The sequence below is a fragment of the Cumulibacter manganitolerans genome (genome assembly GCF_009602465.1).
GTDB lineage: Bacteria > Actinomycetota > Actinomycetes > Mycobacteriales > Antricoccaceae > Cumulibacter > Cumulibacter manganitolerans.
Window position 1 is genome coordinate 1 of sequence record NZ_WBKP01000016.1, and the last position, 57,398, is coordinate 57,398.

Genomic DNA, 57,398 nt, shown 5'->3' on the forward strand with positions numbered 1-57,398 from the left:
AACCCTCGTGTGCCCGGCACCGGCGGCGGCCCAGTCCCCCGCCCCGGCCCCCGCGCCTGCGAAGGCGGCTCCGGCGCCCGCGGCGAAGCAGGGCGACGACTCCGCTGCCTACGTGACCCCGCTGGTGCGCAAGCTCGCCGCCGAGAACGGCGTCGACCTCGCGTCGCTGAAGGGCACCGGCGTCGGCGGCCGCATCCGCAAGCAGGACGTGCTGGCTGCTGCCGAGGCGGCGAAGGCGCCGGCCCCCGCGGCGGCGGCTCCCGCCCAGCAGACCGCCGCCGCGCCCGCGGCCGCGGGCAACATCGGCGCCGAGACCTCCAACCTGCGCGGGTCCACCGAGAAGCTCAGCCGGCTGCGCCGCCTGATCGCCAACCGGATGGTGGAGTCCCTGCAGACCGCCGCGCAGCTGACGACGGTGGTCGAGGTCGACGTCACCCGCGTCGCCCAGCTGCGCGATCGGGTGAAGGCCGACTTCCAGGCGCGCGAGGGCGTGAAGCTGAGCTTCCTGCCGTTCTTCGCGCTCGCCGCCGTCGAGGCGCTCAAGGCGCACCCGGTGGTCAACAGCGAGCTCGACATGGAGGCCGGGACGATCACCTATCCGGCCGCCGAGCACCTCGGCATCGCGGTGGACAGCAACCGCGGTCTGGTCGTGCCGGTCATCCACAACGCCAGCGACCTGAACCTGGCGGGCCTGGCGCGCAAGATCGCCGATCTTGCGCAGCGCACCCGCGACGGCCAGATCGGCCCCGACGAGCTCACCGGCGGCACCTTCACGCTGACCAACACCGGCAGCCGCGGCGCGCTGTTCGACACGCCGATCATCAACCAGCCGCAGAGCGCGATCCTGGGCACCGGCGCGGTCGTCAAGCGCCCCGCAGTGATCGACGACCCGAACCTCGGCGAGATCATCGCCGTCCGCTCGTACGTCTACCTGGCGCTGTCCTACGACCACCGCGTCGTGGACGGCGCGGACGCCGCGCGTTTCCTCGCCACCATGAAGGAGCGCCTGGAGGCCGGCCACTTCGAGGCCGACCTCGGCATCTAGTCCGCGGAGCCGGCGCTCGTTCGACAACCACGGTCGCCTCGCGACTCACGGTCGCCCCGCGACCCACGGTCGTCGAGCGAGCGAGGAACGAGCGACGTCGAGACGCCGCAAGCCGACAACCGACCGCACCACGTCTCGACGTCGCCTCCGCTAACGCTCCGGCTCGCTCGACGACCGTAGAAGGCGCCCCTTCATCGCCGAGCCACACCCACGGTCGTCGAGCGAGCGAGGAACGAGCGACGTCGAGACGCCGCAAGCCGACAACCGACCGCACCACGTCTCGACGTCGCCTCCGCTAACGCTCCGGCTCGCTCGACGACCGTAGAAGGCGCCCCTTCATCGCCGAGCCACACCCACGGTCGTCGAGCGAGCGAGGAACGAGCGACGTCGAGACGCCGCAAGCCGACAACCGACCGCACCACGTCTCGACGTCGCCTCCGCTGGCGCTCAGGCTCGGCGCTCGGCGGTGTCGATCAGCCAGGCGCCGTCGACCGCCCGCAGCACCAGGGTCGTGGGCCCGGCCGCACGACCGGCGACCGGGAGATCGGCGCCGGCTGGGCCGCGGATCACGAAGTCGGGTAGCTCGTCGATCACTGTGACGGTGGCCGTCGACGCCGTGACCTGGACGTCGCGTACCTCGAGGACCGTCGGCGCGAATCCGGTGACCACCCGTTTCTGGCCGGCCAGCGCCGCGATGGTCTCCGCGTCGGCGCGCAGCTGCGCGCTTTCGGCGGTGAACACCTGCCGCAGCATGTCGATGTCGTTCTGCGCGAACGCCTCGGCGCGGGTCTCGTAGAGCGCGGGCAGGTAGCTCGTCCACTGCGGCACCGCCGACGATTCGGCCGCCGCTGCGAGCGCTGCCGCCGGCATCAGTGGCCGTGACACGTCCGGTCCTCGAGGCCACAGCGCCACGGCGCCGAGCAGCGCCCCGGCCGCGAGCAGCGCGACGGCCGCGACGGTGGACCGGTCCGACCGCTGCGCCGCCGCGTGCCGCGGCGCGTACGGCGCGCCCCTTCGCATGCGACCTCGAGACCGGGGTGCCCGCGGCGTCGCTCGAAGCGGCGGTCGGCCGATCGGCGCGAGCCTCTCGTCGGCGCCGGAGGTCGTCTTTGCGGACGCGTCGGTAGAGTCGGTCGCGGTGGGCGCGGCGGACGGCGACCCGGTCGGCGCCGCGGCAACAGCCCCCGGGCCGGTGGGCGGCGATGCGGTGGGCGTCTCCGCCGACGCGCCGTCGGGCCCGGTGCCCGGCTGCAGGTCGAGGACGGCGGTGGCGCGCGCGATCAGTGCCGCGAGGCCGGCACGGCCGGCGGCCATCGCCGTCAACGTCTCGGCGAGCCGCGGGTCGACCTCTCCGTCGCCCACGAGCTCGACGGTGGCCACGACGGCGCAGATGTCGCGTCGCGCGCCGGGACGGTCGAGCTCCCCCGCAGCCTCCGCGCTGCCCCGCACCCACGCCGCGCCGTCCTCCGCCAGGTCGACGGTCCACCCGCCCAGGCCGCCGTGCGCGTAGCCGGCGGCGTGCATCGCCTCGATCGCGACGGCGATGTCCCGGGCGAGCCGGACCTGGCGGTCGCCGTCGACCCGGCCGGCCGCGGCGAGCGCCGTGCGGCCCGCCACGACGCGGTCGATGACGACCAGCGCACCGTCGTCTCCGGCGAGCGCCAGGGGCGGTGCGAGCCGCTCGCATGCGGACAGCGCACGCACGACAGCCCTCGCCGCGGACGCTCGCCGCGGCGCCGGATCGACTCGCCGCACCCACACCGCCGAGCCGTCGGAGGTGTCGCGTCCGCTGCGCAGCACCCAGTGCGGGCCGGCCGCGACCGGATCGCCGATCTCGTAGGGGCCGATGACGCTCTTCACGCCTACGACGCTAGCTACCGGAGGCGGCCCGGATCAGTTGTCCACAGGCCGAGCAGCCGGAGCCAGGGGGCGAGGATCAGCCGACGACGAAGTTCACCAGCTTGCCGGGCACCACGATGACCTTGCGCTCGGTCTTGCCGTCGAGCTGCGCGGCGATCTTCTCGCTCGCGCGGGCCGCCGCCTCCATCACGTCGCGACCGGCGTCCGGGGCGATCTGCACGGTGTCGCGGACCTTGCCGTTGACCTGCACCGGGATCTCGATGGTGCTGTCTGCGGCGAGCGACTCGTCGGCGACCGGGTAGGGCTCCCAGACGAGGGTGTGCTCGTGCCCCAGACGCCGCCACAGCTCCTCGCTGATGTGCGGCGCGAGCGGCGCGAGCATCAGGACGAGCGGTTCGACCAGGTCCCGCGGGGCGCCGTTGGGATAGCGAGCGGTGATGTGGTTGTTCAGCTCGGTCAGCTTGGCGATGGCGAGGTTGAACCGCAGCGAGTCCATGCCTTCGCGGGCCCCGATGATCAGCTTGTGCATGATCCGCAGCGACTCCTCGGACGGCGTCTCGGAGGTCACGGTCGTCTCACCGGTGTGCTCGTCGACGACGTTGCGCCACACGCGCTGCAGCAGCCGCTGGCTGCCGACGACGTCCTTGGTCTCCCAGGGACGGGACTGGTCCATCGGGCCGGTGAACATCTCGTACACCCGCAGCGTGTCGGCGCCGAACGCCTCGTACATCTCGTCCGGGCTCACCGAGTTCTTCAGCGACTTGCCCATCTTGCCGGCCTGACGGGTGACCTCGTCGTCGCCGAGGTACCACTTGCCGTCCCGCTCGACGACGTCCGCCGCGGGCACGTACATGCCGCGGGCGTCGGTGTAGGACGCGGCGGTCACCATGCCCTGGTTGAACAGCCGCCGGAAGGGCTCGGCGCTGCTGACGTGGCCGAGGTCGAACAGCACCTTGTGCCAGAAGCGGGAGTACAGCAGGTGCAGGACGGCGTGCTCGACGCCGCCGATGTACAGGTCGACGCCGCCGGTGTCGCCCGCGTCGCGCGGCCCCATCCAGTACTTCTCGTTCTCGGCGCCCACGAACCGCTCATCGTTGTGCGGGTCGAGGTAGCGCAGCTCGTACCAGCAGGAGCCAGCCCACTGCGGCATGGTGTTGAGCTCGCGGCGGTACCGCTTCGGGCCGTCGCCGAGATCCAGCGTGACGTTCGCCCAGTCGGCGTTGCGGCCTAGCGGTGGCTCGGGCTCGCTCATCGCGTCGTTGGGGTCCCCCACCCGCGGCGAGAAGTCGTCGACCTCGGGCAGCTCGACCGGAAGCTGGGACTCCGGCAGGGCGACCGGCAGGCCGGTCTCGTCGTACACGATCGGGAACGGCTCGCCCCAGTAGCGCTGCCGGCTGAACAGCCAGTCGCGCAGCTTGTACGTCGTCGTCGGCTCACCGAGCCCGCGGGTGTGCAGCCAGTCGATCACCGTCTGCTTGGCCTGCGCGACCGGCAGCCCGTTGATGTCCAGGGCGCCGTCCTGGCGTGCCGAGTTGATCGCCGGGCCGTCGCCCACGAACGCCTCTCCGTCGAAGCCCTCGGGCGGCTGCACCGTGCGCACGATCGGCAGCTCGTACTTCACCGCGAAGTCCCAGTCGCGCTGGTCCTGTCCGGGGACGGCCATGATCGCGCCGGTTCCGTAGCCCATCAGCACGTAGTCACCGACGAAGACCGGCAGCTGGGCGCCGGTCACCGGGTTGGTCGCGAACGACCCGGTGAACGCACCGGTCTTCTCCTTCTCGTCGCTCTGCCGGTCGGCGTCGGTCCGGGCGGCGGCGTTCGCCACGTACGCCGACACCGCGGCCTTCGGCGTCTCGGCGCCGCCGGTCCACGCGCACTGCGCCTCCCACGGCCACGCCTCGGCGGTGAGCGCGTCGACGAGCGGGTGCTCCGGCGAGATCACGACGAACGTGGCGCCGAACAGGGTGTCCGGCCGCGTGGTGAAGACCTCCAGGTCGCCCGCGTCCGTGACGAACCGGACCTTCGCGCCCTCGGACCGGCCGATCCAGTTGCGCTGCATCGTCTTGACCTTCTCGGGCCAGTCGAGCCGGTCGAGGTCGGCGAGCAGCCGGTCGGCGTACGTCGTGATCCGCATCATCCACTGCTTGAGCGGACGCTTGAAGACCGGGAAGTTGCCCCGGTCGCTGCGGCCCTCCGGAGTCACCTCCTCGTTGGCCAGCACGGTGCCCAGCCCCGGGCACCAGTTGACCGGCGCCTCGGAGATGTAGGCGAGCCGGTGCTCGTCGATCAGCGCGCGGCGCTCCGTGGGCTCCAGCTCGACCCAGCTGCGGCCCTCCGGCAGCCCGGCCGTGCGGACGCCGGTGTCGTACTCGGCGATCAGCTCGTCGATGGGGCGCGCCTTCTGGGCGTCCTCGTCGTACCAGGAGTTGAAGATCTGCAGGAAGATCCACTGCGTCCACCGGTAGTAGTCGACGTCCGTCGTCGACACCGAGCGCCGCTGGTCGTGTCCGAGACCCAGCCGGCGCAGCTGGCGGCGGTACGTCGCGATGTTCTGCTCGGTGGTGACCCGCGGATGCTGCCCCGTCTCCACGGCGTACTGCTCGGCCGGGAGACCGAACGCGTCGAAGCCCATGGTGTGCAGGACGTTGTGGCCGTTCATGCGCTGGTAGCGCGCGTAGACGTCGGTGCCGATGAAGCCGAGGGGGTGGCCGACGTGCAGGCCGGTCCCCGAGGGGTAGGGGAACATGTCGTTGACGTACAGGTGCGGACGCTCGGCGACGGCCTCGAAGCCGTCCGAGAGGTCCCCGGCCGGGTTGGCCGTGTTGAACGTCCCGTCGGCATCCCACGTGTCCTGCCACTTCAGCTCGATCTGCTCGGCAAGCGCCGCCGTATAGCGGTGCTGCGGGACGTCGCTGTTCTCGCTCACATGTCTTCCTTTTATTCGCTGAGGGCGTGGTTGCCGCGTCGACGGTGGGGCACAAAAAATCCCCGCGCCTCGAGGCACAGGGGTCGGGCCGCGTCGGCAGGCTGGGCCTGGCTATCCGATGCGGCTAGAGAAGGAGTGCGCCACGGACAGCGCGCCGTACAACCACGCCGACCATCATACCGCCCGCCCTGGGAGGAAACCTCGTCTTCACGCCCCTGGGCCGGTGAGTTGCGGTTAGATGGACCCAGGCACCCACCCATTGTCGATTCCGTGGAGGTTTACCCCCATGCTGTTCAGGAAGAGCAGGTCCGAGGTCCTGAAGGAAGACGTCGCCGACGTCATCGAGGACGTCGCGAAGCTTGCCAGAAGCGCTGCGTTGGATGCGAAGAAGACGATCGGTCCGAAGCTCGAGGCGGCCCGCGAGACGCTCGTCGATGCCTTCGAGGCGACCCGCGAGACCGTCGCCGACAAGGCGAAGGACGCCAAGGACTCCCTCGAGGACGCCGCCGGTGACACGCACAAGCGTGCCGACAAGGCCCTGGGGCTGCTGGCCAGCCGCGCCAAGGACGCGAAGGAGACCGTCGCGGACCGGTCCAAGGACGCGCGGGAGGTGCTCGCCGAGCGCTCGAAGGACGCTCGCGAGGTGCTCGCCGAGAAGGCCGCCGACGCGAAGGACGCGCTCGACGACGCCGCCAGCAAGAGCGGCAAGTCCGCCGAGCAGGCGCGCGGACGGGCCATCGAGCGCGGCCACGCGGCGCGCGGCGCGCTCGCCGACCGGGCCGGGAAGGCGCGGGAGGCGCTCGCCCCCACCATCCAGGAGGTGCGCGCCCAGGTGCTCGAGGCGCAGAAGGAGGCGGTCGCGATGAAGAAGTCCTCGCGCAAGGCCTCCAAGCAGGCTCGCGCCCAGGCGCACGAGCAGCTGCTGCTTGCCGCTGCCGCACTCGGCGAGGCGAAGAAGGCCGCGAAGAAGGACGCCAAGGACGTGCGCAAGTCGTCCAAGAAGGCGTCGAAGAAGGCCGAGAGCGCCCTCGCCGACTCGGCGGACGCTCTCAAGGACGCCGGCAAGCCGAAGAAGAAGCGCCGGTGGCCGCTGCTGGCCGTCGTCGCGGGTGCCGCCGCATTCGCCTACAAGAAGTCGCAGGGCGACCAGGGCGTCACCTGGCAGCAGCCGGCTCCGAAGCCGGCACCCAAGCCGGTCCCGGCGGGTGAGCCCGGTCCCGTCGCGACGGGCGGCACCCTGCCGACGACCAGCACCACGGCCCCGTCCGCCGGTGCGCAGCAGACCGGCGCCCCGGTCGACGTGCCGCCGGCGGCTGCGCCGTCCGCGTCCCCCGACGCTCCGAAGCCGACCGACGTCCCGCCGGCCGCTCCGGAATCGGACAAGCCGGCCGTCATCGAGGCGCTCGAGCAGGAGCGCAAGGGACGGCACTCGGCGCCCGACGAGGAGTAGCCCACCGACGGCAGAGCGGGCCCCGGCGACCAGGTCGCCGGGGCCCGCTCTCGTCTATCGCGGCGCACTGCTCGAGCGGTCCGCATCACCCATTAGAATCGAAGGCCTTATGGCGAAGAAGACAGCAGACGCGGCCGCGACCGGCAAGGGCGCCCCTCGGGCGAAGAAGGTCAAGCAGCCCAAGGTCAAGAAGCAGCGGTTCGCACGAACCCGCGAGCTGATGCAGGCGTACACCCTGCTGAAGCCGAACGACCCGCGGCTCGGGCTGTACCTCGCGCTCGCGGCGCTCGCCGGCTTCGTCGTCGGCTTCCTCCTCATGGCGCTGATCGTCGGGTTCACCGCGCTCGGCATCGTGCTCGGCGTCGTCGCCGGCCTGATGGTCGGCCTGCTGCTCGGCATGGTCGTGTTCGGTGTCCGCGCGCGGCGTACCACCTTCGCCCAGGCCGAGGGTCGTCCCGGTGCCGCCGCCTGGGCGATGGAGCAGCTGCGCGGCGACTGGCGGATCACGCAGGCCGTCAGCGCGTCGTCGCAGCAGGACATCGTGCACCGAGTCATCGGGCGTCCGGGCATCGTCCTCGTCGGCGAGGGCAGCCCGCAGCGGGTCGCCGGGCTGCTCGGCCAGGAGAAGAAGCGCATCGCGCGGGTCATCGGCGACACGCCCATCTACACCGTCCTGGTCGGCAATGACGAGGGCCAGGTGCCGCTGAAGAAGCTCAACAGCCATCTGACCAAGCTGCCGCGGAACATCCAGGGCGCGCAGATCCGGGCCATCGAGAAGCGGCTGCTCGCCGTCGCGGCCCCGAAGATGCCGCTGCCGAAGGGCCCGATCCCCGGCGGCCGGAAGATGGCGGTCAGCAACCGGCAGATGCGCCGCCGCGGGATGGGCTGAGCGTCCGCATCGTGACGACTGAGCTCGAGTACCCCGGCGTCACCCTGGGCCTTCCTCGCTCCGGCCTCGGCTCGGTGGCGACCTACGGCTCCCGGTTCCTCGCGCTGGTCATCGACTGCCTGCTCGCCGCCGCCATCACCTGGGCCTTCACCGCGCCCGCGGCGCCGCGTAACTGGTCGTTGATCACGCTGTTCGTGCTGTACACCGGCACCACTGCCTTCATCGGGCGCACGCCGGGCATGATGCTCGCGGGCATCGGCCTGGCCAGCGAGATCGAGGGCCGCCCGCTGGGGCTGTGGAAGGCCGCGCTCCGGACCGTGCTGCTCATGCTGCTGATCCCGGCCGTCGTCGTCGACCAGAACCGCCGTGGCCTGCACGACAAGGCCGCCGGCACGATCGTGGTCAACGCCCGCTAGCAGCGCTGCCCTTCGCCGCCCCGGGTGCCAGACTGTGCGGCATGGATCACCGGATGTTCGTCGCGGTGCGGCCGCCGGAGCACGTCACGCAGGCGCTCGCGGACTTCCTCGAGCCGCGCACCGGGATGCCGTGGATCGATCCGGCACAGTGGCACGTCACCCTGGCCTTCATGCGCTCGGTCCCCGATGCCGACGTCGACGAGCTGGTCGACCGGCTGGGAGCCGCGTCGACGAGGGTGCAGCCCTTCGAGGCGGTCGTCCGGGGCGCCGGTACCTTTCCCGCCCCCGAGCGGGCGTCGGTCCTCTGGCTGAGGGTCCTGCCCGACGAGCCGCTGCGCCGGCTGGCAGCCTCGGCCCGCGCTGCCGCCAACGCCTCGGGAGCCCCGCCGGACGGCAAGGCGTTCGTGCCCCACCTCACGCTCGCCCGCCTGCGCCGTCCGATCGAGGCCACGAAATGGCTCCGCGTGCTGGACACCTTCGGCTCCCCGCCGTGGCGCGTCGAGGAGATCGAGCTGATCGAGTCACACCTGGGCGAGGGTCCCCGACGGCGCCCGCGACATGAAACGGTCGCCGCCGTCCGGCTGGGCTGACACCCGCGCACGCGGCGCCCGGCGGCGTGCGCGCCGTCACAGCCGCAGTGGGGCGTGTAACACCGCTGAAACAACAAGGTCATTATCGAGCAACGCCTCCCGAGTAAGGTCGTTCGCACCGACCCATCACGGAGGATCAATGTTCGAATCCAAGGAAGAGCTGGTCTCGTACATCGAGGCGAACGACGTCAAGTTCATCGACGTCCGCTTCTGCGACCTGCCCGGCATCATGCAGCACTTCACGATCCCGGCCTCGGGCGTGGACGACATGTTCGAGGACGGCCTGGCGTTCGACGGCTCGTCGGTGCGCGGGTTCCAGGAGATCCACGAGTCCGACATGCTGCTGCTGCCCGACCCGAAGACTGCGGTCGTCGATCCGTTCCGCGCTGCGAAGACGGTCATCGTGAACTTCTTCGTGCACGACCCGATCACCCGTGAGCCGTACAGCCGCGACCCGCGCAACATCGCGCGCAAGGCCGAGGAGTACCTCAAGTCGTCGGGCATCGCCGACGAGGCGTTCTTCGGGGCCGAGGCTGAGTTCTACGTGTTCGACTCGATCCGCTTCGGCGACGAGATGAACGCGCAGTACCACCACATCGACTCCTCCTCCGGCTGGTGGAACACCGGCCGTGAGGAGGAAGGCGGCAACAAGGGCTACAAGGTTCGCCCCAAGGGCGGCTACTTCCCGGTGGCGCCGTACGACCAGTACGGCGACCTGCGCGACCAGATGACGCTGAACCTGCAGGACGCCGGCTTCGAGATCGAGCGCGCCCACCACGAGGTCGGCACCGCCGGACAGGCCGAGATCAACTACAAGTTCAACTCGCTGCTGCACGCCGGCGACGACATGATGCTGTTCAAGTACATCATCAAGAACACCGCGGCCGAGGCCGGCAAGACGGTCACCTTCATGCCGAAGCCGCTGTACGGCGACAACGGCTCGGGCATGCACACCCACCAGTCGCTTTGGAAGGGCGGCAAGCCGCTGTTCCACTCGGAGTCCGGCTACGCGGGCCTGTCCGACGAGGCGCGCTGGTACATCGGCGGCCTGCTGCACCACGCCCCCGCCGTGCTGGCGTTCACCAACCCGACGATCAACAGCTTCCACCGCCTGGTCCCGGGCTACGAGGCGCCGGTCAACCTGGTGTACTCGCAGCGCAACCGCTCGGCGTGCATCCGCATCCCGATCACCGGCAACAACCCGAAGGCCAAGCGCCTCGAGTTCCGGGTGCCCGACCCGTCGTGCAACCCGTACCTCGCATTCGCCGCGCAGATGATGGCCGGCCTCGACGGCATCCGCAACCGCATCGAGCCCGCGGACCCAATCGACAAGGACCTCTACGAGCTGCCGCCGGACGAGGCCGCCGAGATCCCGCAGGTCCCGGACAGCCTCCCCGGCGTCCTCAACGCGCTCGAGGAGGACCACGACTTCCTGCTCGAGGGTGGCGTGTTCACCGAGGACCTGATCGAGACCTGGATCCGTTACAAGCGGGAGAACGAGATCGACCCGATCCGCCTGCGCCCGCACCCGCACGAGTTCGCGCTGTACTACGACATCTAGATCTCGTCACTGCGCACCGGGACGGTCCCGGCGCCGGAGAACGCCTTCGGGCGCGCGCCGGCGCCGGGACCGTTCTGCATTCCGGCGCCGGTTCGGCTGCGCGGCGAACCGGCGCAGGACTCAGGCCGCCCGCAGGCGGCCGGCGATGAGCTCGCGCACCGCAGGGACGTCGACGGTTCCTTCGGCACCGGCCAGCAGCTTCGCGAGCCGCTTCGGCCAGAGCACCTGGACTCCGCTGATCGTGAACGCGCCGCCGATCATCGGCCAATCGGCATCGACGAAACAGAGCGCGCCGGTGACCGGGATGTCGCCGACGATCCCGCGGACGAGCTGCACCTGCTTCAGTGCTCCGTCCACGAGCCGCGTGCAGTCGCGGCGACCGACGATGAGCTTGTCCACCCGCGGTCGAAGGAGACCGCCCTCGATGCGGAGCCGCGGACGCCCCTTGTAGCGCTTCGCGTCGATGACCCAGACGCCGGCGCGGGTGATCGCGATGTGGTCGATGTTCGCCCGGGACCCTGGGACGCGTCGGTCGTGCAGCACCGCGAGGGAGTCCGAGACCAGCGCATCGAGGTGGCCGCCGAGGCGCGCCTCCCCGACCGCGCCAGTCGCCCATGCCCTCGTGCTCTGCTTCTCGTCGGAGAGGGCGACCGCGAGGCCGCCGAGCCGTCCCCACTTCCGGCGCAGGCGCTCTTCGTCCCTGGCCTTGCGCCGCTCGTATTCCCGCCAGGCCGAGCCGCCGGCGTCCCCCGCGTCCCGAGAGACGTCGCGCTCCGGCGACGGGTGCGTATCCCGCCCGCTCTGCGTCACGGTGCAGCTCCTATCAAGACAGCTCACTTTCCTCTACCCGACGATCCCGACCCCAGGCTCCGCCCGGCTGGTGTACGGCCTCCGCTGAGCCCGCGGGGATCTTCACGAAAGCATCACATACGGGCGCCCGGTCCCTTCACACACTCGCGATGAACTGGGAATCGAACACGGGGATGACCCCCGGTTCCCCACGAAGGAGTGAGAACAATGATCAAGAACCGCAGGCTCCAGCTGGGCATCGCTGCCACCACCGTCGCGGTGCTCGCCACTGTCGGCGCAACGGCCGCGTTCGGGCTGCCGCCCACCGACGCCCCGGGCACGCCCGGCCAGGGCCCGAACGCGACCGCGACGGCGACCGAGCCGCTGAGCGAGGCAGAGAAGGGCGACCTGCTGCTGACCCGTGAGGAGGAACGGCTCGCGCGGGAGCTGTACCAGGCCTTCGGCGACAAGTACCCGGATGTCACGTTCTTCAAGAACGTCGCCGTCAGCGAGGACCATCACGCCGAGGCGGTCGGGCGGGCGTTGACGCGGTATGACCTCGCGGATCCGTCGGCGAGCGCCACCCCGGGTCAGTACGCCGACAGCACTCTGCAAGGGCTGTACGACAAGTGGTACGCCCAGGGCATGCAGAGCGAGCAGGAGGCGATCAAGGTCGGCGTCGAGCTGGAGAAGACCGATATCGACGGGCTGAAGAAGGCGATCGAGACCTCTGACAACGCCGACCTCGATCAGTTGTACGGCAGGCTGCTCTGGGGGTCGCAGCACCACCTGGCCGGGTACGAGGCACTCGCCAACGGCCAGGATCCCACCGGCCAGTGCGCGACGGACGCCGCCGGCCAGGGCCAGGGTCCGAATCAGGGCCAGGCTCACGGCGCTGGCCGTGGCGAGGGCCGGGGTCCGGATCATGGGCAGGGCCAGGGTCACGGCCCGGCTGACGGCCAGGGTCCGGGACAGGGCTAGCGACGACGCCGGGCTGCGCCGGCGCGCAACGCCTCAGGGGCGGATCGGCAGGACCAGCGTGAGCGTGGTCCCCCGGTCCGCCCCTGACGACGCGGCCGTGAGCGTGCCGCCGTGCGCGCGCACGATGTCGCGGGCGATCGTCAGGCCGATCCCCGAGCCTTCGGAGCTCTGGGCGCGCGGGGCACGGTAGAACCGCTCGAAGATCTTCGGCAGCTCGTCGGCGGAGAGGCCGACCCCGTTGTCGGCCACGGTCACGACGGCCGATCGCCGGCCGTGGCCGACGGCCTCGTCCAGCTCGATCCGGACCCTCGGATCCGGCCGTCCTCGCGTCGCCCGGAGCGCGTTGCCGAGCAGATTGGAGATCACCTGCGCGATCCGGTCGGAGTCGACCTGCGCGACGACCGGACGGGCGACCCGCACCTCCAGATCGATGCCGGCTTCGTCGAACTGCGGTTGCAGCCGCTCGCTCGTCCGCGCGACCAGGTCGGCCAGGTCGACCTCCGTGGGATGGAGCTGCAGATTTCCCTCCTGGACGCGGGAGAGAGTCGACAGGTCGTCCGCGAACCGCCGCAGCTTGCGCACCTCGGAGCTGATCTGGTCCAACCGCTCGGGATCCGGGGAGAAGACGCCGTCGATCATGCCCTCGACGTACCCGTCGATCACGGTCAGCGGGGTCCGCAGCTCGTGCGCGACATCGGAGATCAGCCGCACCCGCCGCTGCTCCGTCGAGGCGAGCGCCGCGGCGAGCGCGTTCACGTCGTCGGACAGCTCGGCGAGCTCCGCTGTCCCCGGCCGGCCGACCTGCAGCGTGTAGTCCCCCTCCGCCAGCCGCCGGGTGGCGACCTGCATCTCCCGCAGCGGCGCGAGCAGCCGACGGGTGGTCACGACACCGAATACGGCGGCGAGCACTGCGCCGCTGAGCACGCCGATCAGCAATGCTTCGTCGATAGCGGACGCCACCGCGGCCCGCAGCTGGTCCTGTCCGGTGCTCGACCCCCGACCCTGGCTGCCCACGCCCATCCCGTGCGTGGCCTGGTCGTACAGCCGCGGCGCGAGCAAGCGAACGAGGACGTAGGTCACCAGCCCGCCGATCACCGCGACCGCGAGGTGGGAGGCGACCAACCGGACCGAGAGCCGTTTCACGCCCGCTCCCCGATGAACTTGTAGCCGACGCCACGCACTGTCCGGAGAAAACGCGGCTCGGCCGCGTCGTCGGCGAGCTTCCGGCGCAGGTTGCGGATGTGGACGTCCACCACGCGAGCGTCACCGTAGAAGTCGTAGCCCCACACCTTCTCCAGCAGCTGAGCCCGCGAGAAGACCCGACCGGGAGCCTCGGCGAGGGCGCTCAGCAGATCGAATTCCAGAGCAGACAGCTCGAGGACCTGCCCGTCCATCTCGACGACCCGCTCGGCGGGCCGGATCTCCAGCCCGACGAAGCGCCACCGCGGCGACTGCGACTCGGGTGCCGCGGACCGCTCGCGCCGCAGGATCGCCTTCACCCGGGCCACCACCTCGCGCGGGCTGAACGGCTTGGTGACGTAGTCGTCGGCGCCCACGGCGAGGCCGATCAGCTTGTCGACCTCCTCGTTGCGCGCGGTGACCATCATGACGTAGGTCTCGGCCTGCGCGCGATCGGGCAGGGCGCGCAGCCGACGCAGCACCTCCACGCCGTCGAAGTCCGGCAACCCGACGTCCAGCATGACCAGCGCCGGCGTCCGACGCTGCACCAGCTCCATCGCCGCGGCGCCGGTGTCGGCCTCGAGCACTCCGAAGCCGTCAGCCTCGAGGAAGGCGCGCAGGACCTCACGAATCTGGGGTTGGTCGTCGACGACCAGGACCTCCTGCGCCATCGCTCAGCCGCCCGCCGCGGTCTGCGACGGCACGGCCCGCCCGCTCGTCATCGGCCACCTCCGCACGCGCTACTGCTCGAGAAGGTACACCGTCGAACAGCGCGCCCCACTCGTGCGGTCAGAGCTGTTGCCGCACGCCCGGTTCGACGGACACCCCGGCACCTGGGGGCCACATGCCTGGCGATGCTCACTGCTCCACCGGGCGGCGCGATGGGCGCCGGAGCGGGCACTTGCAGCCGCGGAGCAATGTGGCTTCGCCGGTGCTCAGCCCAGGCGTCCCACGCTGAACGCGGTGAGGAAGCCCAGAGTGGCGATCAGCCCGGCATACAGGTGCGTCCGCTCGAAGGCCTCGGGGATCATCGTGTCGGCGATCATCGTCAGGATGGCCCCTGCCGCGAGCGCCGTGATCGCCGCGACGACCTGCGGCGCCGCCCCTTCCAGCAGCAGGCAGCCGAGCAGACCGGCTATCCCGCTGGCCACGGCCACCCCGATCCACACGCCGAAGACGTACTTCGCGGACCGGCCGTTGCGCTTCATGCCCGCCGCGCTCGAGAGGCCCTCGGGGAGGTTCGAGATGAAGATCGCGACCAGCACGGGCACGCCCACCCCGCCACCGCCGAGCAACGACAGGCCCAGCACGACCGACTCGGGGATCCCGTCGAGCAATGCGCCGATGGCGATCGCCGCTCCGCTGCCGCTCTGCTCCTGCTCGCTGGGCTGCTGGTCCCCGGAACGCTTGCGGTGCCGCGCTCCCCTCTTGTCCAGCAGGACGTTGGCCGCCAGGTAGGCGATCGCACCCGCGAGGAAGCCCAGCACGGTGGCGGTGAGGCCACCGGTGTGCTCGGCGTCGTCCACGAGGTCGAAGGCCAGCGCGGAGATCAGGACGCCGGCTCCGAAGGCCATGACCGAGGCGACGACCTTCTGCGGCACCTTGACGAACCAGGCGATCAACGCGCCGATCACCAGCGCGCCACCCGCGATGAGCCCCCAGATGCCGGCCTGCAACGCGATGGGCATCAGCGCACCTCGACCGTGCGCGGGTGTGTCAGACCAGGTAGCTGGACCATGGCATCTCTCCCATCTCGTGGGCGGCGTCGGCGAACGCCGTCAGGGCGCGGATCGTCACGTCGACGTCGCCGGTCGTCATACGGCCCAGCACTCTCTGGACCTCGCGTCGCCGGTAGGCGTGTACCTCGGCCAGCAGGTCACGCCCCGTCGCAGTGAGCGACACCGTCACCACCCGGCCGTCCTCGGCCGAACGTCCCCGACTGACCAGATCCAGGCGCTGCAGCCGGTCGACCAGGCGGCTGGCGTTCGAGGCGTTCACCTCGAGCTGTGCGGCCAGCGCCCCCACGGTCTGGGCGCCGCCGGAGGCCAGCAGCACGAGGAGGCGATGCTGCACGAGGGTGATCTCCACCGGCGCGGCGTTGACCGACCGAACGGCGATCCCCACCAGGGCCCGGCTCACGGCAATGAGCGTGTCGGCGTGGCGTTCGTGTGAGGCAGCGGGTTCCTCGTTCTTCGATGCCACGCGTACCCCCGCGAGATGTGGTTTGGTTGCCCTGGCGCATACATACCGTAGCGCATGAGTTCCAGGCAGGTGGGTACGTGACTCAGATGCAGCAGAACGAGATGTCAGCGGATCGCATTGCGGATGTCTTCGGGCAGCTGACCCCGCACGGACGCGGCACGGTCTGGCCGGCCCGGGTCGACCAGCACCTCGAGGAGGGCCTCGAGGAGCAGGACGTCGACCGATGGGTGCAGTCCGCGTGCCTGTTGTGCAGCAACGGCTGCGGCGCCGACATCGCGGTGAAGGACGGCCGGATGGTCGGCATCCGGGGGCGGGCGGGCGATACCGTCAACCACGGTCGGCTCGGGCCGAAGGGGTTGTACGGCAGCACTCCGTGGGCCACCTCGCCGGACCGGCTGACGCGGCCGCTGATCCGCGTGGACGGCGAGCTGGTCGAGACCGACTGGGACACCGCCATGGGGCGCATCGTCGCTGAGTCCCGCCGGCTGCTGGACGAGAAGGGACCGCTCACCCACGGCTTCTACACCTCGGGCCAGCTCTTCCTCGAGGAGTACTACACCCTCGCGGTGATCGGAAAGGCCGGGCTGGGCACGCCCCACATGGACGGCAACACCCGGTTGTGCACGGCGACCAGCGCGGCGGCGTTCAAGGAGTCCTTCGGCGCCGACGGACAGCCCGGGTCGTACACCGACATCGAGCACTGCGACGCCATCTTCCTGTACGGCCACAACATGCCGGAGACGCAGACCGTGCTGTGGACGCGCATCCTGGATCGCACCCGCGGCGAGGATCCGCCACGCATCGTGTGCGTCGATCCGCGACGTACCGAGGTCGCCGACGAGGCGGTTCGCACCGGAGGGGTGCACCTCGCTCCGCGGGTGGGCACCAACCTCGCACTGATGAACGGGGTCACCCGCGAGCTGTTCGCGAACGACTGGGTCGACCACGCATGGGTGGCCGAGCACACCGTCGGGCTGGAGACGCTCCGGGAGATCGTCGACCCGTACACCCCCGAGAAGGTGGCCGAGATCTGCGCCGTGCCCGCGGACGACCTGCGGGCCGCGGCCCGCATCTTCGGGCAGAGCAAGGGTGTGCTGTCCACCGTCCTGCAGGGGTTCTACCAGTCGCACCAGGCGACGGCAGCGTCCGTCGCGGTGCACAACCTGCATCTGCTGCGCGGCATGATCGGGCGGCCGGGCGCCGGCGTGCTGCAGATGAACGGGCAGCCGACCGCCCAGAACAACCGCGAGTGCGGCGCGGACGGCGACCTGCCGGGCTTTCGCAACTGGGACAACCCGAAGCACGTCCAGCAGCTGGCCGACGCCTGGAACGTCGACGTCATGACGATCCCGCACTGGGCCCCGCCGACCCACGCGATGCAGATCATGGGGTACGCCGAGACCGGGTCGATCGAGCTGTTGTGGATCTCGGCGACGAACCCGGCGGTGTCGATGCCGGAGTCGGCGCGGATCCGCAAGATCCTCAGCAGCCCCAAGTGCTTCACCATCGTGCAGGACCTCTTCCGTACCGAGACCGCCGAGCTCGCGGACGTCGTCCTGCCCGCCGCGGGCTGGGGCGAGAAGACCGGTTGCTACACCAACGTCAACCGCACCGTGCACCTGTCCGAGAAGGCGGTCGAGCCACCCGGCGAGGCGCGCAGCGACCTCGACATCTTCCTGGCGTACGCCGACGCCATGGGCTTCACCGACAAGGACGGCCGGCCGCTGATGAAGTGGCGCACGCCCGAGGAGGCGTTCGACGCGTGGGCCGCCGTGACCGCCGGCCGACCGGTCGACTACACCGGCCTGTCGTACGACAAGCTCCGCGGACCGTCGGGGATCCCGTGGCCGGTCAACGTCGAGCACCCCGACGGCACCGATCGCCTCTACACGGACGGCATCTTCCCGACCGACACCGACTACTGCGAGACGTACGGCCACGACCTCATCACCGGCGGCACGGTCACCGAGCAGGAGCACCGCGCGATGGCTCCCGCGGGCCGCGCCATCCTCAAGGGGGCGCCGTACACACCCGCGCACGAGCCGCCGAACGAGGACTATCCGCTGCTGTTCACCACCGGGCGCACCGTGTTCCAGTTCCACACCCGCACGAAGACCGGACGCGCCCGCTCGCTCGACCAGGCGGCCCCCGACGCCTGGGTCGAGCTGTCGCCGGAGGACGCCGAGGCGCTCGGCGTGAGCGAGGGCGACTGGGTGCGGCTCGAGTCGCCGCGAGGGTCCATCGAGGTGCGGGCGCGTGTCGGGCGGGTCATGCAGGGGGCGGTCTTCGCGCCGTTCCACTACGGGCACTGGGATCCGGACGACGTGAGCGACGCCGCGCACCGCACGGCCAACGAGCTCACGATGACCGTGTGGGACCCGGTGTCCAAGCAGCCGACCTTCAAGACGGCCGCCTGCCGCGTGACCCGGCTGCGCGGGGACGACGGTCCCTCGCCCGCGCCGACCAACACCGCGTCCGCACCCGCCCGGAACGCCCGTGTCACGGTCCCGCCCACGCGCGGCGGTGGCGCGACGTCCAGCCGGGCGCTCGACGAGACGCCCCGCTACCCGCTCGATCCCGCACAGGAGAACCGCTGATGCCGCACCTCGCCACCTATGTAGCGCTGGCCGACCACAGCGAGCAGACGCTCGCCGACTCCCTGCGCGCCGTCGCCGAGGGCCATGCCCGCCAGGCCGACGTGTTCCACACCTGCCACACCCTCGCCGGCTGGAGCGACAAGCACCGCGAGGCGCTCGCGCCGGCCGTCGATCGCTACGGCGAGCAGGACGACGTCGACGAGCCCGAGCGGCTGCGCGGCGACGCGCTCACCGAGACCCGCGAGGGTGAGGTCGGGCTGCTGCGCGACCTCCAGGACCTGCACCTGCTCGCCACCCTCGTGCAGACCACCTGGACCGTCATCGCACAGGGCGCGCAAGGCCTGCGCGATACCGAGCTGCTCGACATCGCGAACTCCTGCAACGCCGAGACCGCCCGGCAGCTTCAGTGGCTGACGACCCGCATGAAGCAGGCCGCGCCGCAGGCGCTGATCGTCGCGCCCTGAGCCGGCCCGCCGCGACCGCGCTTCTACCGCCCGGTGAAGCGCGGTTCGCGGCGCTCGATGAAGGACGCGACGCCCTCCTTGTGATCCGCGGAGGCGAAGCATTCCTGCAACGCCGTCCGGTGGGCCGCGAGGTGGCCGGCCTCGTCCCTGCCGAGACCGGCATAGATGAGCTGCTTCGCGCGCCGGGCGGCGAACGGCGAGCCGCGGGAGATACGGCGTGCCAGGTCGATCGCGCGCCGGCCCAGCTCCTCCGGCGCGACGACCTCCATGACGTACCCGAGGCGCAGCGCCTCGTCGGCCTCCAGGAACTCGCCGGACAGCACCAGCCGCAGGGCGTTGCTGAGCCCGATCTGGCGCGGCAGCAGGTACGACCCGGCACCGGTGTCGGGGACCAGACCCCGGTGCACGAAGTTCCAGGCGATCCGGGCGCGCGTGCTGGCGATCCGGAGATCCGCCTGCGTCGCGATGTCGGCACCCATGCCGACGGCGGGGCCGTCGATCGCGGCCACGACGGGCTTCGGGCAGCTGGCGACCATCCACGGCCACTCGTCCGCGTCGCGGTTGCCGCCGCGACGATCGGCGGCGGTCTCCCCCAGCTCCGACAGGTCGGTACCGGCGCAGAACGCTCCCCCGGCTCCGGTGATCACCACGGCGAGGACGTCGTCGTCCGCGGCGGCCTGCCGCAGCGCGTCCCGGAACTGCGCGAGCGCACCCCAGCCCATCGCGTTCTTCTTGTGGGGTCGGTTGATGGTCACGACCGCGATACCGTCGGTGACCTCGTACAGGATGTCCGCGCTGTCCATCTGGCTCCCTCGTCCTACCGGCGAAACGCCGCGTCACCTCTGTCTACACGCAGGGCGCCCGGCGCGACCAGCAGCGGGACCGCTCCTCGGCCCTGGTCGACTGCGGCCTCCGGAAAACCACGAGATTCTGGGACGCTGACCGTTCCGGGTGGACAGCGGCCCGGAATCGCGACGTAATGCGGGAAGCTCCTTCTACATGGCCGGGCTCGGCGCGTACCGCCAGGTCCTGGAGGACTGCCGCAGCAAGGAATACCACGGGTTCGCGCTCCGCTGATTGTGTGGCGTGCGGCACATCGGCTTATGGTGTGCTGGTGACGGAAGCGGGCGCGACGGACAGCCCCGAAGCCGTGCCCGGTTTCGACCCTGAGGCACTGCTGCCGGTGCTGCGGCGGGTCATCGGCGCTCGGGTCGCCTCGCGACCCGACGCCGAGGACCTCGTCCAGGAGGCACTGGCCCGGATGCTCAAGGCGTCCGACCGCATCGACCCGCAGACCGCGGAGGCCTACGCGATCACCACCGCGCGCAACCTGATCGCGACTCGCTGGCGCGACGAGATGCGCTTTCGAGAACGCCGCCACCAGCTGGTCGAGGTGGACCACGCACCGACACCCGAGGACAGCGCTGTGGACGCCGAGGACGGCCGGCTGATGGCCGAGGCGCTCAGCAGGTTCAGCGACGAGGACCGCGCCCTGTTGCTCGCGCACGAGGTGGACGGCGTGCCGAACGCCGAGCTCGCCGACCGCATCGGCTCGACCGCCGGTGCGGTCGGCGCTCGGCTGCACCGGCTGCGGATGCGGATGCGGGTCGAGTACCTGCTGATCGCCGAGGGCATCGACCCCCCGACGACGCGGTGCCGCTCGGTGCTCTATGCGCTGGCGAGCAACGACCGTCGGCGGCGCCGCGAGTCCGATGTCGAAGGACACCTCCTGGAGTGCGACACCTGCTACGCGCTCAGCACTCGGCTGCAGCCGCACGAGACGACCGACGACGGCACGGTCCGGCTCGCCATCGAGCGCGACGCCGACCTGGTCCAGGCCCGCCAGGCCGCCCGCGAGCTCGCCGCCCACCTCGGTTTCGCCAAGGTCGAGCTCACCGTGATCGCGACCGCGGTCTCGGAGATGGCGCGCAACGTGCTCAAGTTCGCCGGCAGCGGCACGATCACGCTGAGCGCGCTGGAGCAGGGTCGACGGGGCTTCCGCGTCGTGGTCGCCGACAGAGGGCCCGGCATACCTGATCTCGAGGCGGCAGTGCGCGACGGCTACAGCACCTACCGCGGCCTCGGCCTCGGCCTCGGCGGCGCGCGCCGCCTGATGGACGAGTTCGACGTCGTGTCCCGACCGGGCCGCGGCACGATCGTGACCATGACCAAGTGGCTCGAAGGGAACCCGTGATGCAGCAGAAGGACAGCTATCCGCAGGACGTCGTCGGCGTCGGCGACGGTACCGGGGACGCGCTGCTGGCCGAGCTCGTGGAGCATCTCCGCGAGAACCGGCCGCAGCTGCGCGATACCTGGGCACGCCGCATCGTGGCCGCCCACCTGCTCACCGCCATGACGCCGGAGGAGATGAACGCCGAGACGCAGTCGGTCTACGACAACTACGTCGACGTGCTCGAGACCGGCAGCGTCGAGGCGCTCAGCGCGTACGCCCGCGATCTGTCCGAGCGGATCATCCCCCGGGGCGTCGAGACCTACGAGGTGGTCGGCATCGTGCTGCTGCTGCGCGACGTCCTCGCCCGCTCCCTGTTCGAGAAGTACCGGGCGGACGTCGGGATGCTCAACCAGGTGCTCGACGTCTACGAGCCGGCGGCGAACCGGATCGCCAACACCGTCGCCGTGAGCTTCGTCGACGAGAGGGAGCGGGTCATCCGCCAGCAGCAGGCAGCGCTGCGCGAGCTGTCGACGCCCGCGCTGCCGGTCCGCGAGCGGCTGCTCATCCTGCCGATCATCGGCGTCCTCGACAAGGACCGCGCCAGCCAGCTCACCGAGCAGCTGCTCAACGCCATCCGCAAGCACCGCGCGAAGGTGGTCGTCATGGACATCACCGGCGCGCCCGAGGTGGACGCCGTCGTCGCGAACCATCTGGTGGGGACGGTGGACGCGTCACGCCTGATGGGCGCGAGCGTCATCATCACCGGAGTGTCCCCGACGATCGCCCAGACCCTCGTCACCCTCGGCGTCGATCTGAGCAAGATGAACACCGTCGGGGACCTGCAGGGTGGCTTGGAGGAGGCCGAACGCCTGCTCGGCTACACGGTGACTCGCCAGGAAGGGATTGCCTGAGGGAATGGACGGACCGGCGCTGGTCTCGATCCTGCGCCAGGGTGACACCCTGGTCGCGTCGGTCCACACTGCGCTCGACGACTCCCAGATGCTGCGGTTCCAGCGCGACCTCGTCGAGCAGATCGGCGCCCAGCGCGCACGCGGCGTGATCATCGACGTGGCGGCACTCGACGTCCTCGACTCGTTCGCCACCAGCACGTTGTGCGACATCGCGGAGATGGCCAGGCTGCGGGGCGCGCGCACCGTCGTCGTCGGCATCCAGCCCGCGGTCGCGTTCACGATGGTCCGGCTCGGGATGGCCACACCCCAGTTCGAGGTCGCCCTCGACCTGGACGACGGTCTGGAGATGCTGAGCGCCGACTCCGCCTCGCCGGCGCCAGGTCGCCGCGGATGAACGACTACGACGCGAGCGACGATCCGCTCGAGGCGCTGCGGCGCGACTATCGGGTCGCCTTCCTCCGCTATCTGCCGCACGCCGACGAGGCGGCCCTCGCCACTGCGTACGACATCGGGCGGCGGGTGCTCCCCGCCGACCTCGGTCTGCTGCACGTCGTCCACGTGCACCACGAGGTGCTCGGCGAGGTGCTCGCCGCCGAACGGCCGGAGCAGTGGGAGCACCTCGTGCAGGCCGCCGGCGAGTTCATGAGCGAGGTGCTCGCCGCGATGCACATGATCCAGCGCCCCCCTCGGCGCGGACGACTGAACGCCCGTACGCCGACGCGCGGAAGGCGTGACGCGTGACACGCCGACGATTTTTTCTGCCGTTCGCCGCCATCCGCCGGTAATGCCGCAGGGCTGCCGACGTCTTCATCGGTGTGCTCGGAGACGCCGGGCCCGCAGGCAGAGCAGTATCGAAGGAGCGCACCACAATGAACCTCCGTAATCGACTTACCACCGTCATCGCGACCGCCGCCCTCGCGGGAGGTGGCGTACTGCTACCGGCCGTCGCCGCCAACGCCGCCCCGGCTCCCAACAGTGCCGCCGCCGCGGCGGCTCTCAACAGCACGCTGCCGGTGACCGGCACCCTCGGCGACGGCAGCGCCTTCACCGGCACGCTGTCGAACCTCACGACGTCCGTCGTCGGCGGCGTCCTGCAGCTCACGGGCACGCTCACCAGCACCGCCCTGCCGGGCGGGAGCGGCACCTTCACCGTCCCCCTGAACCTCGCCGACATGTCGGGGTCGTGCCCGGTGCTCACGCTCAACCTCGGGCCGCTGGACCTCGACCTGCTCGGGCTGACCGTCCACCTCGACGAGGTGAACCTCGACGTCACCGCGGTGCCGGGCGCGGGCAACCTGCTGGGCAACCTGCTGTGCGCGGTGACCCACCTGCTCGACAACAACGGGCCGGTCACGGGCATCAGCGCGCTGCTGAACCGGCTGCTCACCGGCCTCGGCCTCTAGAGCAGCGCAGCTCCGGACCGGTGGACGCAGCCGGTCCGGTCCCCGCGACGCCGGGTGGTGGGACCCCGAACCGCCACCCGGCGTCGTCCGCGGCCTCGAACCGGCCGGCCTGTCCCTAGACTCGCAGGTGCACCCGGTCGACCGCGGAGAGGACGTTCGTGCCCGAGATCAGCACCCCGGTCAGGATCGGCGTCCTCACCTCCGGCGGCGACGCCCCCGGCATGAACGCGGCGCTGCGTGCCGTCGTGCGCTCCGGGCTGAATGCCGGCGCCGAGATGTTCGCCGTCCACGAAGGCTGGCAGGGCGCGGTCAACGGCGGCGCGCAGATCGTGCCGATGGGGTGGGAAGACGTCTCCGGCATCCTGCAGCTCGGCGGCACCGTCATCGGCACCGCGCGCTGCGCCGAGTTCCGCGACCGCGCCGGACGCCGCGCGGCCGTCCGCAACCTCCTCGACCGAGGCATCGACCGGCTCGTCGTCATCGGCGGCGACGGCTCGCTGACCGGCGCCGATCAGCTGCGCGCCGAGTGGAGCGGGCTGCTCGACGAGCTGGTGGCTGCCGGCGAACTCGCGCCGGAGCTGCGGGAGCGGCATCCGCGGCTGATGCTCGTCGGCCTGGTCGGATCGATCGACAACGACATGGTCGGCACCGAGATGACCATCGGCACCGATTCCGCGCTGCACCGCATCACCGACGCCATCGACGCGATCTCCTCGACCGCCGCCAGCCACCAGCGCGCCTTCATCATCGAGGTGATGGGCCGTAACTGTGGCTACCTGGCGGTGATGAGTGCCCTGGCGGGCGGTGCGGACTACGTCTTCGTGCCCGAGGCACCGCCCGGGCCAGACTGGCCGGAGCGGATGTGTGCCGTGATCCGCCGGGCCCGTGAGGCGGGACGACGCGACTCGATCATCGTCGTGGCCGAAGGAGCCGTCGACCTGAGCGGTGCCCGGATCACCTGCGACCAGGTCCGCGTCGCCGTCCAGGAGGGGCTCGGGCAGGACGCCCGCATCACCGACCTCGGCCACGTCCAGCGCGGGGGTACGCCCAGCGCCTACGACCGCTGGATGGCCTCGGTGGTCGGGGTGGCTGCCACGGAGGCGCTGCTGAACGCGGACGCCGGCACCGAGCCCGTGGTGCTCGGCGTCCAGCGCAACGAGGTGGTGCGCCGACCCCTCATGGAGGCGGTCGAGGAGACCCGGGCGGTCCCCGCGCTCATGGCCGGCGGACGCAGCGCCGAGGCGGTCGCCGCGCGGGGCCCCGGTTTCGGCCGCTCCCTTCGAATCTTCCAGGCCATCTCGGAGGCCGATCCCACCGTCGAGCCGGCGGTACCGGCCAAGCGGATTGCCATCGTGCACGCCGGCGGCCTCGCGCCGGGGATGAACACCGCGGTCTGGGCCGCCGTCCGCCTCGGCATCGACGCCGGGCACCGGATGGCCGGGATCCAGGGCGGCTTCCCGGGGTTCTGCCGCGGAGACGTCGTGGATCTCGAGTGGGGCGATGTCGAGGGCTGGGTCTCCCGCGGAGGTGCCGAGCTCGGGACGCGCCGCTCGATCCCCGACGGTGCCGCCTTGGAGCAGATCGCGCGGACGATCGAGCGCCGCGACATCGACGCGCTGCTGGTCGTCGGCGGCTACAACGCCTACGAGGCGGTCCGCCTGATGGTCTCCGAGCGCGACCGTCTGGCTGCCTTCCGGCTCCCGATCGCGTTGCTCCCGGCGAGCATCGACAACAACCTGCCGGGCTGGAAGATGGCGATCGGCGCCGACTCCGCTCTCGGTGTTGCCACCGAGGCCCTCGACCGGGTGAAGCAGTCGGCGTCGGCGCACCGCCGCTGCTTCGTCGTCGAGACGATGGGCCGCTCCTGCGGCTTCCTCGCGCTCATGAGCGGGCTGACCTCCGGCGCCGAGCGGGTCTACCTGCACGAGGACGGCATCGATCTCAGCCGGCTGGAGTCCGACGTCCGCCAGATGCGCGCCGCGTTCGAGCAAGGCCGCCGCTTCCACCTCGCGATCCGCAACGAGGAGGCCGACCCCTACTACACGACCGACGTGCTCGCCCGGCTGTTCGAGGCCGAGAGCGGCGGCCGGTACGACGTACGCACCCTCGTCATCGGGCATGTGCAGGAAGGCCCGAGCCCCAGCCCGTTCGACCGGATGACGGCCGCCCGGCTCGCCGCCGCCGGCATCCGGTTCCTGTCCGACCGGCTCGCGGACGGGAGCGACGACGCGGTGTTCGCCGCCGAGAGCAGCGACGGCACGACGATGCTCCCGGTCGCCGAGCTGGACGGGCTCGTCGATCCGGTTCACCGGCGGCCCGTGGATCAGTGGTGGCACCGGCTGCGGGGAACCGCCGCGGCGATCAACGAGCGCAGCTTCGTCGAGCACGACACGGCGAGGCCGCCCGGGCGGTCGCATTCGATCTGGCCCGGAGTGCACCGCAAGTTTCGAGGCTGACGCGCCGCCGGCCGCCCCGGATCGCTAGGCTGGCACCATGGCTGACTTTGATGTTGTTGTTCTGGGTGCGGGACCCGGCGGGTACGTCGCCGCGATCCGCGCGTCGCAGCTGGGCCTGAAGGCCGCGGTCGTCGAGCTGAAGTACTGGGGCGGCGTGTGCCTGAACGTCGGCTGCATCCCCTCGAAGGCGCTGCTGCGCAACGCCGAGCTCGCTCATCTCCTGGAGCACGATAAGGACAAGTACGGCATCACCGGCGATGCCTCGATGGCCTTCCAGCCCACCCACGCCCGGTCGCGCCAGGTCTCGAGCGAGATCGTCAAGGGCGTGCACTTCCTGATGAAGAAGAACAAGATCACCGAGATCGACGGGTGGGGCACCATCACCAGCCCGACCTCGATGGACGTCAAGCTCAGCGACGGCTCGACCAAGCAGATCACGTTCGACAACCTCGTCATCGCCACCGGCGCGACCACCCGGCTCATCCCCGGTACCGAGCTCTCCGAGCGGGTCGTGACGTACGAGGAGCAGATCCTCGACGACACCCTCCCGGGCTCGATCATCATCGCCGGCTCCGGAGCCATCGGCGTCGAGTTCGCCTACGTGATGAAGAACTTCGGCGTCGACGTCACGATCGTGGAGTTCCTCGACCGCATGGTGCCGACCGAGGACGCCGAGGTCTCCAAGGAGCTCGCCAGGCACTACAAGAAACTCGGCGTGAAGGTGCTGCTGGGCACCAAGGTCGAGTCGATCGACGACTCGGGCGACAAGGTCAAGGTCACGGTCTCCCCCGCCAAGGGCGGCGACCAGCAGGTCCTCGAGGCGGACAAGGTGCTGCAGGCGATCGGCTTCGCGCCGCGGCTCGAGGGCTACGGCCTGGAGTCCCTCGGCGTGGAGATCACCGATCGCAAGGCGATCGCCGTCGACGAACGCGGCCGCACCAACGTGCCCAACGTGTACGCGATCGGCGACGTCACCGGCAAGATGATGCTCGCGCACACCGCCTCCGCCATGGGCATCGTCGCGGCCGAGACCATCGCGGGCGCCGAGACGATCGAGATCGATTTCGACATGATCCCGCGGGCGACGTACTGCCAGCCGCAGATCGCGTCGTTCGGGTACAGCGAGGAGCAGGCCAAGGAGAAGGGCTTCGACGTGAAGACGGCGAAGTTCCCGTTCTCGGCCAACGGCAAGGCCAAGGGGCTCGGTGACACGGCAGGCTTCGTGAAGATCGTCGCCGACGCCAAGCACAACGAGATTCTCGGCGCGCACCTGATCGGCCCCGACGTCACCGAGCTCCTCCCGGCGCTGACCCTTGCCCAGAAGTGGGACCTCACCGCCGACGAGGTCGCCCGCAACATCTTTGCGCACCCGACGCTGTCGGAGGCCGTGATGGAGGCCGTGGAAGGCATCGCTGGCCACATGGTCCACCTCTAGCCTTTCCTCCGCGGGGGCGACCGGCGTCCGGCGGCGGCCAGGGCGGTGCCCCGGCGCCCGTAGGATGGTCGGCATGTCGCTCGCTCAGGGAACCGGTAGCAGCCTGGATCTGCATTGGCTCATCGACGAGATCGGCAACGGCGGCGTGGCCGTCCTGTGCGGCGCCGGCCTGTCGACCGACAGTGGCATTCCCGACTATCGCGGCCCGAACGCCCGGCCCCGGCGGCAGATCACCCTGCAGGAGTTCAGCCGCTCCGAGCAGTTCCGGCAGCGCTATTGGGCGCGGTCCTACGTCGGCTTCGAGAAGTTCGAGGTGGCGGGGCCCAACGCCGGCCACCACGCCCTTGCGGCGCTGCAGTCCCGCGGGTATGTCGGCGGGATCATCACCCAGAACGTCGACGGCCTGCAGCAGGAGGCCGGATCGGTGGGGGTCATCGACCTGCACGGCCGCATCGACGAGGTGATCTGCCTCGACTGCCGCCAGGTGACCGCACGCCAGCAGCTGCAGGACCGGTTGCGCGTCGCGAACGCCGGCTTCCTGGAGCGGCACGACGGGGTCATCGCGCCGGATGGCGACGCGGATATCGCCGACACGGCGGGCTTCCACGTCGTGCCCTGCCTCAACTGCGGCGGGCGCCTCAAGCCACACGTCGTCATGTTCGGCGAGACCGTGCTGCCGGAGATCGTCGAGGCGTGCTACGCCGTGGTGGACGCCGCCGAGATGCTGCTCGTAGTCGGCTCGAGCCTGCAGGTGCAGTCGGGGCTCCGGTTCGTACGGCGGGCGCACGGCCACAAGCCCGTCGCGATCGTCAATCGGGGCCGGACCCGCGGCGACGCGATGGCCGACGTCCACCTCGAGCACGGCGTCAGCGAGACCCTCACGGCGATCGCCGACGCCCTCGACTGAGCCCGCCCCCGTTCAGTTGTGCCGACTTCGGGCGACGTCGCCCGAAGCGGTAACAACACAACGGGGGTCACTCGCCGTAGAACAGCCGCTCGGCGACGTGCCGGGCGCGGCGGGTCTTGCGGGAGTAGTCGTCGAGGAACTCCTCGCTGGTCACCGTGTCGGGATAGCCGGAGAGGCGCGCGACCGCGACCAGGTCCTTCGGCAGCCGCGGGAGCTCGTCCGAGGCCTTGCCCTTGGCCAGCATGATCGCATCGCGGCACTTGGAGACCAGCCGCCACGACTCGGCGAGCGCGTACGCGTCGTCACCGCTGATCAGCCCGGCCTCGGCCGCCCCGCGCAACGCCGTCAGCGTCGACGTGGTCCGCAGCTCGGAGTGCTCGTGGCCGTGCTGCAGCTGCAGCAGCTGCACGGTCCACTCGATGTCGGACAGCCCGCCGCGGCCGAGCTTGAGGTGCCGGTTGGGGTCGGCCCCCCGCGGCAGCCGCTCGGTGTCGACGCGCGCCTTGATCCTGCGGATCTCGCGCACCTGCTCCGGCGCCAGACCGCCCTCGGCGAACCGGATCGGGTCGATCAGCTGGGTGAACCGCGCCCCCAGCAGGACGTCGCCGGCAGCGGGACGAGCCCGCAGCAGGGCCTGCGTCTCCCACGGCTGGCTCCAGCGCGCGTAGTACTCCCGGAAGCCCTCGAAGGACCGTACGAGGGCACCGTTGCGGCCCTCGGGGCGCAGGTCGGCGTCCAGCCCGACCGCCGGGTCGGCGCCGGGCTTGGCGAGCAGCTTGATCATCAGCTCGACCGTCTGCAGCGCGATCTTCCGCGCGTCCTCCGGGTCGGCGCCCGGCCGTACGTCGTACACGTACACGACGTCCGCGTCCGAGCCGTAGCCGAGCTCTGCGCCGCCGTACCGGCCCATGCCGATCACCGCGATGTCGCACGGGAAGTCGCCCATCCCGATCTCGCGCTCGGAGCCGACCTGCTTGGCCGCCACCGAGAGCGCGGCGCGGATCGTCGCGTCGTTCAGGGCCGTCAACGCCGAGCCGACGTGCACGACGTCGATCCGGTGCAGGATGTCCGCCGAGGAGATCCGCACCAGCTCGTGACGCCGGATCGACCGGATGGCGGCGATCGCCTCCTCCGGGTTCGCCGCCCGGCCGGCCGCGGCGAACATCTTCATCTCGATCGCGGTCTCCATGCGCGGCGCGAGCTGGGACAGCTCGGCGAACATCTGGATGGCCTCCGGCGCGCGGCCGAGCAGCCCCGCGACGTACTTGCTCGAGCCGAGGACCAGCGCCAGGTTCCCGCTCACCGCGCCCTCGTCGCGCAGCAGCCGCAGGTACCACGGCGTGCGGCCGAGCTGCTCGGAGACCTGGCGGTAGGCCAGCACACCGCCGTCGGGGTCGGGAGCGTCGGCGAACATCGACAGGATCGCCGGCAGCACGATGCGCTGCAGCGCAGCGGTCCGGCTGGTCCCGGCGGTCAGCGCCTCGACGTGCTTCAGGACGCCTTCGGGGCGTTCGAAGCCGAGCGCCCGCAGCCGCTGCACGGCCGCCTCGGTCGTGAGCCGCAGCGCCTCGCCCGGCACCGCCGCGACCGCCGACAGCAGCGGGCGGTAGAAGACCTTCTCGTGCAGGCGGCGCACCTCGCGGGCGTGCGCCTCCCGGTCGTGCAGCAGCGACTTCACGGGGTCGCCCTCGTAGCCGAGCGACCGCGCCAGGGTCAGCAGGTCGTGCTGGTCGGCGGGCAGCAGATGCGTGCGGCGCAACTGCGAGAGCATCACCCGATGCTCGAGGGTGCGCAGGAACCGGTACGAGTCGGCGAGCGTGCGCCCGTCCTCGCGGCCCACGTAGCCGCCGGCGGTCAGCGAGCGCAGCGCGTCGAGGGTCGCCGGCTCGCGGATCGACTCGTCGGCGCGCCCGTGCACCATCTGCAGGATCTGCACCGAGAACTCGATGTCGCGCAAGCCACCCGGGCCCAGCTTCAGCTCGCGGCCGGCCAGCTTGTCCGGGATGTTGTCCTCGACCCTGCGGCGCATCGACTGGACGTCGTCGACGAAGCCATCACGCTCGGCGGCCTGCCAGCACTGGGCGGCGATGGCCTCCATGTACTGCCCGCCGAGGTCCGGGTCGCCGGCGATCGGCCGGGCTTTCAGCAACGCCTGGAACTCCCAGGTGCGTGCCCAGCGGGAGTAGTAGGAGCGGTGGCCGTCCAGGGTGCGGATCAGCGCGCCCGCCTTGCCCTCGGGTCGCAGCGCGGCGTCGACCTCCCACGCGACCTCCTTGCAGATCCGCATCATCGCCGACGCCCACGTCGCGCCGTTGCGCATGGCGACGTCCTCGGGCGTGCCGTCGACCGGCTCGCCGACGTAGATGACGTCGACGTCCGAGATGTAGTTCAGCTCGTGAGCGCCGCACTTGCCCATGCCGATCACGGCGAGCCGGACGCCGGACGCCCGCTCGCCCAGCTCGGCGGCCGCCACCGCGAGCGCCGTCTGCACCAGCGCGCCCGCCATGTCGGAGAGGTCGTCGGCCGCGGTCTCGAGGGACGCCTCCCCCACCAGGTCACGCGCGGCGACGTCCAGCAGCGCCCGCGTGTACGCGATGCGCAGCAACCGCACCGCCTCCGCACCGGTGGTGGTCGCCCGGCGGCCCGTCGGCCCGGTGCACGGGTCGTCGAGATCGGCGCCCACCGAGACGGCGATGCCGTCGAGGAGCTCCTGGAAGGACGCCGGCCGCTCCTTCAGCAGCCGCCACTGGCCCACGTTGGCACACAGCCATTCGCCGAGCGCCCGCGAGCTGCCGAGCACCGCGCACAGCCGCCGCGCGAAGTCGTCGTCGGCGCGCAGCGCCTCCAGCGCGCCCTCGTTGCCGCCGGCCTCGACGAGCCGGACGAGCAGCAGCACCGCCTGATCCGGGTCGGCTGCGTCGTTGAGCATGCGCACGAGCACCTCGGCGCGCTCGTCCGCGAAGTCGCCGCTCTCGGTCACCAGGCCCACGGGCAGCAGGAACCGCGCGACTCGGTCGGGGTCGGCGAAGTCCAGGCGCGCCAGCGGCTTGAGCCGCTGGCGCCCGGTGTCGACGGCCCGCGCCGGTCGCGGATCAGTCATCCGCGGGGCCCTCGGTCGCCAGCTGCGCGAATCGCACGATGAACGGCTCCCACACCTCGCGCAGGTCCGGGTGCGCGATTTCCGAGCGCCGCACCAGCTCCTCGGTGTCGAATCCCTTGCGCTGCAGCGCATCCTCGTTGTCGACGATCCACGACCGGAACGTCTCGTGCGTCGTCTCGAAATGGAACTGGGTCGCCCACATCCGATCGCCGAACCGGAAGGCCTGGTGGTCGTACAGCGGCCCGCCCATCAGATGCACCGCGCCGGGCGGCAGCTCGGCGATGACCTCGCCGTGGAACTGGATCACGTCGGGCGCCATCGGCAGCGTCTCGAACAGCTCGTCCTTGTAGGAGACGTCCTTGCGGCCCGAGAGCATCGGGCCGATCTCCATGCCCTCGCTCCCCCGCTCGACGCGGCCGCCGAGCGCCTGCGTGACGAGCTGCGCGCCGAGGCAGATCGCGAGGGTCGGGTGCGACGTGGCGGCCGCCCGCTGGAGCATCTCGAGGGTCTGCGAGCGCCACGGGAAGCCCTTGTCGGAGGTGGCGCTCAGCCCGCCGCCCAGCACGATCGTCCCGGCGTACTGCGTCAGGTCGTCCGGCAGCGGATCACCGGCGTACGGGCGGATCACCACGCACTCGTAGCCGTGCTCGGTGAGCCAGTCCAGCAGCGGCCCGGGCGGGTCGGTCTTGTCGTGCTCGATGAAGGCGAACGGCTTGGTGGTCATCTACAGCACTCCGAGGTAGGACTCGATCTCGAACGGGGTCACGCGGGCGCGGTAACCGATCCATTCCTGGCGCTTGTTGCGCAGGAAGTAGTCGAAGACGTGCTCGCCGAGGATCTGCGGCATGAGCTCGGACTCCTCCAGGCAGCTCAGCGCCTCGTAGAGGTTGTGCGGCAGGTCGGCGAAGCCCATGGCGCGGCGCTCGCGGGAGGTCAGCGCCGAGACGTCCTCCTCCGCGCCGGGCGGCAGCTGGTACTCCTCCTCGACACCCTTCAGGCCCGCGCCGATGAGCACCGCGAGCGCCAGGTACGGGTTGCAGGCGGGATCCGGCGAGCGCACCTCGATGCGGGTCGAGCTGGACTTGCCCGGGCTGTACTGCGGCACCCGGATCAGCGCCGACCGGTTGGCGTGCCCCCAGCACACCCACGCGGGCGCCTCGGAGATCTCCCCCTCGCCCTCGAAGGCGTAGAGGCGCTTGTAGGAGTTCACGAACTGGTTGGTCACCGCGGTGAGCTCGCGCGCGTGCCGCAGGATCCCTGCGATGAAGTGCCGGGCGGTCTTCGACAGCGACAGCTCGTCGGTCGGGTCGTGGAAGGCGTTGTTCTCGCCCTCGAACAGCGAGATGTGGGTGTGCATGCCGCTGCCGGCGTGCATCGTGAACGGCTTCGGCATGAAGGTGGCGTACACGCCCTCCTCGAGCGCCGTCTCCTTCATCATGTGCCGGAAGGTCATGATGTTGTCGGCCGTGGTGAGCGCGTCGGCGTACCGCAGGTCGATCTCCTGCTGGCCCGGCGCGACCTCGTGGTGGCTGAACTCGACGGAGATGCCCATCGCCTCCAGGGCCGTCACCGCGCGGCGGCGGAAGTCGTGCGCCTTGATGTGCGTGGGCATGTCGAAGTAGCCGCCCTGGTCCACCGGCCGCGGGGGCTTGCCGGACGCCGGCTCGTCCTCGAGCAGGAAGAACTCCATCTCCGGGTGGGTGTAGCAGCTGAAGCCCATGTCGGAGGCCTTGGCCAGGACCCGGCGCAGCACGTGCCGCGGATCGGCCCAGGCCGGGGAGCCGTCGGGCATCTTGATGTCGCAGAACATCCGAGCCGTGTCGGAGGGCTCGCCGTTCTCCATCGGGATGACCTGGAACGTCGTCGGGTCGGGGTGCGCGACCATGTCGCTCTCGGTGACGCGGGCGAAGCCCTCGATCGCCGAGCCGTCGAAGCCGATGCCCTCCTCGAAGGCCGACTCGAGCTCGGCGGGGGCGATCGCGACGGCCTTGAGGAATCCCAGGACGTCGGTGAACCACAGCCGGACGAACTTGATGTCGCGCTCTTCGATGGTGCGCAGGACGAACTGCTGCTGACGATCCACGGTTGTTCTCCCTACGACTGGTACGGCGCCGCCTCTAGTCTGCCTGGACCCGGTTTCCTACTTGTTACCGGCTTTCCAGGTCTCCCAGTCGACGTTCCAGTCACCCCATCCGTCGCCCGGCTTGAGCTCGAGCTCGGCGCCGCTGATGATCACGATGTCGCCGTACCGCGCGTTCTCGTAGAACCACTTGCCGTTCTCCATCGACAGGTTGATGCAGCCGTGCGAGACGTTGCGCACGCCCTGGTCGGCCACCGACCACGGCGCGGCGTGCACGAACTCGCCCGACATCGAGATGCGGGTCGCGTACGGCACCTCCTCGTAGTAGCCGTCGGGCGCGTCGGTGGGCAGCCCCCAGGTCGAGGAGTCCATGATCTTCTTCTCGTACTTCTCCTGCACCACATGGATGCCGTTCTGCGACGGGTACTTCGGCATGCCCAGCGAGCCGGGCATCGTGCGGATCAGCTTCCCGTTCTGGTACACCTTCAGCTGCAGGTCCGAGCTGTCGATCTTGGAGATCACCGAGTCGCCGATGACGAAGTCGGTGTGGTGGTCCTTCTGGCCGTACAGCCCGCCGCCGAGGTCCTTGCCGTAGATCTGCACGTCGAGGCTCACGGTGGTGCCGGGCGTGTAGAAGTCCTTGGGCCGCCAGTGCGCCTCCTTGCTGGAGAACCAGTACCAAGCGCCTTCCACCGGCGGGTTGGTCGTGACCTTCATGTACTGCTCGGCGGTGTTCTTGTCCTTGATCGGCTCGTCGAAACGCACGATCAGCGGCATGCCGACCCCGTAGGTGCCGCCCGCCTTGCTGGGCAGGGTGCTCACCGCGGTCTGGTTGGTCGGGACGACGGTCTGGATGGTGCCCGTGTACTGCTTGGCCGCGCCCTCGACGCTGGTGGTCTCGGCGGTCACGGTGTACGTGCGGGCGTATCCGAACGGCTCGCCGGAGGTCCAGGTCAGGCCGTCCGGCGCGAGCGTGCCCTGCACCTGCTTGCCCTCGCTGTTGGTGACGGTCACCGATGTCATGGTGCCCTGGGCGGCCGTGACGACCAGCGGGGTGAGCGGGTTGACGTTCGTGGACCCGTCGGGCGGGTTCATCGTCACCGCCGTCGTGATCGGCGCCTTCGTCGTCGTGGGCGCCGCTTCGCTCGTCGGCGCGCCACCGCCGGCGCTCGTCGAGCCGCTGCCGGTCGTGCAGGCGCTCACGAGCAGGAGGGCCAGCACGGCGATCAGGGCCAGGGCGGCCTGGGTGGCGGGAGACCTACGGTTCATCGAGTTTCCAGACGGGCGAGAGCGTGACGGCAGGTGTCACTGCGGTGAGCGGCGGGGGCGGGGACGAAGAGCCATTCTCCCACAGAAACCGAGGTCATGGCCTCGACTAGATCGACATCACCGGTCCGCGAGCGGCGCCGCCGATCACCGCGTGCGCCGCCACGAGCGACGGGCCGTACCAGGTGAGGTAGCGACCCTCGAACAGCGCGCACCGGCGGCCGGCGAACGCCTCGGGACCGTCGGAGAGGCTGAACGGATACGGCTCGTCGGGCAGCAGGATCAGCTCGGCGTCGATGCCGGGCTCGACGCGGGGATAACGCGGCTCGGTGACGACGTTGACCAGGCCGAGCCGCTGGATCAGGTCACCGGAGAAGGTCTGCGATCCGACGGCCATCCACGGCTTGCGCCAGATGAAGCACGCCGTGCGGACGCCGATAAGGTCCGGATCCGGTCGCTCCCAGACACGGCCCGCGGTGTCCAGCCAGGCGGACCGCGGCAGGCCGAGGGCGTCCAGCAGCCGCGCGATCGAGCCGAGAGCGGCATCGAGCGTGTCGGGGCTGGTGACGTAGACGGGGATGCCGGCGTCCCGCAACGCCTCCACGTCGGCCTGCTTGTTCTCCTCCTTGTTGGCCACCACGACGTCCGGCCGCAGGGCGGTGATGCGCTCGATGCCGGGCTTCTTGGTGCCGCCGATCCGCTCGGCGCGCAGGTCCGCCGGGTGCGTGCACCAGTCGGTCACGCCCACGAGCAGGCCCGGGTACTCGTACGCGATGGTCTCGGTGAGCGACGGGACCAGGCTGACGACGCGGCGCACGTCGCCGAGCCTCAGCTCGACGCCCAGGTCGTCAACGACGCTGCGCATGGCCCACGAGCTCCAGCTGCAGCTCCGGCTTCTGCGGGTCGGCCGCGTCGACGCGCACCTGCACGGAGTCGCCGAGCCGCGCGCCGCCCTCGGCCTTGGCCCGGACGGCGGGCTCGTCGAGCACGACGGTGACCGAGTCCTTGCCGGTGCCGACGACGACGGCCGGGAACTGCTTGCCGACCGCGTCGCGCAGCAGCAGGGCCTCCACCGTGTCGATGATCGCGTTGTCGAGACGGCTCTCCAGCGCGCCGGTGCCCGCGACGACGTCCGGCAGCCTCGGCAGCGCGTCCAGCGCCCAGGCGGGGATCGGTTGCCCGGCGCACGCCGAGAGGCACACCTCCAGGCCGTAGCGGTCGACCAGCCGCCGCAGCGGGGCGGTGACGTGGGCGTAAGGGGCGCCGATCGCGGCGTGCACGGCGTCCTCCGGGCGCCCGTGGGTGTAGCCGAGGTAGCCGGCGCCCCGCAGCAGGTGCGCGGCCTGCTCGATGAACGCCACGTGGCGCGGGTTCTCCCGGTCGAGCCCGTCGATGACGTCGGAGGGATGCGCGCCGTCCGGCCACGCGATGCCGAGCGTGAGGGCGGTGGCGCGCACCTCCGCCAGCGTCTCCTCGGGTGCGGGCGGCAGCGTGCGCAGGATCCCGGCGCCGGCGTCCAGCATGATCGACGCGGCGGCCACGCCGGTCATCAGCGAGATCTCGGCGTTCCAGAGCTCACACGGCAGCGGGGTGCGGTACTGCAGCTCCCACCCGTGCGGGCCCTGCTCCACGACCTGCTCGGGCAGGTTCAGGTTGATCGCGTGCCGCTGCTGCGCGAGCCGCAGCCGCTTGGGCCCGACCTCGGCCAGCAGGGCGAGGGAGGGGTGCGCCGACCCGGCGGCGAAGTCCCGCTGCGTCTGCTCGTAGCTCAGCGCCGCGGTGCTGCGCACCTTCGTGCGCCGCACCGTCGCCGACGTCACCGCCCCCGAGGCGTCCAGGCGCAGCTCCCACAGGGCGGCCGGGCGCACCTGCTCCGGCAGCAGGCTGGCACCGTCCTCGCTGAGCTCGGTGGGGTGCAGCGGGATGCGCTTGTCCGGGCAGTAGAGCGTCTGCCCGCGCAGCCAGCACTCGTCGTCGATGGGGCCGCCCGCGGTGACGAAGGCGGCGACGTCCGCGATCGCGTAGCTCACGAGGTAGCCGTCGCCGTCGCGGGCGATGTGCACCGCCTGGTCGAGGTCGCGCGACCCCTCGGGATCGAGCGTCACCAGCGGCAGGCCGGTGTCGTCGGCCTCGGGAAGCCGCGGATCGGCGGCCGCCCGCCGCGCCTCGGCGAGAACCTCGGCCGGGAACTCCTCGCGCACGTGGAGCTCGGCGCGTACCTGCGCGAAGTCGACGCCGGGAACGGTGCGGCGGACGGTCACCACCTAGCTGTCCTGCTCCTCGCCGCTCCAGGCGCGGTCTTCCTCGTCGAGCCTGGCCTCGCGCTCGTGCAGGGCCTTGAGGCCGTTGGCGGCCTCCTCGGCGGTGTCGTACGGCCCGAGGCGGTCCTCGGCCTTCGACTCGCTCGCCCGGATGACCTTGCCGTCGCTGACCCGCAGCCAGAACTTGTCGTCGCCCTCAGTCATGTCGTCCTCCTCGAGCATGGGTGGTGGTGTGCACAACCCTAGCCAATCGGCGGGTGGGGCGAGTGCGGATGAGCCGGGCTGTACGCCGGATCCTGTCCCCGGGCACCTCGCGGTGCACCGATGGGCGACCATCCATCTAGGCCTGCCGTCGCCGGCAGGCTCAAGCGGCCTACCCGCCAGCTCGAGCGAGCAGCCCTCAGGCGCTGGCGCAGCCACGCGGCGGACCGCGTGGCCTCTTGGCCTTGCTCCGGGTGGGGTTTACCGAGCCACCCCGGTCACCCGGGGTGCTGGTGGTCTCTTACACCACCGTTTCACCCTTACCCGCCCTCACGGGCGGGCGGTCTGTTTTCTGTGGCACTGTCCCGCGGGTCACCCCGGGTTGCCGTTAGCAACCACCCTGCTCTTCGGAGTCCGGACGTTCCTCGAGGCACGCCTCGCGATCGCCCACCCGACTCATCCGCGAGCAGAAGTGTACGGCGTCCGCGCCGCGTCGTTGTAGCCTCCAGGTGACCCGGCCCGTTCTTGGAGGCGTGATGAAGCACCCCGACGACGTCTACGCGACCCGGCCGTGGCTCGGCCTGTACCGCGCCGGCCAGCCGGCCGAGGTCGAGGTGCCCTGGCGGTCGATGCTCGAGGTGATCGAGCACAACGCCGAGGAGGCGCCCGATCGCGAGCTGATCAAGTACTTCGACGGCGTGCTGACCTACCGCGAGTTCGACGAGATCACCGACGCCCTCGCGTGCGGGCTGCTGGCCCGCGGCATCGCGGCCGGCGACCGGGTCGCGGTGATGACGCAGAACAACCCGCAGTTCCTGATCGCGATGGCGGGCATCTGGAAGGCCGGCGCCATCATGGTCTCGGTCAACCCGATGAACCGCGAGCGCGAGCTCGGCTACATCGCGCGCGACTCGGGCGCCCGCGCGATCGTGTGCCTGGAGTCGATCTACCGCGACGTCGTGTCGCACGTGGTCGGCGACTCGCCGATCGAGCTCGCGCTGAGCACCAGCGAGCTGGCGTACCAGTCGCGCAACGATCAGCGGGTGTTCGCCGGCGTCACGCGCGAGACGCCGGACGGCGCGACCGACCTGGAGGCGCTCATCGACCAGCACCGCGGCGAGCGTCCGCCGCCGGTGCGGTTCGGCGCGGGGGACGTCGCGATCATCACCTACACGTCCGGCACGACGGGCGAGCCGAAGGGTGCCACCAACACGCACGGCAACGTGCTGCACAACTCGCTGGCCTACCTGCGCTGGATGGAGCTGGACGACGACACGATCTTCGGGATCGCTCCGCTGTTCCACATCACCGGCATGATCGGCCACGCCACGGTGGCGCTCTACGGCCCGGTGACCCTGGTGCTGGCGCACCGCTTCGAGCCGTTCGTCACCGCGGATCTGATCGAGGAGCACGGGTGCACGTTCACCATCGGCGCGATCACCGTCTACATCGCGATGATGAACGCGCCGGGCCTGGACGCCGGGAAGCTCGCCAGCCTCCGGAAGGTGTTCTCCGGCGGCGCAGCGATCCCGCCCTCGGTCGTCGAGCGGTTCCGGTCGTTCTGCGGGCTGTACATCCACAACGCGTACGGCCTCACCGAGTCCACCTCGCCGACGCACCTCGTCCCGCTCGGCACCGAGGCGCCGGTCGACGAGACGTCCGGCGCGATCAGCGTCGGGGTGCCGATCTACGGAACAGTCGTGCGGATCGTCGACGAGGACGGCGAGCCGCTGCCGGTCGGGCAGGTCGGCGAGCTCGAGAGCGACGGCCCGGGGATCGTCCCGGCGTACTGGCGCAAGCCGGAGGAGACCGCCCGCTCGATCCCCCACGGCCGGCTGCGTACCGGCGACGTCGGGTTCATGAACGCCGACGGCTGGTTCTTCATCGTGGACCGCAAGAAGGACATGATCAACGCCTCCGGCTACAAGGTGTGGCCCCGAGAGGTGGAGGACGTGCTCTACGGGCATCCCGCCGTTCGCGAGGCGGCCGTCGTCGGCGTCGCGGACGAGTATCGCGGCGAGACCGTGAAGGCGGTCGTCTCCTTGCAGAAGGGCGAAAGCGTCACGCCGGACGAGCTCACGGCGTACTGCAAGGAGCGGATGGCGGCCTACAAGTACCCACGGATCGTCCAGATCGTCGACGAGCTGCCGAAGACCGTCTCGGGCAAGATCCTGCGCCGCGAGCTGCGCGACTAGGCGAGCGGCGCGACCCGGCGTTACCACTACACTCGCTCGGGTGACTGCCTGGGAGATCGTGCTGCTGGCCGTCGGCGGGATCCTCGGCGGCGGGATCAACTCCATCGCCGGCGGTGGTTCCCTGGTCGTCTTCCCGGCCCTGCTCGCGACCGGCATGTCGCCGTTGCAGGCCAACGTCACCAACTCGGTCGGCCAGTGGCCGGGCTACCTCGGCGCCGTCGTCGGCTTCCGGCCCGAGCTGCGCGGGCAGGCGCACCGGGTGCGCCAGGTCGCCGTCGCGTCGGTCGTCGGCTCGGCGGTGGGCTGCGCCCTGCTGCTGTCGCTGCCGTCCGCGGCGTTCGACGCGATCGTTCCGGCGCTGGTCCTGCTCGCGGCCGCGATGCTCTACTTCCAGCCGCGGCTGAAGAAGTACGCCGAGGCCCGGCAGGCGGCCAAGTCGGGACCGGAGTGGGAGCTGCCGCTCGCGGTCGGGCTCGGCGCGGTGTACGGCGGCTACTTCGGCGGTGCGCTGGGCGTGATCCTGCTCGGGGTGCTGGCGCTGGTCTCCCCCGACACGCTGCGCCGCAACAACGCGCTGAAGAGCTCGATCTCGCTGGTCGTCTCGACGGTGACCGTGGTCGCGTTCGCGCTGTTCGGTCCGGTCGACTGGGTGGCGGTCGCGATCACGGCGCCCGCCGCGCTCCTCGGCGGCGTCCTGGGCGCCCGGGTCGCCCGCCGGATCCGCGACGACGTGCTGCGCTGGGTCGTGATCGTGCTCAGCGTCGGAGTCGCGATCTGGCTCATCGTTCAAGCCGCGTCGTAGCTGCCGGGCCGCCACGTCCGGGCGGACCGCACGGCGGCTCAGAGCGCGCCGAGGTGGCTGATCTCGTTCACGAGCTTCACGACCGTCCGGCCGTCGTGGTAGTCGACCCGCGACAGCGAGCACAGGTCGAGGTTGATGCGCGAGGCGATCCGGAGGCCGCCGAGCGCTTCGCCGATGAGGGCCTTGATCGGCGTCATGTGGGTCACGATGAGCACCCGTTCGCCCTCGTGCCGGCGGATCAGCCGATTGCGCAGGCCGGCGACCCGCTCCATGCACTGCTGCTGGCTCTCACCGCCAGGCGGCGCGAGCTCGTGGTCGGCCAGCCAGCGGGTGAACGCGTCTCCTCCGGCGCGCCGCGCCTCGGTGAAGGTCATCCCCTCCCACTGTCCGAAGTCGACCTCCCGCAGCGCGTCGTCGACGACGACGCGGACGCCGATCAACGCCCCGACCGCCTCCGCGGTCTGCCGGGCGCGCCGCAACGGCGACGAGTAGATGGCCGAGATCGCCGACGCGCCGGCGATCCGCGCCGCCGCGGCGGCGGCCTGGGCCTCCCCCTTGCCGGTCAACGGCAGGTCGCTCGACCCGCTGAACCGCCGCTCCAGCGACTGCTCGGTCTCCCCGTGGCGCAGCATCACGAGCGTGAGCACCGGATCGGGCCCGGGGCTCATGGTCACGAGCGACCCCGGCGGCCCCTCGGTGACGGTCGCTGCGGCGGGCTGCACCGGGTCGGGGTCGTCGTCGCCGCGTCCGGCGTCCGCCAGCGGGTCACCGCCGACGCGGTTCACGTCGCCCTTGCCGGCGCCGTCCATCGCCTCGTTGGCGAGCCGGTCGGCGAGGTGGTTCTCGGCGCGCGGGATCCACTGCAGGTCGACGCGATCGAAACGGTCCAGCAGCGCCCGGGCGCGCAGTGCCAGCGGCTTCATCGCGGGGTGCTTGATCTTCCACCTGCCGGACATCTGCTCGACGACCAGCTTGGAGTCCATCCGCATCTCGAGCTCGGTGATGCCGAGCTCGAGCGCGGCCTCGAGCGCCGCGATCAGGCCGCGGTACTCGGCGACGTTGTTGCTCGCGGTGCCGATGTACTCCGCCCGCTCGGCCAGGACGAGGTCGGCCTCGGTGTCGACGACGACCGCGCCGTACCCGGCGATGCCCGGATTGCCCCGCGAACCGCCGTCGGCCATCGCGACATAGCGCAGCGGCGCGCTCACAGTCCCGACTCGTGGGTGCGCACCATGATGCAGCGGCACGACTCGCAGCGCACGATCTCCTCGGGGGCGGCGGCGCGCACCGCGGCCAGCTCGGAGCCCGCGAGCTCGATCCGGCAGCCGCCGCATCGGCGCTGCGTCATCAGCGCCGCGCCGGGCACGCCCGTGGCCCGGATCTTGTCGTACAACGCCAGCAGCTCGCTGTCGAAGGTCGCCGCCATCGCGTCCCGCTGGGTCTGCGTCATGGAGATCGTCTGGTCGGACTCCGCCCACTTCTGGTCACGCTCGGCGAGCGCGCCGGCCCGGATCTCCTCAACCGCCTGCCGCGCGCTGCCGACCTCCTTGAGCTGCGCCTCGAGCTCCTCGGCCCGCCCCATCAGCTCGAGCTCCTGGTCCTCGAGCGTCGACTGGCGCCGGTGCAGCGTCTGCATCTCGTGCTCGAGCGAGGCGACGTCCTTGGCGCTGCTGACGGCGCCGGAGTCCAGGCGCTGCTGGTTGCGGGCGATCCGGCTGCGCACGCTGTCGATGTCGGCCTCGAGGCGCTGGATCTCGCGGTCGAGGTCGTTCTGCGCGGTCTGCGCCTCGACCACGTCACCGCGCGTGGCCGCCAGCTGGCGGTCGGCGTCCTCGATCGTCTTCAGCTCGGGAATTGCGTTGCGCTCATGCCGAAGCCGGTTGAGGGACTTGTCGACGTCGGCGAGGTCGAGCAGCCGCAGCTGCTCTCGAGGTTCGATCTGCACGGAGCCCACCCTACCGCCCTGGCAGGGTGGGCTCCGCCGCTCGTCAGGCGGCCGGCGGGCTAGCGCGACGGGTGCTCGTGCCCTTCCTTGCCCACCAGCGTGTCCATCACCTGCTCGTGCCGCGCGGCCGCCACGGCGCCCGCGTCACCGGCCTGCGAGCCGTCGTAGTAGTAGTCGGCGGGGAGCGTGCTGTCGACGCCGTCCGCCACCTTCATCGCGCGCAGCAGCGGCGTCAGGATCACCGAGACCAGCACTCCCAGCACGACGACCACGAAGCCGACCCAGATGGTCGCCTTGGTGTCGAACCCGAGCTCGGCGAGCGGGAATCCGGAGCCGCCGAAGTGCTTCTTGGCCACCACCCCGGTCACCGGGTTGGGCGGCCCGGAGATCTTCCAGAGCATCCACAGCGCGACGGCGGCCGAGACGACCCACCCGATGATCAGCGCACCGCGGTGGAACCAGCTCGTGAGCAGCCCGAGCCCCACCGCCGGCAGGGTGGTGAGGATGATGATCCCGCCGACCAGCTGCAGGTCGATGGCGTAAGCCGGGTCGAGCAGCAGGATGAAGGCCACCGCCCCGAACTTCACCAGCAGCGAGACGATCTTCGCGACGATCGTCTCCTCCTTCGCGTCGGCGTCCGGGCGGAAGTACTCCTTGTAGATGTTGCGCGTGAAGGTGTTGGACGCCGCGATCGACATGACGGCCGCCGGGACCAGCGCCCCGATGGCGATGGCTGCGAACGCGACGCCGGCGAACCAGTTGCTGAAGTGCAGATCGAACAGCTGCGGCACGATCGTGTTGACGTCGCCGGCCTTGCCGAGCTTCGGGTCGGCGCCGATCGGCTTGACCCCCGAGGCGATGGCCATGAAGCCGAGCAGGGTCAGCAGGCCCAGCAGCAGGGAGTACGCCGGCAGCAGGGCCATGTTGCGCTTGATCGTGTTGCGGCTGCGGGCGGCGAGGATCGCCGTCGACGCGTGCGGATACAGCATCAGCGCCAGGGCGGACCCGAGCGCGAGGGTGATGTACTGCAGGTGCTGCGGACCGGCGAGCAGCACCCCGGGTCCGTCCTTCGCGGAGAACTTCTTCTCCGCCGCCCCGAACACGGCGCTCCACCCGCCGAGCTTCGACGGGATGTAGATGATCGCGACGATGATGACGATGTAGATCAGGACGTCCTTCACGAACGCGATCAGCGCCGGTGCCCGCAGCCCGGAGTTGTATGTGTACAGCGCCAGCACCAGGAAGGCGATGATCAGCGGCAGGGAGCCGGTGACGCCCATGGTGGTGAGCACCGACTGCACGCCGACGAGCTGCAGCGCGATGTAGGGCATCGTGGCGACGATCCCGGTGACGGCGACCAGCAGCGCCATGGTGCGCGAGCCGAAGCGGGCCTTGACGAAGTCGGCGGTGGTGACGAACCCGTTGACGTGCGCGACCGACCACAGCCGGATGAGCACCAGGAAGACGATCGGGTAGGCGATCGTCGCGTAGGGCACCGCGAAGAAGCCCATCGCGCCCGCGCCGAACAGCAGCGCCGGAACCGCGACGAACGTGTACGCCGTGTACAGGTCGCCGCCGATGAGGAACCAGGTGATCCAGGTGCCGAACTGGCGACCACCGAGGCCCCACTCGTCGAGGCTGTGCATCGAGTCGCCGGCCTTCCACCGCGACGCCGCGAAGCCCATGACGGCCACGACGAGGAACAGGATGGTGCAGATGACCAGCTCGGTCGTCTTGAGCTCCATGGCTAGTGGCTCCCCGACTTGGTCTTCAGGTAGACGACGCCGCAGCAGGCCGACGTGACCAGCACCAGGAGCAGCTGGATCCAGTAGAAGAACGGGATCCCGAACAGCTGCGGGTCCTTGCGGTTCCAGAAGAACGACAGCAGCGGAAGGATCACCGGCGGCAGCAGCAGCCAGTTCCACGGGCTCGGGCGCGGCTTGACGAACGCGGGTGCGGTGGCGCGGGTCTCGCTGCCGCCGACGCCCTCGGTTGGATTGGTCATCACGGATGTCCTCTCGCGGGTGGGCTGCGCGAGAGTATGGCGTGACCCGCGCCACACCGGCAACGCGGCGTCCGGCCGGGTCGCCCTATCGTTACCGAACCGAGTCGCGACCTGCACAAACGGTCCACGGGTCGGTGACCAGATCGGACACCTCGCAGGTCAGCTCGGAGCCGAACCGCTCGCGCAGCAGCCGGGCCGCCACGGGCAGCCAGGTCGCCTCCGTGGCCCAGTGGCCGGCGTCCACCAGCGCCGGTCCCCCGTCGGCGAGGTGCTCACCGGCCGGGTGGTGGCGCAGGTCGGCGGTGACGTAGGCATCCACGCCGGCGCGCGCGGCGTCCCCGAGGTGCCCGTCGCCGGCGCCGCCGAGGACCGCGACCCGGGCGATCCGCCGGTCGGGGTCGCCCGCGCCGCGGACGCCGACCGGGGCGGCCGGAAGCGCCGCGGCGACGTGCGCGCAGAACTCCCGGAAGGTCACCGGCGTCTCGAGCTCGCCCACCCGCCCCAGGCCCTGGTCGGTCGGGAGCGGCACCATCGCGAGCAGGTCGAACGCGGGTTGCTCGTACGGGTGCGCCGTCCGCAGCGCGGCCAGCACGGCGGCGCGACGGTGCGGAGCGAGCACCATCTCGATGCGGGTCTCGCCGACCACCTCGGCCGCCCCGGGCGTGCCGATGGCCGGGTGCGCCCGCTCTCCCGGTGTGAACGTCCCGGTGCCGATGGACAGGAACGCGCACCGCGAGTAGTCGCCGAGCTGCCCGGCGCCGGCGGCGGCGAGCGCGTCGACGACCGTCGCGGCGTCCGCGTGCGGGACATACGTGACGACCTTCTCCAGCCGCAGCTCCTCCGCGGGCACCAGCGGCGTGGTCGCGCGCAGCCCGAGCCGGTCGGCGAGCGCGTCGTTCACCCCGTTCCGGGCGCGGTCGGCGTTGGTGTGCGCGTTGAACATCGCGCAGTCCGCCTTGATCGCCGACCGCAGGATCCGGCCCTTGGACGTGGTCGAGGCGACCTGGCTGATGCCCTTCAGCAGCAGCGGGTGGTGGGTCAGCAGCAGGTCGGCTCCGCGGGCGATCGCCTCGCCGAGGGTCTGCTCGGTGGGGTCGAGCGCCAGGTGGATGCGCCGTACCGGCTGGTCGGGATCCCCGCTGATCAGCCCGACGCTGTCCCAGGACTCGGCCAGCGCCGGCGGGTAGATCTCGTCGAGGAACGCGGTGATGTCGGCTAGGCGCATACCGCGATTGTGCCAACCGGCCCCATGGCAGCCCGGGACGGTCGGCGCGGCTCGGCGCCGAGAGGGCGAGAAACGGAGAGGGTGGGCGTAACAGGACTCGAACCTGTGACCACTCGCTTGTAAGGCGAGCGCTCTACCAACTGAGCTATACGCCCGCTGTACGGCGGTGAAAGTGTACAGGTGGCGGCCGGGCCGGGGTCATGCCGCGCGCGGGGCTTCGGTACAGCGGGCGGACTTCGGTACAGCGGGCGGACTCGGGTACAGCGGGCGGACGGATCGGTCCGCTCGCAGTGCACGAGTCCGCTGTCTGTGCAGGAGTCCGGGCCGGCAGCACCCGCCACTCAGGTGCTCAGGTGCTCAGGTGCTCAAGGTGCTCAGGTGCTCAGGGCGGCGATGGCCTGCTTCCACTCGCGCGGGTCGCGCGCCTCGCCGGGACCGTTCACGGCGGCGTACCGCACGATCCCGTCCCGGTCGATCAGGAAGGTGCCGCGCAGTGCGAAGCCGGCCGCCTCGTTGAACACGCCGTACGCCGAGGCGATCGCGCCGTGCGGCCAGAAGTCGGCCAGCAGCGGGAACTCGTAGCCCTCCCGCTGCGCGTACGCCTTGAGGGCGAACGGGTGGTCGACCGAGATGGGCAGCACCTGCACGGCGTCGTTCTGGAACGCGGCGAGGTCGTCGCGGACGGCGCCCAGCTCGCTGGTGCAGATGCCGCTGAACGCGAACGGGTAGAACACGAGCAGCACGCTGCGCCGGCCGCGGAAGTCGCGCAGCGCGACGTCCTGGTTGTGCTGGTCCTTGGTGGCGAACTCCGGCGCCGGGTCACCGAGCCTGATCGTCGTCATGGCGGGCGTGCTCACTTGCAGTAGGCGGTCGCGCTGTTGACGGCCGTGCGGTACGACGTGAGCTCCACCGCGATGCCCGACTGCAGGCCCTCGACGATCTTGGTCATCTCGGCGACGATCGCCTGGACGTGCGAGATCAGCGTCGTGTCGGTCAGCGTGGGCAGCTGCGCGTTGAGCTGGTCGATGTAGCCCTGCACCTCACCGGCGAGGGTGTCGCGCTCGTCGGCGGTGGGCACGGTGCCGGACGACGCGAGCGCCTTCCAGCTGTTCAGGAAGCCCTTGGCGGTGCTCAGCGCGACGGCGCACTGCTTCTTCATGCCCTGCAGCCCGTCGGACGACGGCGCCACCGTGCTCGTCGACGAGCCGGCCGCGTGCTGCGCACTGCCGGGCACGCTACTCACACACCCCCCCAACGCCGCCACGCTCACGGTGCAGGCTGCCACGACGAGGGTTGCTCGTCTTGCCAGGGTGGGGATCACGTCGGTCGCTTTCACTCGCTGCTTCCGGGCAGGTCGGGCTCGACGAACAGCGTAGTCGACCGGCATCTCGGCGGCGTGAGTCCGGCGCGGTCTCCACTGGCTCGGCCTGCGGCACGCCGGAGGAATAGATTGGTCGTAACGCCTCGCGTGGCCCGGACGACCTCCCCCGGACAACCCCGGAGGCACGCTGCCGCACCGAAGGAGAACCCATCGTGGCACAGGACCCCAAGTCGATCGCTGACGAGCTCGAGCCCTCGGCCGACCTGCACGCGGACGACGAGATACTCACCGGCACCGCGCCGCAGGACCGCACCCAGATCATCACCGACGGCATGGCCGCGCAGATCTTCGACACGGACCCCGAGGAGACCAAGGAATGGCTCGACTCGCTGGACGCGGTGATCGACAACAACCCGCACGGCGAGCTGCGGGCGCGGCACCTCCTGCTACGCGTCAACGAGCATGCCCGCAAGCGGGCGGTCGGCATCCCGGCGATGCGCTCCACGGACTACATCAACACCATCCCGCCGGCCGAGGAGCCGCAGTTCCCCGGGGATGAGGACATCGAGCACCGCTACCGCCAGTACCTGCGGTGGAACGCCGCGATGATGGTGCACCGCGCGCAGCGCCCGGGCATCGCGGTCGGCGGCCACATCTCCTCCTACGCCTCCTCCGCGGCGCTGTACGAGGTCGGCTTCAACCACTTCTTCAAGGGCCGGGACGCCGAGGGCGGCGGCGACCAGATCTACTTCCAGGGCCACAGCAGCCCCGGCATCTACGCCCGCGCCTACCTCGAGGGCCGCATCGACGAGCAGCGGATGGACGGCTTCCGCCAGGAGCTCTCGCACCGCCCCGGCCTCCCGTCGTACCCGCACCCGCGGCTGATGCCCGACTTCTGGCAGTTCCCGACGGTCTCGATGGGCCTGGGCCCGATGAACGCGGTCTACCAGGCGCAGTTCAACCGCTACCTGCACAACCGCGGCATCAAGGACACCAGCAACCAGCACGTGTGGGCGTTCCTCGGCGACGGCGAGATGGACGAGCCGGAGTCGCTCGGCACGATCGGGCTGGCGGCCCGCGAGGAGCTCGACAACCTCACCTTCGTCATCAACTGCAACCTGCAGCGCCTCGACGGCCCGGTCCGCGGCAACGGCAAGATCATCCAGGAGCTCGAGTCGTTCTTCACCGGTGCAGGGTGGAACGTGATCAAGGTGGTCTGGGGCCGCGGGTGGGACGACCTGCTGGCCGCCGACACCGACGGCGCGCTGCTGCACATCATGAACACCACGCCGGACGGCGACTACCAGACGTACAAGGCCAACGACGGCAAGTTCGTGCGCGACCACTTCTTCGGCCGCGACCCGCGGGCGCTGGCCCTCGTCGAGAACATGACCGACGAGGAGATCTGGAAGCTGCAGCGCGGTGGTCACGACTACCGCAAGCTGTACGCGGCGTACGCGCGGGCGATCGCCCACCAGGGGCAGCCCACGGTGATCCTGGCCAAGACGATCAAGGGCTGGACGCTGGGCTCGTCGTTCGAGGGCCGCAACGCGACGCACCAGATGAAGAAGCTGTCCGCCGAGGACCTCAAGCGGTTCCGCGACCGCATGGACATCCCGATCCCCGACGACAAGCTCGACCCGTACCTGCCGCCGTACTACAAGCCGGCCGACGACTCTCCCGAGATGGCGTACCTGCTCGATCGCCGCCGGCAGCTCGGCGGCGGGATCCCGCGCCGCCTGAGCACCCACAAGGCGCTGCCGCTGCCGGACGACAAGCGCTTCGAGGTGATGTCCCGCGGTTCGGGCAAGCAGCCCGTCGCGACCACGATGGCGTTCGTCCGCCTGGTGCGCGAGCTGTTCAAGGATCCCGAGATCGGCAAGCGGATCGTCCCGATCATCCCGGACGAGGCGCGCACCTTCGGCATGGACTCGTTCTTCCCGACGCAGAAGATCTACTCGCCGCACGGCCAGCACTACACCTCGGTCGACAGCGACCTGATCCTCGCCTACAAGGAGGCCACCAGCGGCCAGCTGTTGCACGAGGGCATCAACGAGGCCGGCTCCACCGCGGCGTTCACCGCCGTCGGATCGTCGTACGACACGCACGACGAGCCGATGATCCCGATGTATATCTTCTACTCGATGTTCGGCTTCCAGCGCACCGGTGACAGCTTCTGGGCGGCCGCCGACCAGATGGCGCGCGGGTTCGTGCTCGGCGCGACGGCCGGCCGGACGACGCTCAACGGCGAGGGCCTGCAGCACGAGGACGGCCATTCGCTGCTGCTCGCCTCCACCAACCCCGCCGTCGTGGCGTACGACGCCGCGTTCGGCTTCGAGCTCGGGCACATCGTCAAGGACGGCCTGCGGCGGATGTACGGCGACGGCTCGGACGGCCGGGACCAGAACGTCATGTACTACCTGACGATGTACAACGAGCCCTACCCCCAGCCTGTCGAGCCCGAGCACACGGACGTCGAGGGCATCGTGCGCGGCATCCACCTGTACTCCGAGGGCCATCCCGACAGCGGGCGCCCCCGCGTGCAGCTGCTCGCCTCGGGCGTGGCCGTCAACGCGGCGCTGAAGGCGCAGCACATCCTCGGAGAGGCGTTCGGCGTGGACGCCGACGTGTGGTCGGTGACCTCGTGGAACGAGCTGCGCCGGGATGCGCTCGACTGCGACCGGTTCAACCTGATGAACCCCAACGAACGGCCGCGGGTGCCGTACGTGACCGCCAAGCTCGGTGACCGCGTGGGGCCCGTCGTGGCCGTCAGCGACTACATGCGGGCCGTGCAGGACCAGATCCGGCAGTGGGTCCCCGGGCGCTACAACTCCCTGGGCACCGACGGGTTCGGGCTCTCGGACACCCGCCCGTCGCTGCGCCGCCACTTCAACGTGGACGCCGAGTCGATCGTGCTGCAGGCGTTGACGTCGCTCGCCGACGAGGGGCAGTACGACCGCTCGCAGCTGCAGCTGGTCATCGACAAGTACGGCGTCAACGATCCGACGCAGGTCGAGGAGGATCACTCGGGCGGCCTGACCTGACCTCGGCGAGGGGGTCGGCGCTCGCGTCCCCGTCGACGTCGACGGTGGTGCCGACCGCCCCGTCGGCGCGTCGGGCCGCGACCCGGCCCACGGCGTACGACGTGAGGGCCGCCCACGTGATCGCCAGGCTGAACCCGGCGAGCACGTCGCTGGGATAGTGCACGCCCAGCGCCATCCGGCTCAGGCCCACCGCGGCGGGGATCGCGAATGCGACGCCCATCACCAGCACCCGCCGCCAGCCCCGGGCGCTCATCGCGACCACGCAGACGACGGTGAGCGCGACGAGCATCGAGGCGCCCGAGTGCCCGCTGGGGAACGAGGTCTCCTGGAAGGTGAGCGCGGGATCCGCCGACGCCGGCCGGGGCCGGTTGACCAGCACCTTGATCAGCGTGCTCAGCACCGGGTACGTCGCGGCGCTCAGCGCCACCCACACGGCGGTGACCGTGTTGCGGCGGACCAGCGCCACGACGACGAGCAGCAGGTACACGCTCGTGGTGAACACCTTCTCCCCGAGGTGGGTGACGGCGCGGAACACTCGCCAGCGCGCGGGGTCGGCGTGCGCCCACGCGTGCAGCGTCGGCGTGACGGAGTCGTCGACGGCGCTCGGGCCGCGATGGGCGAGCAGCACCACGACCAGCAGCGCGGCGGCGAGGGTGACCGCGACCACCCCGGTCATCGCGAAACGACGTCCGGGCCACCACTGAGTGAGCATTAGGTCATTCTGCCCGGCCAACCAGCGCGGCGGACTGGCTATACCGCCCGGTAACGACCAAGGTGGATGCGTGATCGCGATTGTTGCGCCCGGACAGGGCTCGCAGACCCCCGGAATGTTCTCCCCCTGGCTCGAGCTGCCCGGTGCCCGCGAGACCGTGGCGGCGATGTCCGACCTCAGCGGGCTGGACCTCGAGCGCCTCGGTACGACGGCCGACGCCGACGAGATCAAGGACACCGCGGTCACCCAGCCGTTGGTCGTCTCGCTCGCGCTGCTCGCCTTCGAGGCCATCGCGCCGTCCGGCGACCTCGTCGTCGCCGGCCACAGCGTCGGTGAGATCGCCGCCGCGGCGATGGCCGGCGTGATCCCGAAGGACGAGGCCGTCCGCCTCGCGGCGGTCCGCGGACGGGCGATGGCCGACGCGTGCGCGCTCGAGGAGACGTCGATGGCGGCCGTGCTCGGCGGTGACGAGCAGGAGGTCCTGCGGGCCCTCGACGCGCTCGGCCTCGACCCGGCCAACCGGAACGGGGCCGGACAGATCGTCGCCGCCGGCCCGCTGCAGGCGATCACCGCCCTGCGCGAGAACCCGCCGGCCAAGGCACGCGTGATGCCCCTGTCGGTGGCCGGCGCGTTCCACACCCGCTTCATGCAGCCGGCCCAGGACCGGGTCGCCGAGCAGCGGGCCACGCTGCAGGGCTCCGCGCCGGCGTACACCCTGCTCTCGAACGCCGACGGCACCGCGGTCGGCGACGGCGGCGAGTTCCTCGACCGGCTGGTCACCCAGGTCACCAGCCCGGTGCGCTGGGACCTGTGCATGAGCACGATGCTCGATCTCGGCGTCGACGCGATCGTGGAGCTGCCGCCGGCCGGCGCGCTCAGTGGCCTGGCCCGCCGGGCGATGAAGGGCGTGCAGAACGTCGCCGTCAAGACGCCCGACGACCTCGACGGCGTCCGCGACCTGCTCGCCTGACGATGCACTTTCCTAGCGCCCGCCACTACGCGGCGATCAAGAGCTTCGGCGGCTACCGGCCGGCGCGGGTGGTCACCAACGACGAGCTGGCGACCCAGGTCGACACCAGCGACGAATGGATCCTGACCCGGGTCGGCATCCGCGAGCGCCGGTTCGCCGCGCCGGGCGAGACCGCCGTGTCCATGGCCGTCGAGGCCGGCCGCGAGGCGATCGAGCGCGCCGGGATCGCGCCGACCGATATCGACCTGGTGCTCGTCGCGAGCTGCACCCTGCCCACCCAGCTGCCCAGCGCAGCTCCCGAGGTCGCGCACCTGCTCGGCATCGGCGCCCCCGGCGCCTTCGACATCAACGCCGCGTGCGCCGGGTTCTGCTATGGCATCGGGCAGGCCTCGCACGCCGTCCAGACCGGGGCGGCCGAGACGGTGCTGGTGATCGGCGTGGAGAAGTTCACCGACTGGGTCGATCCGAGCGACCGGTCCACCTACATCATCTTCGCCGACGGCGCCGGCGCGGCGATCGTCGGCCGGTCGCCCGAGCAGCGCATCGCGCAGACCGTCTGGGGGTCGGCGGGCGACCGCCCGGAGGCGATCATCGTGCGCGACCGCCGCAGCCTGATCGAGATGGACGGTCGGGCCGTGTTCCGCTGGGCGACCACCGAGGTGCGCGACGAGATCACCCGGATCTGCGCCGCCTCCGGCCTGTCGCTGCGCGACATCGACGTCTTCGCCCCGCATCAGGCCAACCTGCGGATCATCGACTCGATGGTGCGGGCGCTGGACTTCCGTGACGACGTCGTCGTCGCGCGGGACATCGCAGTGTCCGGAAACACCTCGGCCGCGTCGATTCCCCTCGCCGTGCGGGCGCTGCTTGAGCGCGGCGAGGCACGCAGCGGCGATAAGGTTCTCACGATCGGGTTCGGCGCAGGACTGACCTTCGCCGGTCAGGTCTTCGAGATGCCCTAGCGACAGGAAAGGAACCACCACTATGGCAACCACCCAGGAAATCCAGGACGGCCTCGCCGAGATCCTCGAAGAGGTAGCAGGCGTCATGCCCGAGGACGTCGCCCCGGAGAAGTCGTTCACCGACGACCTCGACGTCGACTCGCTGTCGATGGTCGAGATCGCCACCGCGGTGGAGGACAAGTGGGGCGTCGCGATTCCCGACGAGGAGCTCGCGAACATCAAGACCGTCGGCGACGCGATGAAGTTCATCGAGGACAACCAGTAGTCCGCACCGCCGCATCCTGGGTGCGGGTGCCCGCCATCGCCGGGCACCCGCACCAGTGCCACCCCCGGGGCGCGCCCGCGCGACCCCTGACACCCCCTGAGAGAAGGACGCTCGTGACCGACGTAGTGATCACCGGACTGGGCGCGACGACGCCGCTCGGCGGCGACGTCGAGAGCTCGTGGAAGGCGCTGCTGGCCGGTGCGAGCGGCGTCCACGAGCTCACGGACCTGGTGTACGCCGAGATCCCCTGCCGTATCGCGGCCCCGTTCGCCGACTCCCCCACCGATCACCTCGAGCGGGCGAAGGCCCGGCGGCTGGACCGGTCGCAGCAGGCCGCGCTGGTCGCGGCCAAGGAGGCCTGGGCCTCGGCCGGCAGCCCGGAGGTCGACCCCGAGCGGCTGGCCGTGGTGGTCGGCACCGGCGTCGGCGGCGCGGTCACCCTGCTGGCCCAGGACGACATCCGCGAGGAGCGCGGCCCGAAGCGGGTCTCTCCGTACATGGTGCCGATGCTGATGCCCAACGGACCGGCCGCGACCGTCGGCCTCGAGCTGGGCGCGAAGGCCGGCGTGCACACGACCGTCTCGGCCTGCGCCTCCGGCGCCGAGGCGCTGCAGGTCGCCATGGACCTGATCCGCTGCGGCCGCGCCGATGTCGTCGTCGCCGGCGGCGCCGAGGCGTGCATCCACCCCACGCCGTTCGCCGGGTTCGGCATGGCGCGCGCGATGTCCACCCGCAACGACGACCCGACCGGCGCCTCGCGGCCGTTCGACACCGCCCGCGACGGCTTCGTGATGGGCGAGGGCGCGGCGCTGATGGTGCTGGAGAGCGCCGAGCACGCCGCGGCCCGCGGCGCGACCGTCATCGCCCGCCTGGCCGGCGCGGGGACGACGTCCGACGCGTACGACATGGTCGCGCCCGACCCGGGCGGCAGCGGCGCGGCCCGCGCCATCACCCTCGCGCTGCGCGACGGCGGGCTCGAGCCCACCGACGTCCACCACGTCAACGCGCACGCCACCTCCACCCCGGTCGGCGACATCGCCGAGGCGGCCGCGATCCGCGCCGCCATCGGTGACCACGCGGCGGTCACCGCGACCAAGGGCGCCACCGGCCACATGATGGGGGCGTCCGGCGCGGTCGAGGCGCTGTTCACCATCCTCGCGATCCGCGACCAGGTCAGCCCGCACATCCTGAACCTCACCGACGTCGATCCGGACCCCAACGTGCAGGCGCTGGACCTCGTCCGCGAGGCACCCCGCGAGATGCGCATCGATGCGGCCATCAGCGACTCGTTCGGCTTCGGGGGCCACAACACCGCACTGCTGTTCACCAGGCCGTAAGGAGCATTCGTGACCGCCACGCAGGAGCAAGCCGTCGACCCCCGCGACCCCGTCGCCCGCCTGGCGACGCTGTTCGATCCGGGCTCGCTGGAGCTCGCGAACGACCGCGAGGAGGGCACCGGAGTGGTCTGGGCCCGCGGCAAGGTCGAGGGCTCCCCCGCCGTCGCGTTCTGCTCGGACGCGACGAAGATGGGCGGCGCGATGGGCTCGGAGGGCTGCGCCAACATCGTCGACGCGATCGAGACGGCCAACCGTGAACGCATCCCGTGCGTCGGCATCTGGCACTCCGGCGGCGCGCGTCTCGCGGAGGGCGTCGAGGCGCTCGACGCGGTCGGCAAGGTGTTCGCGGCCATGGTGCACGCCTCGGGCCGCATCCCGCAGATCTCCGTCGTCCTCGGCCCGGCGGCCGGCGGTGCCGCGTACGGCCCGGCGCTCACCGACGTCGTCATCATGTCCGCCAGCGGCCGGGTGTTCGTGACCGGTCCGGAGGTCGTCCGGTCGGTCACCGGGGAGCAGGTCGACATGGAGGCGCTCGGTGGCCCCGACGCGCACGGCAAGAAGAGCGGCGTCGTGCACATCACCACGCCCAGCGACGAGGACGCGTTGAGCACCGCCCGCGAGCTGGTCGACCTGCTCGGCGAGCAGGGCCGCTTCGACCTGAAGAAGACCGAGATCAAGCCGTCGCTGGCGAGCGCGCTGCCGGAGTCGCCGCGTCGCGCGTACGACGTCCGCCCCCTGCTGCGCGAGCTGGTGGACGGCGACCTGCTGGAGATTCAGCCCAAGTGGGCCCCGAACATCGTGTGCGCGTTCGCCCGGCTGGCCGGCCGCACCGTCGGCGTCGTCGCCAACAACCCCATCCGCCTCGGCGGCTGCCTCGACTCCAACAGCGCGGAGAAGTCCGCGCGCTTCGTGCGGCTGTGCGACTCCCTCGGTGTGCCGCTGGTCGTGGTGGTCGACGTGCCGGGCTACCTCCCGGGCGTCGGGCAGGAGTGGGACGGCGTCGTCCGCCGCGGCGCGAAGCTGCTGCACGCGTTCGCCGAGTGCGTCGTGCCGCGGGTGACGGTCGTGACGCGCAAGGTGTACGGCGGCGCCTACATCGCGATGAACTCCAAGTCGCTCGGCGCGACGAAGGTGTTCGCCTGGCCCACCGCCGAGGTGGCCGTGATGGGCGCCAAGGCCGCGGTCGGCATCCTGCACCGCAAGACCCTCGCCGCGACCCCGATCGAAGAGCGTGACGCGGTGCACGAGCAGCTCGCCGAGGAGCACGAGCGGATCTCCGGCGGCGTGCAGCGCGCGGTCGACATCGGCGTCGTCGACGAGATCCTCGAGCCCGAGCGCACCCAGGTGGCGCTCGTGCAGGCGCTCAGCTCGCGGCCGTCCGGCCGCGGCATGCACGGCAACATCCCGCTGTAGGACCAGGACGCCGCGAGCAGGCCGCCCGTGCTGTCCAGATGCGGTGGGCTATGCCCCGCTCTTGCGGCATGCGGTGGGATGTACCCCGCTATCGGCGCGATAGCGGGGTGGAACCCACCGCCAGAGCGGCGGTACGGCTAGGACGCCGCGACGATCTGGGTGGACGGCGCGCCGTCGCCACCGGCGCGGTACATCTCGAGCTCGTCGTCGAAGGTCTGCCCGCTCAGCTGGTCCAGACCGTGCCGGAAGTCCTCGATGGTGCGCGCGGTCTCGCGCAGGTGCCGCAGCTGGTTCTCCGAGACCACGATGTCGCCGTTCACGCCGATCTGGGAGCGGAACAGCCCGCGTCCGGGCAGGTAGGCGATGCGCTCGCCGTCCGTGCCGGCGGTCGGCTCCTCGGTGACCTCGAAGACGAGCATCGGCCAGGCCTTGAGCGCCGCCGCGATGTTGTTCGCCGACCCTGAGGGACCGTGCCAGACGATCTCGGCGCGCAGCTCGCCGGGAGCCGCCGGCTGCGGCGTCCAGCGCATCTTGACCGGGCATTTGAGGGTAGCGGAAATAGCCCACTCGGCATGCGGCGTCAGGGCCGGCGGAGCCGAATGGACGAACACAACGCCACGCGTCTGCATCGCACTTCCCTTTCAGGTCGATCGGACGTCTTCCCCAACGCCGTGACCAAAGTGGTGCGAGTTGCGCGTGTTCCTGTTGTGCTCTCATTGTGGCGCACCGGCGCCGTTTGCGCCAGGGCCTGTGGTTCGATGGCTTGCAGCCAGTTCCATCCAGGCCTAAGGAGCCCCATGCGCTTTCGTCGCCGCCCGGCCGAGGAGCCCGAGGAGCAGGACGTCCTCGAGGAGACCGTCGAGGAGCAGGAGCCGGCCGACGAGGACCTTCCCGAGGACGCCGCGGACCAGGACGCCGTCGAGGCGGACGCCGACCAGGCCGCGCCGGAGGAAACCGAGGAGGAGTACGAGGATCCCGAGCCGACCGGACGGTTCGGGTGGCTCAAGCCGCGCAAGCGCAAGATCGACTACGGCCCGGACTTCTCCGTCAGGGTCGCCACGCTGCCCGACCTCGAGCGCTTCCCCGAGGACGGCCACGTGCCTCCGGAGATCGTCCGCTCCTGGATGGCGCTGCAGCAGTTCGGCGAGGCCATGCTGCTGGTCTCGTGGCTCGACCGGGCCCCCGCGGGCTACGTCCTGGTGTCCTGGACCGGCGACTGGGACGACGAGGTCCGCGCCGCGTATCCCGACGTCCCGGCCCTGTGCAACCTGTGGACCGACGAGCGGTGCGCCGAGGACGACGTCGAGCGGCGCCTCGTCGAGGCGGCGATCACCGTGTGCCGCAAGCAGGGCAGGGCAGCGCTGCTCGCCACCGTCGCGGACACGGACGCCACGCTGCGCGGTCACCTGGAGGATCTCGGCTTCGAGGAGACCGGCATGGCCACGGCGGAGAAGTACGTCTACCGTGATTCCACCGGCAGGAAGCGCCGGGGCAGCCATCAGAACACCGTGCTGCGCAAGGAGCTGTAGCGGCGCCCGCCGCGCCCCGAGTGATGAACGCGGCATTCGCGCGGCGGTTTAGCCCTCAACGATCGGGTACGATGGACGACGGCCATTTTATCCTTCGGAGGCACACCCATGGGTTCGATCAAGGTCGCCATCGTCGGCGTCGGTAACTGCGCGTCGTCGCTGGTCCAGGGGGTGCACTACTACCGCGAGGTCCCGGCCACCGAGACCGTCCCCGGCCTGATGCACGTCCAGTTCGGTGAGTACCACGTCGGCGACATCGAGTTCGTCGCGGCGTTCGACGTCGACGACCTCAAGGTCGGCAAGGACCTGTCCGAGGCGATCAACGCCTCGCAGAACAACACGATCAAGATCTGCGACGTCCCGACCACGGGCGTCGAGGTGAGCCGCGGGCACACCCTCGACGGCCTCGGCAGCTACTACCGCGACATGATCGACGAGTCGCCGGCGGCGCCGGTCGACGTCGTCTCGATCCTCAAGGACCGCCAGGTCGACGTGCTGATCTCCTACCTGCCGGTCGGCTCGGAGGAGGCG

General features: G+C 70.9%; 51 protein-coding genes, 1 tRNA gene and 1 other RNA gene (1 of these 53 running past the window's edge). 27 read left to right on the top strand and 26 right to left on the bottom strand.

Going from position 1 to position 57,398, the window contains the following annotated elements:
- Window positions 1-1,045, top strand: a 1,045-nt coding sequence (gene sucB, locus F8A92_RS07980) for a 2-oxoglutarate dehydrogenase, E2 component, dihydrolipoamide succinyltransferase (RefSeq protein WP_153504641.1), incomplete at its 5' end; no start/stop codon positions are given.
- A gap of 447 nt (window positions 1,046-1,492) precedes the next feature.
- Here sucB and F8A92_RS07985 read toward each other — a convergent pair.
- Together F8A92_RS07985 and leuS are read right to left on the bottom strand one after the other, a co-directional pair.
- Complete coding sequence (locus F8A92_RS07985) at window positions 1,493-2,905, bottom strand: hypothetical protein (RefSeq protein WP_153504642.1); 1,413 nt, start codon at window positions 2,903-2,905, stop codon at window positions 1,493-1,495.
- Window positions 2,906-2,981: 76 nt separating this feature from the next.
- The gene (gene leuS / locus F8A92_RS07990) at window positions 2,982-5,831 is read right to left on the bottom strand and encodes a leucine--tRNA ligase (protein ID WP_153504643.1); all 2,850 of its coding nucleotides are present in this window, start codon (window positions 5,829-5,831) and stop codon (window positions 2,982-2,984) included.
- Window positions 5,832-6,117: 286 nt separating this feature from the next.
- Here leuS and F8A92_RS07995 point away from each other — a divergent pair, with 286 nt between their 5' ends.
- The 5 genes from F8A92_RS07995 (at window position 6,118) to glnA (F8A92_RS08015) (ending at window position 10,737) form a co-directional block, all read left to right on the top strand.
- Entirely contained in the window at window positions 6,118-7,281 is a 1,164-nt protein-coding gene (locus F8A92_RS07995; RefSeq protein WP_153504644.1) for a hypothetical protein, read from the top strand.
- Window positions 7,282-7,390: 109 nt separating this feature from the next.
- Window positions 7,391-8,170 (top strand): DUF4191 domain-containing protein, encoded by a 780-nt coding sequence (locus F8A92_RS08000; RefSeq protein ID WP_153504645.1) that lies wholly within the window; start codon window positions 7,391-7,393, stop codon window positions 8,168-8,170.
- Between the two features lie 11 nt (window positions 8,171-8,181).
- On the top strand, window positions 8,182-8,586 hold the full coding sequence (locus tag F8A92_RS08005) for an RDD family protein (RefSeq protein ID WP_194291408.1): 405 nt from the start codon (window positions 8,182-8,184) through the stop codon (window positions 8,584-8,586).
- 41 nt (window positions 8,587-8,627) lie between these two features.
- A complete protein-coding gene (gene thpR / locus F8A92_RS08010) occupies window positions 8,628-9,176 on the top strand; it encodes an RNA 2',3'-cyclic phosphodiesterase (RefSeq protein ID WP_153504647.1) in 549 nt (182 codons plus the stop codon).
- Between the two features lie 139 nt (window positions 9,177-9,315).
- On the top strand, window positions 9,316-10,737 hold the full coding sequence (gene glnA, locus F8A92_RS08015; RefSeq protein WP_153504648.1) for a type I glutamate--ammonia ligase: 1,422 nt from the start codon (window positions 9,316-9,318) through the stop codon (window positions 10,735-10,737).
- A 120-nt stretch (window positions 10,738-10,857) separates the two neighbouring features.
- On the opposite strand, the gene F8A92_RS08020 is transcribed toward glnA (F8A92_RS08015), so the two are convergent.
- On the bottom strand, window positions 10,858-11,547 hold the full coding sequence (locus F8A92_RS08020) for a nuclease-related domain-containing protein (protein ID WP_228389295.1): 690 nt from the start codon (window positions 11,545-11,547) through the stop codon (window positions 10,858-10,860).
- A gap of 207 nt (window positions 11,548-11,754) precedes the next feature.
- Between F8A92_RS08020 and F8A92_RS08025 the strand changes: the two genes are divergently transcribed.
- Window positions 11,755-12,507 carry a DUF2202 domain-containing protein gene (locus F8A92_RS08025; protein WP_153504650.1) on the top strand — a complete coding sequence of 251 codons (753 nt, stop codon included), beginning with the start codon at window positions 11,755-11,757 and terminating at the stop codon, window positions 12,505-12,507.
- 33 nt (window positions 12,508-12,540) lie between these two features.
- Here F8A92_RS08025 and F8A92_RS08030 read toward each other — a convergent pair whose 3' ends face one another.
- The 4 genes from F8A92_RS08030 to F8A92_RS08045 form a co-directional block, all read right to left on the bottom strand.
- Window positions 12,541-13,650 (bottom strand): sensor histidine kinase, encoded by a 1,110-nt coding sequence (locus F8A92_RS08030; RefSeq protein ID WP_153504651.1) that lies wholly within the window; start codon window positions 13,648-13,650, stop codon window positions 12,541-12,543.
- Window positions 13,647-14,357: a response regulator transcription factor gene (locus F8A92_RS08035; protein WP_153504652.1), complete on the bottom strand. Its 711-nt coding sequence runs from the start codon at window positions 14,355-14,357 to the stop codon at window positions 13,647-13,649. The genes F8A92_RS08030 and F8A92_RS08035 overlap by 4 nt, the downstream gene beginning before the upstream one ends.
- 264 nt (window positions 14,358-14,621) lie before the next feature.
- A complete protein-coding gene (locus F8A92_RS08040; RefSeq protein ID WP_153504653.1) occupies window positions 14,622-15,374 on the bottom strand; it encodes a ZIP family metal transporter in 753 nt (250 codons plus the stop codon).
- 28 nt (window positions 15,375-15,402) lie between these two features.
- Window positions 15,403-15,888: a MarR family winged helix-turn-helix transcriptional regulator gene (locus F8A92_RS08045; protein WP_194291409.1), complete on the bottom strand. Its 486-nt coding sequence runs from the start codon at window positions 15,886-15,888 to the stop codon at window positions 15,403-15,405.
- An 86-nt stretch (window positions 15,889-15,974) separates the two neighbouring features.
- Here F8A92_RS08045 and F8A92_RS08050 point away from each other — a divergent pair, with 86 nt between their 5' ends.
- On the top strand, window positions 15,975-18,485 hold the full coding sequence (locus tag F8A92_RS08050) for a molybdopterin oxidoreductase family protein (RefSeq protein WP_153504699.1): 2,511 nt from the start codon (window positions 15,975-15,977) through the stop codon (window positions 18,483-18,485).
- Window positions 18,485-18,949, top strand: a complete 465-nt coding sequence (locus F8A92_RS08055) for a hypothetical protein (RefSeq protein ID WP_153504655.1) — start codon at window positions 18,485-18,487, stop codon at window positions 18,947-18,949. Before F8A92_RS08050 ends, F8A92_RS08055 begins: the two co-directional genes overlap by 1 nt.
- Window positions 18,950-18,972: 23 nt before the next feature.
- Here F8A92_RS08055 and F8A92_RS08060 read toward each other — a convergent pair whose 3' ends face one another.
- On the bottom strand, window positions 18,973-19,752 hold the full coding sequence (locus F8A92_RS08060) for an enoyl-CoA hydratase/isomerase family protein (RefSeq protein ID WP_153504656.1): 780 nt from the start codon (window positions 19,750-19,752) through the stop codon (window positions 18,973-18,975).
- A 311-nt stretch (window positions 19,753-20,063) separates the two neighbouring features.
- Here F8A92_RS08060 and F8A92_RS08065 point away from each other — a divergent pair, with 311 nt between their 5' ends.
- The 8 genes from F8A92_RS08065 (at window position 20,064) to F8A92_RS08100 (ending at window position 28,234) form a co-directional block, all read left to right on the top strand.
- Window positions 20,064-21,143, top strand: coding sequence for a sigma-70 family RNA polymerase sigma factor (locus F8A92_RS08065; protein ID WP_228389296.1), 1,080 nt, complete (start codon window positions 20,064-20,066; stop codon window positions 21,141-21,143).
- A complete protein-coding gene (locus tag F8A92_RS08070) occupies window positions 21,143-22,033 on the top strand; it encodes an STAS domain-containing protein (protein WP_153504658.1) in 891 nt (296 codons plus the stop codon). Before F8A92_RS08065 ends, F8A92_RS08070 begins: the two co-directional genes overlap by 1 nt.
- A gap of 4 nt (window positions 22,034-22,037) precedes the next feature.
- Window positions 22,038-22,427, top strand: coding sequence for an STAS domain-containing protein (locus tag F8A92_RS08075; RefSeq protein WP_153504659.1), 390 nt, complete (start codon window positions 22,038-22,040; stop codon window positions 22,425-22,427).
- Window positions 22,424-22,774: a phosphatase RsbU N-terminal domain-containing protein gene (locus F8A92_RS08080; protein ID WP_153504660.1), complete on the top strand. Its 351-nt coding sequence runs from the start codon at window positions 22,424-22,426 to the stop codon at window positions 22,772-22,774. Before F8A92_RS08075 ends, F8A92_RS08080 begins: the two co-directional genes overlap by 4 nt.
- Window positions 22,775-22,902: 128 nt before the next feature.
- On the top strand, window positions 22,903-23,436 hold the full coding sequence (locus F8A92_RS18980) for a hypothetical protein (RefSeq protein WP_228389297.1): 534 nt from the start codon (window positions 22,903-22,905) through the stop codon (window positions 23,434-23,436).
- Between the two features lie 158 nt (window positions 23,437-23,594).
- Window positions 23,595-25,892, top strand: coding sequence for a 6-phosphofructokinase (locus F8A92_RS08090; RefSeq protein WP_228389298.1), 2,298 nt, complete (start codon window positions 23,595-23,597; stop codon window positions 25,890-25,892).
- Between the two features lie 37 nt (window positions 25,893-25,929).
- Complete coding sequence (lpdA, locus tag F8A92_RS08095; protein ID WP_153504661.1) at window positions 25,930-27,327, top strand: dihydrolipoyl dehydrogenase; 1,398 nt, start codon at window positions 25,930-25,932, stop codon at window positions 27,325-27,327.
- A 73-nt stretch (window positions 27,328-27,400) separates the two neighbouring features.
- Window positions 27,401-28,234, top strand: a complete 834-nt coding sequence (locus F8A92_RS08100) for a Sir2 family NAD-dependent protein deacetylase (RefSeq protein WP_228389299.1) — start codon at window positions 27,401-27,403, stop codon at window positions 28,232-28,234.
- Window positions 28,235-28,301: 67 nt separating this feature from the next.
- Here F8A92_RS08100 and F8A92_RS08105 read toward each other — a convergent pair whose 3' ends face one another.
- The 8 genes from F8A92_RS08105 to rnpB form a co-directional block, all read right to left on the bottom strand.
- The gene (locus tag F8A92_RS08105; protein WP_194291410.1) at window positions 28,302-31,334 is read right to left on the bottom strand and encodes a bifunctional [glutamine synthetase] adenylyltransferase/[glutamine synthetase]-adenylyl-L-tyrosine phosphorylase; all 3,033 of its coding nucleotides are present in this window, start codon (window positions 31,332-31,334) and stop codon (window positions 28,302-28,304) included.
- Window positions 31,327-32,058: a type 1 glutamine amidotransferase gene (locus tag F8A92_RS08110; RefSeq protein WP_153504664.1), complete on the bottom strand. Its 732-nt coding sequence runs from the start codon at window positions 32,056-32,058 to the stop codon at window positions 31,327-31,329. The genes F8A92_RS08105 and F8A92_RS08110 overlap by 8 nt, the downstream gene beginning before the upstream one ends.
- Window positions 32,059-33,417, bottom strand: a complete 1,359-nt coding sequence (glnA, locus tag F8A92_RS08115) for a type I glutamate--ammonia ligase (RefSeq protein WP_153504665.1) — start codon at window positions 33,415-33,417, stop codon at window positions 32,059-32,061.
- A 57-nt stretch (window positions 33,418-33,474) separates the two neighbouring features.
- Window positions 33,475-34,683: a L,D-transpeptidase gene (locus F8A92_RS08120; RefSeq protein ID WP_153504666.1), complete on the bottom strand. Its 1,209-nt coding sequence runs from the start codon at window positions 34,681-34,683 to the stop codon at window positions 33,475-33,477.
- A gap of 106 nt (window positions 34,684-34,789) precedes the next feature.
- The gene (locus F8A92_RS08125) at window positions 34,790-35,545 is read right to left on the bottom strand and encodes a helical backbone metal receptor (protein WP_194291411.1); all 756 of its coding nucleotides are present in this window, start codon (window positions 35,543-35,545) and stop codon (window positions 34,790-34,792) included.
- A complete protein-coding gene (locus tag F8A92_RS08130; RefSeq protein ID WP_228389300.1) occupies window positions 35,529-36,944 on the bottom strand; it encodes an RNB domain-containing ribonuclease in 1,416 nt (471 codons plus the stop codon). Before F8A92_RS08130 ends, F8A92_RS08125 begins: the two co-directional genes overlap by 17 nt.
- On the bottom strand, window positions 36,945-37,145 hold the full coding sequence (locus F8A92_RS08135; protein ID WP_153504667.1) for an SPOR domain-containing protein: 201 nt from the start codon (window positions 37,143-37,145) through the stop codon (window positions 36,945-36,947).
- Window positions 37,146-37,210: 65 nt separating this feature from the next.
- An RNA gene (gene rnpB, locus F8A92_RS08140) (RNase P RNA component class A) lies at window positions 37,211-37,601 on the bottom strand.
- A gap of 77 nt (window positions 37,602-37,678) precedes the next feature.
- Between rnpB and F8A92_RS08145 the strand changes: the two genes are divergently transcribed.
- Entirely contained in the window at window positions 37,679-39,337 is a 1,659-nt protein-coding gene (locus F8A92_RS08145; protein WP_153504668.1) for a class I adenylate-forming enzyme family protein, read from the top strand.
- A gap of 40 nt (window positions 39,338-39,377) precedes the next feature.
- Complete coding sequence (locus F8A92_RS08150) at window positions 39,378-40,139, top strand: sulfite exporter TauE/SafE family protein (RefSeq protein ID WP_153504669.1); 762 nt, start codon at window positions 39,378-39,380, stop codon at window positions 40,137-40,139.
- A 38-nt stretch (window positions 40,140-40,177) separates the two neighbouring features.
- Here the strand turns inward: F8A92_RS08150 and F8A92_RS08155 are convergent, their stop codons facing one another.
- The 8 genes from F8A92_RS08155 to F8A92_RS08185 all read right to left on the bottom strand — a co-directional run bounded on the left by F8A92_RS08155 (window position 40,178) and on the right by F8A92_RS08185 (window position 46,557).
- Entirely contained in the window at window positions 40,178-41,347 is a 1,170-nt protein-coding gene (locus tag F8A92_RS08155) for a bifunctional RNase H/acid phosphatase (protein WP_194291412.1), read from the bottom strand.
- Window positions 41,344-42,084 carry a zinc ribbon domain-containing protein gene (locus F8A92_RS18575; protein ID WP_194291413.1) on the bottom strand — a complete coding sequence of 247 codons (741 nt, stop codon included), beginning with the start codon at window positions 42,082-42,084 and terminating at the stop codon, window positions 41,344-41,346. Before F8A92_RS18575 ends, F8A92_RS08155 begins: the two co-directional genes overlap by 4 nt.
- 59 nt (window positions 42,085-42,143) lie before the next feature.
- Window positions 42,144-43,829, bottom strand: a complete 1,686-nt coding sequence (mctP, locus tag F8A92_RS08160) for a monocarboxylate uptake permease MctP (protein ID WP_153504671.1) — start codon at window positions 43,827-43,829, stop codon at window positions 42,144-42,146.
- Between the two features lie 2 nt (window positions 43,830-43,831).
- Window positions 43,832-44,089 (bottom strand): DUF3311 domain-containing protein, encoded by a 258-nt coding sequence (locus tag F8A92_RS08165; RefSeq protein WP_153504672.1) that lies wholly within the window; start codon window positions 44,087-44,089, stop codon window positions 43,832-43,834.
- Between the two features lie 91 nt (window positions 44,090-44,180).
- Window positions 44,181-45,314, bottom strand: coding sequence for a Nif3-like dinuclear metal center hexameric protein (locus tag F8A92_RS08170; RefSeq protein ID WP_153504673.1), 1,134 nt, complete (start codon window positions 45,312-45,314; stop codon window positions 44,181-44,183).
- Between the two features lie 82 nt (window positions 45,315-45,396).
- Window positions 45,397-45,469 (bottom strand) — tRNA-Val (locus F8A92_RS08175).
- 219 nt (window positions 45,470-45,688) lie between these two features.
- Complete coding sequence (locus F8A92_RS08180) at window positions 45,689-46,156, bottom strand: peroxiredoxin (RefSeq protein ID WP_153504674.1); 468 nt, start codon at window positions 46,154-46,156, stop codon at window positions 45,689-45,691.
- Between the two features lie 11 nt (window positions 46,157-46,167).
- A complete protein-coding gene (locus tag F8A92_RS08185) occupies window positions 46,168-46,557 on the bottom strand; it encodes a hypothetical protein (protein WP_153504675.1) in 390 nt (129 codons plus the stop codon).
- A gap of 290 nt (window positions 46,558-46,847) precedes the next feature.
- On the opposite strand from F8A92_RS08185, the gene aceE reads away from it, so the two are divergent.
- Window positions 46,848-49,679 carry a pyruvate dehydrogenase (acetyl-transferring), homodimeric type gene (gene aceE / locus F8A92_RS08190; protein ID WP_456064327.1) on the top strand — a complete coding sequence of 944 codons (2,832 nt, stop codon included), beginning with the start codon at window positions 46,848-46,850 and terminating at the stop codon, window positions 49,677-49,679.
- Here the strand turns inward: aceE and F8A92_RS08195 are convergent.
- A complete protein-coding gene (locus F8A92_RS08195; protein ID WP_153504676.1) occupies window positions 49,630-50,391 on the bottom strand; it encodes a phosphatase PAP2 family protein in 762 nt (253 codons plus the stop codon). The two genes, aceE and F8A92_RS08195, sit on opposite strands and share 50 nt — an antisense overlap.
- A 70-nt stretch (window positions 50,392-50,461) precedes the next feature.
- Between F8A92_RS08195 and F8A92_RS08200 the strand changes: the two genes are divergently transcribed.
- The 5 genes from F8A92_RS08200 (at window position 50,462) to F8A92_RS08220 (ending at window position 55,338) form a co-directional block, all read left to right on the top strand.
- A complete protein-coding gene (locus F8A92_RS08200) occupies window positions 50,462-51,361 on the top strand; it encodes an ACP S-malonyltransferase (protein ID WP_153504677.1) in 900 nt (299 codons plus the stop codon).
- A 2-nt stretch (window positions 51,362-51,363) separates the two neighbouring features.
- Window positions 51,364-52,323, top strand: a complete 960-nt coding sequence (locus F8A92_RS08205) for a beta-ketoacyl-ACP synthase III (protein WP_153504678.1) — start codon at window positions 51,364-51,366, stop codon at window positions 52,321-52,323.
- A gap of 22 nt (window positions 52,324-52,345) precedes the next feature.
- Complete coding sequence (locus tag F8A92_RS08210) at window positions 52,346-52,588, top strand: acyl carrier protein (RefSeq protein ID WP_153504679.1); 243 nt, start codon at window positions 52,346-52,348, stop codon at window positions 52,586-52,588.
- Window positions 52,589-52,701: 113 nt separating this feature from the next.
- Complete coding sequence (locus F8A92_RS08215) at window positions 52,702-53,925, top strand: beta-ketoacyl-[acyl-carrier-protein] synthase family protein (protein ID WP_153504680.1); 1,224 nt, start codon at window positions 52,702-52,704, stop codon at window positions 53,923-53,925.
- Between the two features lie 9 nt (window positions 53,926-53,934).
- Complete coding sequence (locus F8A92_RS08220) at window positions 53,935-55,338, top strand: acyl-CoA carboxylase subunit beta (RefSeq protein WP_153504681.1); 1,404 nt, start codon at window positions 53,935-53,937, stop codon at window positions 55,336-55,338.
- A 137-nt stretch (window positions 55,339-55,475) separates the two neighbouring features.
- Here F8A92_RS08220 and F8A92_RS08225 read toward each other — a convergent pair whose 3' ends face one another.
- On the bottom strand, window positions 55,476-55,967 hold the full coding sequence (locus tag F8A92_RS08225; RefSeq protein ID WP_153504682.1) for a DUF3145 domain-containing protein: 492 nt from the start codon (window positions 55,965-55,967) through the stop codon (window positions 55,476-55,478).
- Window positions 55,968-56,135: 168 nt separating this feature from the next.
- On the opposite strand from F8A92_RS08225, the gene F8A92_RS08230 reads away from it, so the two are divergent.
- Window positions 56,136-56,867: a hypothetical protein gene (locus tag F8A92_RS08230; RefSeq protein ID WP_153504683.1), complete on the top strand. Its 732-nt coding sequence runs from the start codon at window positions 56,136-56,138 to the stop codon at window positions 56,865-56,867.
- 108 nt (window positions 56,868-56,975) lie between these two features.
- Window positions 56,976-57,398: the 5' end (the start) of an inositol-3-phosphate synthase gene (locus F8A92_RS08235; RefSeq protein ID WP_153504684.1), read on the top strand. 657 nt of this gene lie beyond the right edge of the window; only the first 423 of its 1,080 coding nucleotides appear in the window; it begins with the start codon at window positions 56,976-56,978; the stop codon falls past the right edge of the window.

What these genes read in the sequence shown, in the direction of transcription:
- F8A92_RS08110 (WP_153504664.1), bottom strand. Translation starts at nt 32,058, where the DNA reads ATGACCACCAAGCCGTTCGCCTTCATCGAGCACGACAAGACCGACCCG.
- F8A92_RS08080 (WP_153504660.1), top strand. Translation starts at nt 22,424, where the DNA reads ATGAACGACTACGACGCGAGCGACGATCCGCTCGAGGCGCTGCGGCGC.
- mctP (WP_153504671.1), bottom strand. Translation starts at nt 43,829, where the DNA reads ATGGAGCTCAAGACGACCGAGCTGGTCATCTGCACCATCCTGTTCCTC.
- F8A92_RS08180 (WP_153504674.1), bottom strand. Translation starts at nt 46,156, where the DNA reads ATGACGACGATCAGGCTCGGTGACCCGGCGCCGGAGTTCGCCACCAAG.
- F8A92_RS08025 (WP_153504650.1), top strand. Translation starts at nt 11,755, where the DNA reads ATGATCAAGAACCGCAGGCTCCAGCTGGGCATCGCTGCCACCACCGTC.
- glnA (WP_153504648.1), top strand. Translation starts at nt 9,316, where the DNA reads ATGTTCGAATCCAAGGAAGAGCTGGTCTCGTACATCGAGGCGAACGAC.
- F8A92_RS08120 (WP_153504666.1), bottom strand. Translation starts at nt 34,683, where the DNA reads ATGAACCGTAGGTCTCCCGCCACCCAGGCCGCCCTGGCCCTGATCGCC.
- F8A92_RS08230 (WP_153504683.1), top strand. Translation starts at nt 56,136, where the DNA reads ATGCGCTTTCGTCGCCGCCCGGCCGAGGAGCCCGAGGAGCAGGACGTC.
- F8A92_RS08210 (WP_153504679.1), top strand. Translation starts at nt 52,346, where the DNA reads ATGGCAACCACCCAGGAAATCCAGGACGGCCTCGCCGAGATCCTCGAA.
- F8A92_RS08105 (WP_194291410.1), bottom strand. Translation starts at nt 31,334, where the DNA reads ATGACTGATCCGCGACCGGCGCGGGCCGTCGACACCGGGCGCCAGCGG.
- F8A92_RS08195 (WP_153504676.1), bottom strand. Translation starts at nt 50,391, where the DNA reads ATGCTCACTCAGTGGTGGCCCGGACGTCGTTTCGCGATGACCGGGGTG.
- F8A92_RS08165 (WP_153504672.1), bottom strand. Translation starts at nt 44,089, where the DNA reads ATGACCAATCCAACCGAGGGCGTCGGCGGCAGCGAGACCCGCGCCACC.
- F8A92_RS08060 (WP_153504656.1), bottom strand. Translation starts at nt 19,752, where the DNA reads ATGGACAGCGCGGACATCCTGTACGAGGTCACCGACGGTATCGCGGTC.
- lpdA (WP_153504661.1), top strand. Translation starts at nt 25,930, where the DNA reads ATGGCTGACTTTGATGTTGTTGTTCTGGGTGCGGGACCCGGCGGGTAC.
- F8A92_RS08205 (WP_153504678.1), top strand. Translation starts at nt 51,364, where the DNA reads ATGCACTTTCCTAGCGCCCGCCACTACGCGGCGATCAAGAGCTTCGGC.
- F8A92_RS08225 (WP_153504682.1), bottom strand. Translation starts at nt 55,967, where the DNA reads ATGCAGACGCGTGGCGTTGTGTTCGTCCATTCGGCTCCGCCGGCCCTG.
- F8A92_RS08075 (WP_153504659.1), top strand. Translation starts at nt 22,038, where the DNA reads ATGGACGGACCGGCGCTGGTCTCGATCCTGCGCCAGGGTGACACCCTG.
- thpR (WP_153504647.1), top strand. Translation starts at nt 8,628, where the DNA reads ATGGATCACCGGATGTTCGTCGCGGTGCGGCCGCCGGAGCACGTCACG.
- F8A92_RS08040 (WP_153504653.1), bottom strand. Translation starts at nt 15,374, where the DNA reads ATGCCCATCGCGTTGCAGGCCGGCATCTGGGGGCTCATCGCGGGTGGC.
- F8A92_RS07995 (WP_153504644.1), top strand. Translation starts at nt 6,118, where the DNA reads ATGCTGTTCAGGAAGAGCAGGTCCGAGGTCCTGAAGGAAGACGTCGCC.
- F8A92_RS08070 (WP_153504658.1), top strand. Translation starts at nt 21,143, where the DNA reads ATGCAGCAGAAGGACAGCTATCCGCAGGACGTCGTCGGCGTCGGCGAC.
- F8A92_RS18980 (WP_228389297.1), top strand. Translation starts at nt 22,903, where the DNA reads ATGAACCTCCGTAATCGACTTACCACCGTCATCGCGACCGCCGCCCTC.
- F8A92_RS08000 (WP_153504645.1), top strand. Translation starts at nt 7,391, where the DNA reads ATGGCGAAGAAGACAGCAGACGCGGCCGCGACCGGCAAGGGCGCCCCT.
- F8A92_RS08125 (WP_194291411.1), bottom strand. Translation starts at nt 35,545, where the DNA reads ATGCGCAGCGTCGTTGACGACCTGGGCGTCGAGCTGAGGCTCGGCGAC.
- F8A92_RS08035 (WP_153504652.1), bottom strand. Translation starts at nt 14,357, where the DNA reads ATGGCGCAGGAGGTCCTGGTCGTCGACGACCAACCCCAGATTCGTGAG.
- F8A92_RS08100 (WP_228389299.1), top strand. Translation starts at nt 27,401, where the DNA reads ATGTCGCTCGCTCAGGGAACCGGTAGCAGCCTGGATCTGCATTGGCTC.
- F8A92_RS08135 (WP_153504667.1), bottom strand. Translation starts at nt 37,145, where the DNA reads ATGACTGAGGGCGACGACAAGTTCTGGCTGCGGGTCAGCGACGGCAAG.
- F8A92_RS08050 (WP_153504699.1), top strand. Translation starts at nt 15,975, where the DNA reads ATGCAGCAGAACGAGATGTCAGCGGATCGCATTGCGGATGTCTTCGGG.
- F8A92_RS08055 (WP_153504655.1), top strand. Translation starts at nt 18,485, where the DNA reads ATGCCGCACCTCGCCACCTATGTAGCGCTGGCCGACCACAGCGAGCAG.
- F8A92_RS08170 (WP_153504673.1), bottom strand. Translation starts at nt 45,314, where the DNA reads ATGCGCCTAGCCGACATCACCGCGTTCCTCGACGAGATCTACCCGCCG.
- F8A92_RS08145 (WP_153504668.1), top strand. Translation starts at nt 37,679, where the DNA reads ATGAAGCACCCCGACGACGTCTACGCGACCCGGCCGTGGCTCGGCCTG.